Below are 57,671 nucleotides of genomic sequence, written 5' to 3'. Positions count from 1 at the left end.
GCGGTGACGTACACCGACACGGCAGTGACGCCGAACAACGCGACGCGCACGATCAGCTTCACGGCGGTGGACGGTGGGGGCAACACGAGCGCCACGGCCACGCGTACGGTAATGGTGACCGACACCGATCAAACGCCGATCGTGACGACGACGGGCGGCACGACGAACTACGTGGGCGGCACCTCGGCGGCGACGATCGACGGCGGGATCACGGTCAGCGATTTGGACAACACGACGCAATCGTCGGGCACGGTATCGATCTCGGGTGGCTTCCACAGTGGCGATACGCTCACGTTCGTCAACACGAGCTCGGCGACGTTCGGCAATGTCGTCGGGTCGTACAACTCGGCAACGGGCGTGTTGACGTTGACCTCTTCGGGGGCGACGGCCACGGACGCGCAGTGGGCCAACGCATTGTCCGCCGTGACGTTCTCCGCGAGCGCGAGTGCGACTCCCGGCAACCGCACCGTCTCGTTCGCGGTCAGCGACGGCACTAAGACCAGTGCGTTGAAAACGGACACGGTCACGGTGCTCGGGCCGCCGGCGATCACGACCGATTCGGGTTCGGCTGCGTTCGTCGCGGGCGATAACACCGCATCGACACCCGTCGCGATCGATTCTGGCTTGACCTTGACCGACGGCACGGCACCGACGCTGGCCTCGGCCACGGTGTCGATCACCGGCAACTTCCATAGCGCGGAAGACGTCCTCGCGTTCACGAACAGCAACGCGACGACGTTCGGCAACATCGCCGCTTCGTACAACGCAGGCACGGGTGTGCTGACGCTGACCTCTTCGGGCGCGACGGCGACGCTTGCGCAGTGGCAGGCGGCGCTCGATGCGGTGACTTATACCGACACGGCGGTGACGCCGAACAACGCGACGCGCACGATCAGTTTCGCGGCGACCGATACCGGCGCGTACACGAGCAACACGGCGACGCGCACGGTGACGGTGACCGATACCGATCAAACGCCGATCGTGACGACGACGGGCGGCACGACGAACTATGTCGGCGGCACCTCGGCCGTTGCGGTGAACAGTGGCATCACGGTCAGCGACCTGGACAACACGACGCAATCGTCGGGCACGGTGTCGATCACGACCGGTTTCCACAGCGGCGATACGCTCACGTTCGTCAACACGAGCGCGGCGACGTTCGGCAATGTCGTCGGCTCGTACAACTCCGCAACGGGCGTGTTGACGTTGACCTCTTCGGGGGCGACGGCTAGCGACGCTCAGTGGGCGAACGCGCTGTCCGCCGTGACGTTCTCGGCGAGCGCCACTGCGACGCCGGGCAATCGTACGATCTCGTTCGTGACGAACGACGGCACGACCGACAGCGCGGCGGCAACGCATACGGTCGATTTGCTGGCCCCCCCGACGATCACGACCGATTCGGGTTCGGCTAGCTTCGTTGCGGGCGATAACACCGCATCGACGCCGGTGACGATCGATTCGGGCTTGAGCCTCACGGACGGCGGCGCGCCGACGTTGGCTTCGGCGACGGTGGCGATCACCGGCAACTTCCATAGCGGCGAGGACGTTCTCGCCTTTACGAACAGCAACGCGACGACGTTCGGCAACATCGCCGCTTCGTACAACGCCGGCACCGGTGTGCTGACGCTGACCTCTTCGGGTGCGACGGCGACGCTTGCGCAGTGGCAGGCGGCGCTCGATGCGGTGACTTACACCGACACGGCGGTGACACCGAACACCGCGACGCGCACGATCAGTTTCGCGGCGATCGATACGGGCGCGAACACGAGCAACACGGCAACGCGCACGGTGACGGTGACCGATACCGATCAAACGCCGATCGTGACGACGACGGGCGGCACGGCGAGCTATGTAACCGGCGCAGCCGGGACGATCGTCAATCCGAACGTGAGCGTCACCGATCTCGACAATGCGACGCAATCGTCGGGCACGGTTTCCATCACCGGCAATTTCCACAGCGGCGAGGATGCGTTGTCGTTCACGAACACGAATGCGGCGGCGTTCGGGAATATCTCGGGAACGTTCAACGCGGCGACGGGCGTGCTCACGCTCACGTCGTCCGGCGCGACGGCGACGGATGCCCAATGGGCGAACGCCTTGAGCGCTGTGACGTTCTCGAGCAGCGGCACGCACTTCGGCAACCGCACGGTGTCGTTCGCGACGAGCGACGGCACGAAGACGAGCGTGGCGGCCGACGCGACCGTATCGTTCGTCGACAAACCTCATGTCACGCTCGACTCGGGCGCTGCCTCGTTCGTCGCCGCGGACAACACGACCTCGACGCCGGTCGCGGTCGCCCCCGGCCTGACGCTCGCCGACGCCAGCACGACGCTCTCGTCGGCGAGCGTGGCAATCACCGGGGGCTTTCATCCCGGGCAAGACGTATTGGCTTTCGCGAACGACGGCGCGACGATGGGCAACATCGCCGCCGTCTACGACGCGAACTCAGGTGTCTTGACGCTGAGCTCGGCAGGCGGCACGGCCTCGCTCGCGCAATGGCGCTCGGCGCTGGCATCGGTCACCTATACCGATACGGCGGTCAAGCCCGATAACGCGACGCGCACCATCAGCTTCACGGTGACGGACGGCAACGGCACGGCGAGCGATGCGAGTGCGCGCAGCATAACGGTGACCGACACGGATCAAACACCGACGCTCGCGATCGGCGGCAACGCGACGTTCACGTCGCAAGCCGTCGGTTCGACGCCGGTGGCCGTGGCGCCGCAAGTGAGCGTCGGCGATCGCGATGCGACGGCGACGCTCACGTCCGCCCAAGTGAAAATCACGGGCGGCTTCGATACGGCGCACGACACGCTCGCGCTCGCGAGCGGCTCGGTGCCGGGCGGCTTCACGGCGAGCTACGATGCGAGCACCGGCGTGCTCACGCTGACGAGCAGTTCGGCGACGCTCGCGCAGTGGCAAAGCGCGTTGCAGTCGGTCACCTATTCGAACTCGCAGTTCCGCGCCACCGGTACGCGTACGCTGAGCTACACGATCAGCGATGGCGTGAAGACGAGCACCGCCGCGACGAACACGGTCACGATCGTCGCGGGGCCGTCGGGCGGCACCCCGGTCGCAGCCTTGCCCGTCACGCCCGCGACGACGGTGGCATCGCCTACCCCGGAATCGCACGCCGCGGGTTCGGACAACACGGCTCCCCCCGACGTGCTCGACGAATTGAGCACCACGCGCACCGTCGGTGCCGTGCCCTCGGTGCCGACGATGACGTTCTCGGATCCGAGCGCGCCCGCGACGGGGTTCTCGCTCGACCGGGCGACCGTGTCGCGCTTCGACGCGAGCGCACTCAACGCCGCGCTCGCACCGGCACCGGCGCCGCAGTCGATGACGTCGTTCTCCGAATTGGCGCTATCGGTACCGCAGCACGATCCGTTCTCGATCGACGTCGCCACGCTCTTGCCGCCCACGCAGTCCATGGGCGGCGGGATGGGCGACGTGACCGTGCGGCTCGCCGACGGCCGCTCGCTGCCGGGCTGGCTGCACTACGACGCGGCGAGCGGGGCATTGCGCGGCAAGGTGCCGGCGGGCGTGCAAGACGTGCGCATCGTCGTCGAGGTACGCGATGCGGCCGGTCATGTCGCCCGGCGAGACGTCGTGCTTGCGCCGCATGCGCGTGACGCGGGGCACGGCCTTGCGCATCCGAATCAGCGCAACGCGCATCCGTCCGCGAACTCGAATGGCCACGCCGATCGCGGAGCCGGGCAGCCGCTCGCTTCACGCGCCGCGCGCCCCGTCGGCAAACCGTCGCTCGATCAGCAATTCGCCCAGGCGCGCGCGGCGCTTCACGTCGCGCGCCCCGGCGGCGCCGTGCGCCGCGTATGACCATGAATTTCCGTCATCTATCCATATCAATGAGCGCACAAACGACCATCGCCGAACTCCATTGTTCGTCCTCATGCGGGCCCGAATCGACGCGCACCGCCCGTTCCCTGCGCCGATCGCTGATCGGTGTTGCCGTGGCCGCGCTGTGGCTGTCGGGCTGCGCGATTCATCCCGTGCCGTTCACCGATGCCGAGCGCGCGCAAACGGCGCATGCCGATCGCAGCGCGATGTTCGCGAACCAGCCCGAGCTTTCGGGGCCCATCACACTCGAAGAGGCGATGGCGCGCGCGATTCGCTACAACCTCGACCATCGCTTGAAGATGATGGAAGAGGCGCTCGCGCAAAAGCAACTCGACCTCGCGAGCTTCGACATGTTGCCGAAGCTGACCGCTCAAGCCGGTTATACCTATCGCAACAACTTGCTCGTGTCGTCCTCCGAGGATTACTTCACGCGCGGGCAGTCGCTGCCGCCGTCGTATTCGAGCGATAGGAACGATCGCACGGCCGATCTCTCGTTCTCCTGGAACATCCTCGATTTCGGCGTCAGCTACTTCGAGGCGAAAGAGCAGGCCGATCGCGTGCTCGTCGTGGAGCAACGCCGCCGCAAGGTCGTGCAGTTGATGATGCAGCAGGTGCGCGAGGCGTATTGGGAAGCAGCGGGGGCCGAGCGGCTGTCGAGCCGCATCAAGCCGTTGCTCGCGCAAGCGCAGCAAGCGCTCGACGAATCGCGCCAATCGCAATTGGAAGGCTTGCGTTCGCCGCTCGATACGCTCGCCTACCAGCATGCGCTGCTCGACATCATGCGTCAGCTCGAAGCCGTGCGCGATCAGCTCGACGAAGCGAAGCCGCGGCTCGCTTCGCTGATGAACATCGCCCCGGGCACGGACTTCAAGCTTGCGCCGCCGCAAGGGTTCGCGGTGCCGGCGTTCGCCATGCCGATGTCCGAGATGGAAGAGACGGCGCTCGAGCGCCGGCCCGAACTCGTCGAGGCGAGCTATAACGAACGCATCAGCGTCAACGAGACGCACAAGGCGATCGCCAAGCTGTTGCCCGGTATCGAGTTGCAACTGGGATCGCACTACGACAGCAACAGTTTCTTGATGTTTCATGCGTGGCGCGCGGCGGGCGTGAACGTGAGTTGGAACTTGTTGAACCTGCTCAACGCGAAGAACATTCGCGGCGCGGCCGATGCGCAGCACGAAGTGGCGCGCGCGCAGCAGCTCGCTTTGTCGATGGCCGTGCTCACGCAAGTGCACGTGGCGAGCGCCGAGCTGTCCGCCAAACAACGTCAGTTCGATTTGTTCAAGCAATTGAGCGACGTCGATTCGCAGATCTTGCAGCACACGCACAACGCAACGGTCGCCAATGCGCAGGGCAAGCTCGAGGAGATTCGGGCGGCCACTTCTGCGATGATGTCGGAGTTGCGCCTGTATCAAAGCTACGGCGAACTCGAGAGCGCCTACGGGCAATTGCTGGCGACGCTCGGCCTCGACCCGGTACCGGCGGGCGTGGGCAACGGTAATGGGGATTTGAAGACGATCGAGCAATCGATTTCGATGGAGCAAGCGCGCTGGGCGTCGTTCGGCAGCGCGGATGGAGTCAAAAAGCAATGAATCGATGGTGCAGGACAGGGCTTCGTTATGCGGCCCTGGTGATGGTGTTTCAAAGCGCATGGGCCGCGGCGCCGCAAGCCGCGGCACCGCACACGCCGGCACCCGCGGCGCCGGCGGCCCCGGCGAGCGCATCGAGCGCATCGAACCATGCGCAGGACGACGGCCGTATCCGCATTCAACTCGTCGCGCGCGATCAAGTCGATTTGTCGAGCGAGATCAGCGCGAAGATCGCCTCGATGCCGTTTCGCGACGGCGACGCCTTCCGCGCGGGGCAGACGCTCGTCTCGCTCGATTGCTCGCTGTACGCGGCGCAGCTTCACAAGGCGCAAGCCGAGTCCGAGGCGGCCGTGCAACTGAAGCGCGTGGACGATCGGCTCTCGCAGTTGCATTCGATCGGCGAGATCGACGTGCAGCAAGCCGAGGCCAAGGCGAAGGCAAGCGCGGCCGAAGTGGCCTACATGCAAGCGACGGTCCGCAAATGCAGTATCGCCGCGCCTTTCGACGGACGCGTGGTCAAGCGCAGCGCGGCGGCCCAACAATTCGCCGAGCCCGGCAAACCGTTGCTGACGATCGTCGATACGAGCCATCTCGAACTGAAGATGATCGTGCCGTCGAAATGGCTCGCGTGGCTCAAGCCGGGCCATCCGTTGAGCGTCAATGTCGATGAAGTCGGCAAGACGTATCCGGCCACGGTGGCGCGAATCGGGGCGCGCGTCGATCCCGTGACGCAAACGGTCGATGTGACCGCCGCCCTCGCGAACCGCGCGCCGGAATTGTTGCCCGGCATGAGCGGTTGGGCGAGCTTCGCCGGCGCGGGCCGCTAAACGTCATGAACGCTCCGCAGCAGATCGAGGCGGGCACGCTCGCCGTGCTTTGGCAACTGTCCGCACGCGCGCGCGAAGCGCAGAACGAAGAAACGCTCGGCTTCGTCATCGTCAACGAATCGCTCTCGCTCGTGCCCTACCGCCAGGCGGCGTGGTGGCGGGCGAGAGCGCCCGTGCCGGGCGCGGTCGCTGCCGTCTCGGGACTGCCGCAGAGCGATCCGGGCGCGCCCTACGTGCAGTGGCTCGGTCAAGTGTGCCGAGTGCTCGAGCGCCGATCGATCGATGCGGATGCGGCGTCGAGGCAAGCGCAAAACCAAACCCAAACCCAAACGCAGACGCAAGCGCCGGACGCCGCCGCTGCGGCAGGCGCGGCGCCGCGCATGTGGCCGCAAGCGCTGACCGCGGATGGCTTGCCCGAGGCGCTGGCCGCCGATTGGAACGACTGGTGGCCGACGCACGCGCTGTGGGTGCCGCTTGGCGATCGCGACGGTCGCTCGCTCGGTGGAGTGGTCTTTGCGCGCGAGCAGCCGTGGACGCAGTTGGACGAAGCGTTGCTCGCCGAGCTGGCACGCGTGTGGTCGCACGCGCTCGCCGCGTTTGCGCCGCGTGCTTCGTGGCTCGAGCGCGCGAAACTCACCCTGCGCGCCGGTAAGCATCGGCGCCGCGCGCTGGCGGCGCTCGTCCTCGCGCTCGTCGTACCGGTGCCGTTGACCGTGCTCGCACCGGCCGAGGTGACCGCGAAGGATCCGTTCGTCGTACGCGCGCCGCTCGACGGCGTGATCGATCGGCTGTTCGCGCAGCCCAATCAACGCGTCGAGGCGGGCGCGCCGCTGTTCGCGCTCGATTCCACGACGCTGGCTTCGCGCTATGCGCTGGCGAACAAGAACTACGCGACGGCCCAAGAGGAATACCGGCAGACCGCGCAGCTTGCGGTGACCGACGATAAAGACCGGCTCGACATGGCGCTGCGCAAGGGCAAGCTCGACGAAAGCGCGATCGAGCTCGATTACACGGCGCGCGAACTCGCGCGCGTGCGGGTGAACGCGCCGCGTGCGGGCGTGGCCGTCTTCTCCGATCCGAACGATTGGAACGGCAAGGCGGTGTCCATCGGCGAGAAGGTGATGCTGCTCGCCGATCCGGCCAGCGTCGAATTGACGGCCTACGTGCCTGTTGCCGATAACGTCGATGTCGTCCCCGGCGCGACGCTCACGCTCTATCCGAAAAGCTCGCCGCTGGCCGCCTACGACGCGCGCATCGACACGGTGGCGTATCGCGCCGAGCCGACGCCCGAAGGGGTGGTCGCCTACCGCGTGAAGGCCACCTTCGCCGGCGCGGTGAAGCCGCCGCTCGGCGTGATGGGCACCGCGCGTATTCATGGCCGCTGGGTGCCGGTTGCCTACTATCTGCTGCGTCGCCCGCTGGCGACGATCCGGCAGTGGCTCGGCTGGTAGGCGCCGCGATGCCGCGCCTTCCTTCCCTTCGCCAAGAACTGAGCTTGACCCCGGGCGCGGCGACGCCGGACGGCGCGCCTACTTGGATGCTGCACGACCCCGCGGGCAATCGCTTCTTTCAGATCGGCTGGCCCGCGTTCGAGATGCTCTCGCGCTGGGCGCTCGACGATGGAGACGCGATCGTCGCGTCGGTCAATGCCGAAACCACGCTGCATCTGACGTTCGACGATTTCGAGTCGCTCGTGCGGATGCTGCATCGGCAGCATTTGCTGGTGGCTGCGAGCCCCGCGGATACGGGGCGGCTCGCGAGCGCGGCCGCCGCGAGCAAGCTCTCGCATGCGATGTGGCTGCTCAAGCACTACTTGATGATCCGTGTGCCGTTATGGCGCCCGATGCCGTTCTTGAAGCGCTTCGCCCGCTATGCGGAAATCGCGTACCGGCCCGCGTTTTGGATCGTCGTCGCGCTCACGGCGATGACGGGGCTCGTGCTCGTCTCGCGCCGTTGGGACGAGTTCGTCCATACGTTTCACGGGTACGCCGACGTGCGTGGACTGTTGGCGATCGGCCTGGCGCTAGGGTGCGCCAAGGTGCTTCACGAATTCGGCCATGCGTTCACGGCGCATCGCTACGGCTGCCGCGTGCCGACGATGGGCGTGGCGCTGCTCGTGATGGTGCCGGTGCTCTACACCGATACGACCGAGGCATGGAAAGTGCCGGGCCGCGCCGAGCGTTTGCGTATCGGCGCCGCCGGCATGCTGACGGAATTGGCGCTGGCCGCGTTCGCGACGGTGGCATGGAGCGTTCTACCGGACGGACCCATGCGAGCCGGCGCATTTCTGCTCGCCACGACGACGTGGATCGGCACGCTGACGATCAATGCAAGCCCGTTCATGCGCTTCGATGGGTACTTTCTGCTCTCGGATTGGCTCGACATGCCGAACCTGCACGATCGCGCGTTCGCGTTCGGGCGCTGGTGGATGCGCGAACGTTTGTTCGGCCTCGGAGAGCCGCAGCCCGAACCGTGCGCGCCTGGGCGCCGGCGTTTCTTGATCGCGTTTTCGTTCGCGACTTGGCTCTATCGGCTCACCGTTTTTTTCTCGATCGCGCTCGTCGTCTATCACGCGTTCTTCAAGGCGTTGGGCCTTGCGCTGTTTTGTGTCGAGTTCGGATGGTTCATCGCGCGGCCGATCGTGCGTGAAGTGACCGCGTGCTGGCAGGCTCGCGCGGCATTGCAATGGCGGCGCGAGACGCGGCGCACGGCGCTCGTCGGCGCGCTGCTCGCCGGCTTGCTCGTGCTGCCCTGGCACGGCGGCGTGGGCGCCCCGGCCGTACTCGGTCCGCTGCGCGCCCAAGGGCTTTATGCGCCGGAAGCGGCCTATGCGACGAGCGATGCGCCGATCGCCCATGACGGCCAGCGCGTGCGCGCGGGACAAGTATTGGCCGTGCTGTCCTCGCCCGATCTCGCGCACAAGCTGCAAGCGGCGCAGGCCGACGAGACGCTGCTGCGTTGGCAGGTCGAGCAGCAGTCGTTCGACGATCGTTTGCTGGAGCAGGGTGTGGCCTTGCAGCGGCGTTGGGATGCCGCGCGCGAAACGGTGGCCGGCCTCACGGCGCAAGTTGCACAGTTGACGCTGCGCGCGCCGTTCGACGGTATCGTTCAAACCGACGAGGCACTCGCTCCCGGCACCTGGCTGCCGCGCGGCGAGCATGTGTTCGATGTGGTGGGACCGGTGGGCGTGAAGGGCGAAGCGTTCGTCGGCGAAGACGATGCCGCGCGCGTATCGCCCGGAGATCGCGTGACGTTCGTGGCTTCCGTGCCGGAGATGGGCGCGCTCACTTGCACGGTGGCGGCCGTCGATCGCGTGAATGTCGGCACGCTCGATACGCCTTCGCTCGCAAGCGTCTACGGCGGGCCGCTGCCCGTGCAACTGCAGCCGAACACGCATCAGCTCGTGCCGCTCACGGCGACGTACCGCGTGCGCATCGACGCGTGTCCCGCGAACGAGGCGTGGCCGCGCGAGATCGTCGGCGAGGCGACGATCGGCGGCTCGCGGCAAAGTTTCGCCTGGCGCGGCCTGAAGTGGCTCGCCTCGGTGTTCCGGCGCGAAAGCGGCGCATAACGCTGCGCGATGCGACGGTGAGGCGGCCGCGCGCGGCCGCCATCGGTTCGCCGCCCGACGCTAAGCCGAACTCGGTTTGCCCGTGAACGCGGAGATCGGTTTATCGACGGGTCGCTCCAACCCGGCGGAAAACGCCTTCATCGCTTCGATGAGCGGCGTGAGCGCTTGCCACAGCGCATCGTCGTGCAACATCTTGTAGGCGCCCGTGAATCCCGGCGCCGTATGCCCTTCGCCGTCCGCATCGGGTTGCCAAGCGCCGATGCATTTGAGCGCGTCGGTCAACGCGAACATCGTTTTATACAACTGGTTCGGCTCGATGCGCGAGAGCGCCATCAACACGATCGACAGATTTTGAATCGCGTTCAACGTTCCGGGCTTGGCGAGTCCGTCGACGAGTACTTGCGCGACGGGCGTCTTCGCGCGGACGAGATCGTTCGCGAAGCGCAGCAGGCCATGTTCGTGCAGGCTTTGCACGAGGCGCTCGAGCGCCTCGTGCGCGTCCGGTTCGATCTTCGGCGGGTCGGGTTCGTAATCGATGCGTTCGGCCATCAGCTTCTCTCCGGATGAGGGGAGCGCAGGGGCGGTTCGACATAGTCGTCGCGGGCCCATTTCACCGTGGCGTCGATACCGGCGTTCGGCGTGCGCGTGTGGTTGCGATAGTTGTTGCTCGGCAGCGGCGCGCCGCCGTTCGGCCGCGGCAGACATTCGAGCTTGACCGCGAGTTCCTTGTACGCGGGCGTATTGACGTCGGGGTCGTGGTGCTCGCCCGTCATTTCGTTGATGCCGGGTTTGCCTTGGTGAATCGGCACGAACAGCGTATTGCCGCGCACGCGGTCGGTGACGAGCACGATCATGTCGGCCGAGCCGCGGCGCGAGGTGAGCCGCACCCAGTCGCCGTCGGCGATGCCGCGCGCTTGCGCGAGCTCCGGACTGACTTCGACGAACCAGTTCGGTGCCTCACGCCAGATGCGCGGCCCGCGGCCCGTTTGATTCGTCGATTGGAATTGCTCGAGCATGCGGCCGTTGTCGGCGAGTAAGTCGTATTCGTCGTCGGCCTGTTCCGCGGGCGCTTTCCATTCAAGCGGATAAAGCACGGCCCGGCCGTCGTCGGTATGGAAGCGCTCGGTATAAAGCAGCGGCGTATCGCTGCCGTCGGCGTTGACGGGCCAGACGAGCGATTTCCACCCCTCGAGGCGCGCGTAGCTCACGCCTTTGAACATCTCGGCGACGCCGGCCACCTCGTCCATGATTTGCGACGGATGCGTGTAACCCCAATCGTGACCCATACGTGCGGCCAAATCGGTCAAGATGCGCCAATCGGGCCGGCTCTCGCCTAACGGGGGCATCACTTCGTAAAAGCGCTGAATGCGCCGCTCGGTATTCACGAACGTGCCGTCTTTCTCGGTGCTCGGACAACTCGGCAGGACCACGTCGGCGAACTGCGCGGTGCGGCTCAAGAAGATGTCTTGCACGACGAAGAAGTCGAGTTCGGTGAAGGCCTTGTGCACGTTTTCCGAGTCGGCATCGGAATAGGCCGTCTCTTCGCCGATCACGACCATCGCGCGGATACGCTTTTGCGCCGCTTCCTCGACCATCAGAAAGTTATCCTGGCCGATCTTGTCCGAAAGCCGCTCGGGCTCGACGCCCCACGCCTTGGCCCATTTCGCGCGGATAGCCGGATCGGTCACCTTCTCGTATCCGGGATAGACGTTTTTCAAACAGCCGAAATCGCTCGCGCCCTGCACGTTGTTGTGGCCGCGCATCGGGTAGCCGCCCGTGCCGGGGCGTCCGTAGTTGCCGGTCACGAGGAGCAAGTTCGACAGCGCGGTGCTCGTGTCGGCGCCGTGGCTGTGCTGCGTGATGCCCATGGCCCAGAGCAGGCACACGCTCTTGGCTTCGCCGATCATATGCGCCGCTCGTACGAGTTCTGCCTGCGAAATACCGGTAATGCGTTCGGCGAATTCGAGCGTAAACGGCTCTAGCGAGCGGCGATATTCGTCGACGCGGTTGACGCGACCGGCCAGAAATTCGGTATCGGCCATACCGTGGTCGAAGATGTAGCGCGACAGCGCGGAGGCCCATACGAGGTCGGTGCTCGCCTTCGGTCGCAAATACAAATCGGCGCGCTCGGCCATCTCATGACGGCGCGTATCGACGACGACGAGTTTCTGCCCGCGATGCTTATGCGCCGCCTTGATGCGCGAGGCGATGACGGGATGATTCTCGGCGGTATTGTTGCCGACGATGACGACGAGGTCTGCCTTCTCGATATCGGCGATGGTGCCGGCATCGCCGCCGTAGCCCACGGTGCGAAAGAGCCCCATGGTGGCCGGGTTTTGGCAGTAGCGCGACGAATTGTCGACGCTATTCGTTCCGATGATGAGCCGCGCGATCTTTTGCGTGAGATACGCTTCCTCGTTGCTCGCCTTGCTCGAGCCGATGAAGCCGATGCTGTCGGCCCCATGCCGGTCGCGAATCTCGAGCAGCCTGCGCGCGACGAGCGAGAGCGCTTCGTCCCAACTGGCCGGACGAAAGCGTCCGTGCTCGCGAATCAGCGGCGTCGTGAGGCGCTTCTCGTCGTTGATGAAATCCCAGGCGAATTTGCCTTTGATGCAGGTGGAGATGCCGTTCACCGGGGCTTGCACCATCGGTTGAACCTTCAGCAAATGCCGCTCGCGCGTCCACATCTCGAACGAACAGCCGACGCCGCAGTAGGTGCAGACGGTTTTGGTGCGCTTGATCTCCGGCTGGCGCCAATGCATGTCCATGACCGAGACGGCAGTGACGGGCGGTGCGCCGATGGTGTTCTCGAGGGTCTTGACGAGATCGATCAACGGCCGCTTCAGCGATTGGGGCATCGCGGTGAACGGACCGGCATCGGGCTGCATCGTTTTTTCCAGCAGCGCGTTGCACGGACACACCGTCACGCAATGACCGCAACTGACGCAACTCGATTCGTCCACGCTCTTGCCGCCGTCCCAGAGGACGCGCGGATGCTCCATCGTGTAATCGATGCTCAACGTTTCGTTGACCTCGACGTTCTGACACGCTTCGACGCAGCGTCCGCACAAAATGCACTGATCGGGATCGTAGGTGTAGAAGGGACTGCTTTCGTCTTTCTCGTAAGGCTTGCGCTGATAGGGATAACGCTGGATCGGCGGGTTCATCCGCGCGACGGTGTCGTGCAGCGTGCAGTCGCCGGTGTTGTGCTCGCAGACCGTGCAATAGAGCTCGTGCTTGGCGAGCAGCCGATCGAGGCCCTCATGGCGCGCCGCTTTCGCCCGCTCGCTGTCGGCGAGAATCGTAAGACCGTCGCGGCTTTGTACCGTGCAACCGCGCACGAGTTCGCCGTCGAGCTCCACCCAACAGACGTCGCAGGTTTGCAGCGCGCCGAGGCTCGGGTGATAGCAGACATGCGGCAAATGCACGCCATGCGCATCGAGGAACTCGACGAGCGGTTGGTCGGGACGGCCGTTCAGTGCTTTGCCGTCGTAGGTGAGCGTGCAGGAGTTGCCGTCTGCCATGGATGTGCCCTCGTCGAATCGTCCGGTGAAACGTCAGCAGTCCGAAATAATTTCGAAAGCGGCGACGCGACCGAACGAGAATGCGAAACCGCGATAATCGAAAAGGCATCAGCATCGTTCGTTCCCGCTCGGACGTGCGTGCGGTGCGCGAGCGGCGATGGCCGGCGGCATGGCCGATTTGCTTGCGACGGCACGATCGATGCTTGGAGCGTTAAGCATCGATGGAGATTTTCATGACGAATGCGCAAGGATGCGGACGCGGCGGCAAACCGCGATGGGTTGCGCGGCAACAGTCGAGGGAGCGATGAGAAAGCCATTGACCTTACTCAAGCTGGGCCGGCGCGCCGCGCGCGTGGCGGCGGCATCGCGCGGGGCGCTGGATTTGCGTCGCGCGGCCGCCTCGGGCACGGTGGCCGGCCTCTGCGCAGCCGGTGCCGCGGCGTATTGCGCGCGGCGGGAAGGCACCACCGCCTATGCGCCGCTCAATGCGGTCACGCATTGCGTCTGGCCCGAGCGCGCGCCGCGCGAAGTGGGCTTCAGCGTGCGTCACACGCTATTGGGCTTGGGCATCCATCAAGCCGCGGCGATTTTCTGGGCCCTGATGTTCGAGCGCATCGCCCCGCGTGCGCCGCGCGAGCATCCTGCCGCGGTGCTCGCGGCCGCGGCCGGGACGGCGGCGACGGCTTATATCGTCGACTACCATTTCGTGCCCAAGCGGCTCACGCCGGGCTTCGAAGCGCATCTGGGGCCGCGCTCGATGACGCGCGTCTACGCGGGTATCGCGTTGGGTCTCGCCGCGGCGGCGTTGCTGCGCTCGGCCAAGCGCTGAGGCGCGCCCGCATTAGTGCGGCCAATGCTCGGCCACGTCGACGAGTGCCTCGCGCAGCCATACGCACGCGGGATCGAGTTGGCTGCGCGGGTGCCACGCCGCGAACATCGCGAAGCCGCGCGCGTCGAACGGCAAGTCGAATACGTCGAGCTTGTCGCGGTAGCGCGTGACGAGCCGGGACGGCAGCGTCGCGACGTAATCGCTGAGGGCGAGCAATTCGGGCACGACGGTGAAGTGCTGAACGGAGAGTGCGACACGGCGCGCCCGGCCCAAGGCGTCGAGGTGTTCGTCCATGAATCCGAAGAAACTGCCCCCGCTCGTTGAGACCAGCACGTGATCCAGCGAGCAATAGGCGTCGAGGTCGGGCGGCGCCGCGCCGCGCGGGTGCCCCTTTCGCTGCACGAAGACGAAGCGCTCGTCGTAGAGTTTGCGCGCCTTGGCCCAGGCGGGCACGCCGCGTTCCGAACCGATCAGCAGATCGATCTCGCCTCGCTCGAAACGCTCGATGCTGCTCGAATGCTCCGACGCCACGAAAGCAAGCTGCACGCTCGGCCCGGCCCGCTGCGCCCATGATTGCATCAACCGGAATCCGAGCACGGCCACCGCTTGATCGCTGCCGGCGATCGTAAAGCGGCGCGTATCGACGAGCGGATCGAACGACGGCTGCCGGCGCACCACGGCTTCGAGTTGCGCGAGCGCGGCGGCGAGCGGCGCGATCAGTTCGGTCGCCCGGACGCTGCGCGTCATCCCGCGTCCGCTCGGCGCGGGGATCAATAGCGGGTCGCCGAAGATCTGCCGCAACCGTGCCAGTTGCGTGGAGACCGCGGGCTGGGTCAAATGCAGCCGCTCGGCGGCACGCGTGACGTTCGACTCCTCGAGCAATGCGTGCAGCGAAACGAGAAGATTCAGGTCGATGCCTCTGAGATCAATCATATTGATGGGTGGGATTCCATTAATTGATTTCAAGAATACGTTGCCCATCGCTACAGTTCAATCGTCCGATCCCGATCGGTGTCACGAACTCAAACGGAGATAACGACGATGAAAGCTTGGATGCTCGACGAACCCGGTAAGCCGTTGGCCCTGCGCGACGAACCGGTGCCCCGGCCGCGCCGCGGCGCGGTGCTGCTGCGCATGGAGGCGGTGCCGCTCTTGAGCTACACGCGCGCCTACATCGAAGGGAAGCTGCCGTATGGCTATCCTCCCGGGCCGTTTTCGCCGGGGACGAACGGCATCGCTCGCATCGAAGCCGTGGGCGAGGGCGTGTTCGGATTCCGGGAAGGTCAACGGGTGGCCGTGATGCCGTATTGGCGCGCCGACGAAACCGTGCAGGAGCCGGAGCAGGTGTTGATCGGATTGACCGCGATCAGCGCCGGCAGCGCGCCGATGCTTGCCGATTTTCCGCATGGCACGTTGCGCGAACTCGCCGAGTTTCCCGCGTCGACGATCGTCGCGCTCGATGGTTTGGATGAGGTCGCATCGACCCGGCTCGCCGCGCTGGGCAAATTCTCCGTCCCGTTCGGCGGGCTGCGCCGCGGGCGTCTCGCAGCCGGCGAGACCGTGGTGGTGAACGGGGCGAGCGGCTACTTCGGTTCGGCCGCCGTGCTCGCCGCGCTGGCCCTCGGGGCGAGCCGCGTGGTGGCGCTCGGCCGGCGCGCGCAAGCGCTCGCACCGCTCGTCGAACTCGGGCATGGACGCGTGAAGCGCGTCGTGCTGACGGGCGATGGCGCGCAAGACGTTGCCGCGATCCGCGAGGCGGCGGGCGGTGCGGCGGACCTCGCGTTCGATATGGTGGGGCAGGCGACCGATGCGCAGGCGACGCTCGCGGCGCTGCGCAGTTTGCGCCGCAATGGCCGGCTCGTGCTGATGGGCAGCATGCAGGCGCCGCTGCCGATTCCCTACGGCGAGATGCTGCTGAACAACTGGGAACTGCTCGGCAACTTCATGTATTCGCGTGCCGATTTCTTAGCGCTCGTCGCGCTGGTGGCGTCGGGGCAATTGTCGCTCGATGCCATCGATGTCAGCGCGTATCCCTTCACGCAGTTGGAAACCGCGATCGACCGGGCCGGCAGCGCGCACGGTTTGCAATGCACGGTCGTGTCCGCCGAGGGCGAGCATGCTTGGTGCTGAAGCGCATCGTACGCCGGCTGTGGCCGGCGTACGAGCGCGCCGCGGCGCGCGGCTTCAGTTCACGAGCATGCCGGTGAGCCAATAAGCCTGCACGAGCGTCATGACGCCGACCACGGCCGCGAAGAACAGGCTATGGCGCAGCGTGAAGCGAAAGAGGGACGCCTCGTGGCCGACGAGTCCCGTCGCGGCGCAGGCAACGGCAATCGACTGCGGCGAGATCATCTTGCCGGTCACGCCGCCGGTCGTATTGGCCGCGACGAGCAGCGTGTCGGACACGCCGATCTGATGCGCCGTCGTGTGTTGCAGCGAGCAAAAGAGCGCGTTCGACGACGTATCGGAGCCCGTCAGAAACACGCCGAGCCAGCCGAGCAGCGGCGAGAAGAACGGGAACGCCGCGCCGGTCCCGGCCAAGAGCAGCGCCAGCGTGGAGGACATGCCCGAGTAGTTTTCGACGAAGGCGAAGGCGAGCACGAGGCCGATCGACAAAATGGGGCGGCGCAGTTCGGCGATGGTTTCGGCGAACGTGCGCGCGGCGACGCTCGGGCGCACGCGCAGCAAGGCGGCCGAGATCAGCGCGGTCAGCAAGATCGCGGTGCCGACCGCCGAGATCAGATCGAGCTTGAACACGGCGTCCAAGGCTTTCGGGGCGCTCACGATCGGGGCCGTCTTGAAGACGAGGCGGTCGAGTCCGGGCACGTGCAGCGAAAGAACGGTCCCCGCGAGCGCGCCGTGCGCGGCGAAGAGCGCCTTGAACGAGGGCAGACTCCAGATCGTGACGACGATCGTGAGCAGACCGAACGGTGCCCACGCGCGCAGGGTTTGAGCGCTCGTGTACGGCGAGCGTTGGCGGCTCGTAGCGGCGAGGCGGCCGGCGGCGGGCGCGCCGCCGAAGCCCGACAGCGCGGCAGCACCGCCGCTCGTCGCGGCGAACTCGGTTTGCGCCGCGGAGCGCGGCTGCCACACCTTGAGGAAAGCCGTCAGCGCAACGAGACTGACGAGCGACGACGCGATGTCCGGCAACTCGGGCCCGATATGGTTCGAGGTGAAGTATTGCGTCACCGCGAAGCTGCCTCCGGCGACGAGCGCCGCGGGCCACGTTTGCTTGACGCCGCGCACGCCGTCCATGATGAACACGAGCCAGAACGGGACGAACAATGAGAGCAGCGGCAATTGCCGGCCCGCCATCGCGCCGACATGGAACGCGTCGATCCCGGTCACCTGTCCCGCGACGATGATCGGAATGCCCATGGCGCCGAACGCGACCGGCGCGGTGTTGGCGATGAGGCATAACCCCGCGGCGTACAGCGGACTGAAGCCGAGACCCACGAGCAGCGCGGCGGTGATCGCGACCGGCGCGCCGAAGCCCGCGGCGCCCTCCAGGAAGGCCCCGAACGAAAAGCCGATCAACAGCATTTGCAGCCGTCGATCGTCGGTGATCGAGAGCACCGATGCGCGAATGATCTCGAATTGCCCCGTCTTCACGACGATCTTGTAGAGGAACACGGCCGTCACGATGATCCACGCGATGGGCCACAGGCCGTAGGCGAATCCGTAACCGGCTGCCGCGAACGCCGTTGGCGCCGGCATGCCGTAAGCGAGAATCGCGACGACGAGCGCCAGCGCGAGTGTGATCGCGGCCGCGACGTGGCCCTTGAACTTCAAGACGGTGAGCGCCGCGAAATAAAAGACGATCGGGATGCCGGCGACCAGGGACGACAGCCCCAGCCCGCCGAGCGGCGTATAGGTTTGGCTCCACATCTGCATATCGGTCTCCTCCGTAAATGCAAGAACAAAGCGGTGCCCGGCCGCGTCGCGTGGCGCGCGGCCTGAGCGTGAATCGGTGCCTGCTGTCGGGCGTGGCCCGCGCGGGTCGCTTATTCGGGTTGGCCGCGCGCGCGCAGCAAGTCGGCCAGGCTTTGCGGCGCGGGTTTGAGCGGCGTGCGGTGATCGGTCCATCCCATTTGCCGCGACGGCGTGAGTGCCGCGAAACGCGTGGCCGCCCAGCGAAAGAGCCGATAAGCGCGCGGGTGCGCGAATGCCCCGCGCCAAAACCGCCATACGAGGTGCTCGCGGCGCGTGTAGTTCGCGCCTTGCCCGCGCAGCGGGTGCGCGACGGCGTCGTCCGGTGCGCGATTGGCCTCGGTGCGCAAGCGGATCAGCAACTGCGGGATGGGAATGCGCACGGGACAGACCTCCCCGCAAGCGCCGCAGAGCGACGAGGCGGTCGGCAGATCCGCCGTTGCTTCGAGACCGAGCAGGTGCGGCGAAATGATCTTGCCGATGGGGCCTGGGTAGGTGGTGCCGTAGGCATGACCGCCGATGCGCGTATAGACGGGGCAGTGATTCATGCAGGCGCCGCAACGAATGCATTGCAGCGTGGAGCGCAACTCCTCGTCCGCGTACGCTTGCGTGCGGCCGTTATCGAGCAGCACCACGTGCATCTCACGCGGACCGTCGAGTTCGCCTTCGCGGCGCGGTCCGGAGATCAGATTGAAGTAGGTGGTAATCGCTTGGCCCGTGGCCGAGCGCGTGAGCAGGCTCGCGAGCGGCACGATGTGCTCGAGTTTGGCCACGACTTTCTCGATGCCGACGATCGCGATATGAACGTCGGGCACCGAGGTCGAAAGCCGGCCGTTGCCTTCGTTTTCGACCAGCCATAGCGTGCCGGTATCCGCCGCCGCGAAGTTCGCGCCCGATAGACCGATGTCGGCGTCGACGAACGCGTGGCGCAGCGCGCGCCTTCCCGTCTGGATCAGCGCATCGACGTCTTCCGTGTATTCGGCATTGGCGATGTGCGCTTCGAACAGACGCGCGATGTCCCGCTTCGTCTTATGAATCGCCGGCATGACGATATGCGAGGGCTTTTCGTCGGCTAGCTGGACGATGAATTCGCCGAGATCGGATTCGGTACAACTCACGCCATGTTCGGCCAGGTAGTGGTTGAGCTCGATCTCCTCGCTCGCCATCGACTTGCCCTTGATGACGCGCTTCGCTCCGTGCGTTTGCGCGATCTCCAAAATCAGCGCGTTCGCTTCCTCGGCCGTGGCCGCCCAATGCACCTGCGCGCCGGCCGCGACGAGATTGCGCTCGAGCTGCGTCAGCAACTCGGGCAGGCGCGCGAGCGCGTCTTGGCGAATCGCCTGGCCGAGATCGCGCAATGCTTCGAGTTCGTCGGCATCGGGAAATTGGGCCGTGCGTTTGTCCTGCAAGAACGTCATCGCGCCGCGAAAGCTCGCGCGTAACGCGGGATCGTCGAGTGCCGCGCGCGCCCGCGTTTTGAAGTCGCCCGGTGCGACGAAATGAAGGGGCTGGGTGCTCATCGGCGATGCTCCGGCGGCGTGGCGGCGCTGGAAGCGCGCTCCTTCGTGACGATGACGACCCACAACCTGCGCGGGCCGTGCGCGCCGTAGGCGAGCGTTTGCTGGATATCGGACGTCTTCGACGGGCCCGACACGAGCGCTAAATTGGCCGGCATGCCTTCGTGCCAGCGCTCCGCGCGAGCCGCTTCGTGCAGGTCGCGGTGCAGCGTATCGGCATGCACGAGCGCGACGTGCAGCGGCGGCGCGAGCGACATCGTGCGCGGCGAGCCGCGGTCGGGTTCGACGATGAGGGTGCCGGTGGCCGCGATGCCCGAACGCGCGAGCGTGAAGCCCGCATCGACGGTATCGAAGAGTTCTCGCTTCCAGGTTTCGATCGGTCGCGCGAAGGAGAGAGCCTCGATGCTGCCGGGCAGCGCGGCGGCCAGCGCGGCGCCCTCGGCGCGCTCCGGATCGAGCAGCAAGCGGCGCACCCCCGCATCGGCAAGGCGGCGTGCCAAGTCGGCCGGCCAGGCCGCCTCGCTCGCACGCCACACTTCGGCATGGGCGGCGCCAAGCGCGCGTTCGAACGCGTCCACGCGTTGCTCGAGCGTTGCCTCGGCGAGCGGACGCCACATGGCGTAATGCAAGTCGACGCGACGATCGAGCGATGCGGCATCGAGCTTCGGCGTGCGCGCGGCGGCGGCTCGCAGCCGCCCTAAGATCAGTTCTCGGGAAGTGAGCATGCTTACCGGCCTCGCGCTTGGGAGACTGACTTGGCGTCGATGGCTTCGGCGAGGGGCGACGATCGCGTCGCGCTCGGGGCCGATGCGTCGTTCGCGTGCGTGGGCCTTTTGTCCGCGCCCGTGCGCCGCCACAAAAAACTGGCCAGATGTTCGACCGCGAGCGGCGCGCCTTCGTGCTCGGCCGCATGACCGATGTTGAGCATGCAGCCGCAGTCGGCCGTGACGAGCCGCTCGCATCCCGTGGCGCAGGCGGAAGCGACCTTGTCGCGCACCATGGCGCCGGAGATGTCGGGATGCTTGAGCGAGAACGTGCCGCCGAAGCCGCAGCATTCGGCTTCGCGCTCGTGATCGACGCGTGTGACGCCGGGCAGCGCATCGATCAGGGCGACACCGTGTTCGCGTGTGCCCATCTCGCGCCGCGCCGCGCACGACGTGTGCAGCACGACGCGCTCGGTTTGAAGCGGCCCCGAGCCCGGCGTGCCGTCTACCTGACCGGCGAAGTCGACTTCGAGGACGTGAACGAGAAATTCGGCGAGTTCGTAGACGCGTTCAGCGAGTTGCCGAGCGTGAGCTTCATGCGTGGCATCGCCCTCGAACAGCTTCGGCCAGTGATGACGCATCATGCCGGCGCACGAACCGGAGGGCACGACGATCGGCCAAGGTTCGGGAAACAAGTCCAGTTGCGCGCGCGCGACCGCGCGGGCCTGCTCGGGGTTGCCGCTGCTGTAAGCCGGTTGCCCGCAGCAGCTCTGCCCTTTCGGGTAGTGCACGGTCAGCCCTTCCCGCTCGAGCAATCGGACGGCGTCGAGCCCCGCTTGCGGAACGAACAGATCCACGAGGCACGTGGCGAACAGGTAGACATCCGTGGGCCGATGCAGTGGGTAGTGCCTTTGCCTTTGCGGCATGTCTCTCTCCAAAGCCGCTTTTCGTCGACGGCGTTGAGCGCATAATTGCCGCAATCGCAACAGGTCACAAATTGGTTGGACCAATGCGACGAGACGGGCGCCGCGAAGCGATGGCGGCAAGGAGAGTCGGATGAAGCAGACCATGGGGAACGGATCGCGCGTGCAAGCCGCGATGCGCGCGTTGGAGACCTCGTTGCTCGACGGCACGTTCGCGGCCGGCGCGCGGCTGCCGGCGGAGCGTGCGCTCGCCGAGCGCTATGGCGTTTCACGTAATACGATTCGCGAGGCAATCCAGCGGTTGGCCGCTCGCTCGCTCGTGCATAGCCGTCCGGGTGCGGGCGTGTACGTGACGGATCGGTTGCGCACCGGGGTGGCGTCGCCCTGGGGCGAACTCGTTGCCGACCATCCCGCGCTACGCGACGACATCTTGGAGTTTCGCCGGGTGTTGGAGGGCGCCACCGCCTACTTTGCGGCGATGCGTGCGTCGAAAGACGAGATCAAAACGATCGAATCGCTGATGCGCACGCTCGAGAAAGCGCGGCGCGACGACGACAAGGCGGGCGAGGCGCAGGCCGATGCGAAACTGCACGAGGCGATTGCAAAGGCTTCGCACAACGCGATGTTCTTGCATCTACACGCGGGGGTGCTGAGCGTGCTGCGCGAGCATATCGCGATCAACGGCACCGGCTTGCGCGAGCAGGGCGAGGACGCCTCGGCGCTGTTGCTGCTGCAGCATCGCACGCTGTGCGACGCGATTTGCTCGCGTCGCCCGGAGGAGGCGCGCACGGCGATGCAGACTCACATCGACTTCGTGCGCCGCCAAGTGAACGAGGGCGGGCGGCTCAGCTAACCGTCGCGCGCATATTGGTCCAACCGCGCGTGCGCCGCAGCACCGGAAACGCCACGCATCCGATCGCTGCGACCGCCGTGACGAACCCGGCGAGGGCCGCGACCGTGCCCGGCAACTCCGCGACGAGGTAGATGGCGAGCGAACCCGCGATCATATGCAGCGCGCCCATGAGTCCCGATGCGGCGCCGGCGTTGTCGGGGAAGCTCGTCACGCCCCCGGCGAAAGACAGCGGCAGCATGAAACCGTTCGCGAGCGTGACGACGGAAATCGCGAGGATCATCGGCAACGGTGTCGGACGGCCGAAACTCGCCGCGATCAGCGATGCGGCGCCGGCTGCGAGAATCGCGAGCCCCACGCCGATGAGCCGATCGATGCCATGCGTTTTCGCGAAATGGCGCGACGTCAGATTGCCGACGATATACGTGACGGACAAGCTCATATAGCAATAACTGATCGTCTTCGTCGACAGGCCCATGCCGACGAGCAGCACGGGCGACGCGGCGAGATACCCCAGATACACCGCGTAGCCCACGCACAGAATGAGCGCATAGGACCACAAACGCGGCTGCACCAATAGCATCGGATAACTGCGGAACGTGCGCGCGATATTGCTGTGGCGATTCGCCTTGGGCACCGTCTCCGGTATGTAGATGGCGAGCAAAAGCGCCGCGGCGATGCCGAGCGCGGCCGTGAACAGGAACGGCGCGCGCCACGACACGTAGGCCGTGATATAGCCGCCGATCAGCGGCGAGAGCGCCGGCGATGCGCCGACGATCGGCATGATCGTCGTGAACGTGTGCGCGGCTTTCTTCGCATCGAAGATATCGCTCACGATGGCTCGGCCGATCACCATCCCGGCACCCGCGCCGAGCGCCTGCACGATGCGGGCGAGGCCGAAGACCGTGACGTTCGGCGCGAGGGAGCAGCCCACCGATGCGGCCGCGTAAAGCAGCATGCCGCCGATGACGAGGCGGCGCCGGCCGTAGGCATCGGAAAGCGGGCCGTACAGCGCTTGCGCGAGCGCGAGCCCCACGATGTAGACGCTGAACGTATGTTGCAGCGCCGAGATCGGCGTGCCGAACGCACGCGCCGCGAGCGGCATGCCCGGGAGGTTGATATCGGATGCGACGAGTCCGCTCGCGCTGAGCAGCACGAGCGTGACGAGCAGCACCCCTCGAGGGATGGCGCTGCGCGATGGGTTCATGACGTTCGTTTCCATGGTTACAGGTCGTTGGTTGTTCCGCCCCGGACGCTCGGTCGACCCGAGCCGGTAGGCGCGATGAGCACGAATCACAGGACCGAAGCTTAATGACCGGATATAATGCCGTCCAAGACTTAATTGGTCATAGTTGATGCCAAAAAGGACATAATCATGGAGTTGCAGCAACTGAGGTACTTCGTGGCGGTGGCTGAAATGGAGCACGTGGCGCGCGCCGCCGAGCGGCTGCACATCTCGCAGTCGCCGCTTTCGCGCCAGATCCGGCAACTCGAGGATCATCTCGGGCTGCAACTATTCGAACGCATCAAGCAGCGCGTGAGGCTCACGCCGGCAGGGCGGGACTTTCTCGAGCAGGCGCGCGATTTGTTGAGCCGCGCCGAACGCGTCGAAGAACGCGCTCGGCAAATCGGCAAAGGCGAGGCGTGCTCGGTGTCGGTCGGCTATTGCGAGGGCATCATCCACAACGGGCGGCTGCCGGCGGCGCTGCGCCGTTTTCGCGCGGCGCACCCTCGTGTCAACTTGAAGCTCGCGGCGATGCGCTCCGGCGAGCAGATCGATGCGCTCGAACGCTCGCTGATCGATATTGCGTTCGTCTACAACTTGCCGCAGCCCACCGAATCGTTGACGAGCCGTTTGCTGACGAGCGAGCCGTTCGTGCTCGCGCTCGCCGACGACCACCCGTTGGCCGCCAAAGACGAGGTGATGCCGAGCGATCTGGACGGTATGCCGTGGATCGCGCTGCCGAAGTCGATCAATCCGGCCGCGCGCGAGCGCTTTCTCGCCGCGTGCGCCGCGGCGGGTTTTACACCCGATATTCAATTCGAGGTGGCACAGGTGTCGACGACGCTCGGTCTCGTCAGCGCGGGGCTCGGCGCCGCGGTCATGCAATCGAGCATGCGGCGGATGAGCCCGCCCGGCGTGGCGTTCAAGCGGATCGATTGGCTGCCGCTGGGCGTGGATATCCATCTGCTGTGGCGTGCACGCGCGCAAAGCGCGGGCGTGCGTCACTTCATGCGGGCGCTCGAGGAAACGCAGGACGCCGGCTCGCTCAAAGCGTTCAGCGCTTGATCAGGTTGTGGGAGTAGGCGAGGGCGACCACGTGGCTGCGGCTGGACGCCTTCAGTTTCTCGCGAATGTTCGCAACGTGGAATTTGACCGTGCGTTCGCTGATATCGAGGATCGCGCCGATCTCGCCATTCGTCTTACCTTCCTTCAGCCAATCCAAGACTGCGAACTCGCGCGCGGTCAGCGGCGCGAACGCCGCCGGCCGCGCGCGGGACGGCTCGGCCCCGCAAGGCGCGACGCACGCGGTGAGCGGGTGTTCGCCGAATGGCTCGTTGCGATTGCTCATACCTTCTCCATTTCCTGGCGCCGCGCTGCGCGTTCGTCCGCGCGGCAGGGCCCGGCTAGGCATACGTGCGAAAGCATAGAGCGAGAAGGCATGCAAACCCATCGGCGAAATCACATGCAGGATATGTGCGATTGACGATGCCGCACCGCGCGCCCCGATGGATGTCGTTACTTCGCCGCGATGGCCTGCGCGCCGCCGGCGCCGCATATCGGCGCGGTGAATGCGAGTTCGGCGGAGCGTTGCCTGCCGTAGCGCAATTTGTCCACGAATCCCGCGACGTCCGCCTTCGCGCGCGCGAGCGGCTCGGTCACATGTGAGATCAGCGCCGTGGTGGGCGAGACGATGGCGACGTTCCCCATCATCCCCCCATCTTCGTGATCGAGCACATGGCAGTGCATGACGAATTCGCCGGTGAAGTCTTTGTACTGCGTGCGCATGACGATCGTATAGCCCGGTTTGATGAACACCGTATCAAGAAAAACGCCGCGCAGCGTACAGTACTCCGCGTCTCCGGTAGCCAATTCTTGTGCGGTGCAATTGCCGCTCGAATCGTAGATGGAGACGCCCTTCGCGTTGAGAATATCGACGATCTCGAACGGATTCACGTGGATGTGAAAGACGTGCGCGCCGTTGCTGCCCGCGGCGATGCGCCATTCGTCCGTGGTGCCGAGCACGGCCGTGTAGTCGATTCGCGCGGGATCGTATAGCTGGGCGTTCATGACGAACTGCGGCTTGCCGTTCGCCGCGGTGACGTTCATCAGCATCGGCACTTGCTTGTTGATCGGGCCCGCGAGCGGCTGCTCCGGTGCGTAGACGTGTGTGTCGAGCGTGCGTAAATCGGCGAGCACGCCGGCGGGCAGATCGCTGTTCGCATCGACGAGCGAATTGCGTACGTATTGCCAGTATTTCGAGTGGCCGAGGCCGTCCGGCGTGTAATCGGGCACGTTCGTGCCGGGGCCGATGCGCACGAAGGCGAGCAAACGGCGATCCTTCACTTTGTCGGCGCCGGGTTGGTAGGCGATCGTCGACGAGACGTCCGCGGCTTCGTCGAGTATGCAATAGAGGCCCGGCTGCGGAAATGCGACGAGCACGTCGCGCCGATAGCCGGGGTTCAGCGTCGCGACGTCTTCCTCGATCATGGCGTTGCGGGTCAAACCGTCGTCGGCGATTTCGACTTGCTTCACCACTTCGCCGCCGCACAATTGGTCGAGCGTTGTGGCGGTTTGCGCGCGCGTATGCGGGCCCGCCAACAACGCGCGGGCGGCCCGAGCGGCGGCATCGATCTCTTTCGTGCTCGCGCTAGCGTGGGCTGCGCCGCCCACGGCCGTCAAGTTGGCCTGCACGATTTTCAGATTGATGGTGTCCCGATCGCCGCCGTGCACGAGACGCCAGCGCTGAATCTGGCCCGCGGGCAAGAACGTGGTGGCGGTGGGATACATCGGTTGGACCACACCGTTGATCTGCGTGTAGCGCCCCGATATCTCCCAGGTCGAGTTTTTGCGACCCGTGTGGCCCGGGCGCGGATCGGCAACGAAGTTCAACTGATTCGTGTAATTGCGCAACTCGCCGACGCTGCCGGACGGACAGACCCACGCGAAGGTCACGGGATCGGCGAGCGGCGCCGAGGCTTGGGCATTCGCGAAACAGCCGTATTCGATTTGTTGAAACAGAAAGACGTGTTCGGGAAACGCGCCACCCGCGCGATTGTGGAGAATCGTGTCGATATCGGCGATGCCGCCATTGGCCGCTCGATCGGCGGCCGTGCGCCGGCCGCGAACGATCAACACGCCTTCCATTCCGCTGGCGACGTCGATCGCGGTCGAGCCGTGATGGTGCGAGTGATACCAAAACGTCCCCGACGGATGATCTGCCGGGATTTGATAGACGTAATTGGCCGAGGCGCCGGGCGCGATGCTGATGAATACGTTGTCGCTATTGCCGGACGGCGAGACGTGCATCCCATGCAGATGCAAGTTCACGGTGTTGAAGCAATGCGGGCTATCGTGGCCGGCGTCGGGCGGACACGTCGTGGCCGATTCCGCCGGCAACGTATTTTTCAATTGCACCTTCAGCGTTTGGCCCGGAGAGACGTTGATGGTCGGGCCCGTCGGGCATCCGTCGTAAGCGCGCACGTTCACCTGATCGTACGCATCCGTCGAGGGGTTGTAGATGCTGTACGTCGAATAGCCGGCGGTTAGTGTGATCGGGCTGGAGCCGTAGGCGACGTAGCCGGGGCCGCCGCACGTGGCCGGCGTGGAGAAAGGGCGGACGCTATGGCCGGCAGGCGGCGCGGCTGTCGCAACCGTGCACACGCAGAGCGACGCGCAAGCCGCCACGGCGGCAAGCAACCGAGAGAACAACCGCATGAATAACTCCGCGTAGCGATCGATATTTTGGGGAATTGATTGAAGACGCTGTGAGCGTGACGCGCTCGAGCTTGTCGCGCGGTCGATAGCGCGGAGAAAATACTAGCAATTGAACGGTTTAAAAAAATGCGTATGTAAAAAACGCGGGTTGATTGTCCGAAAACCACTTTTCTCTCTAGGGATGGTTGGCGCAAATAGCTTAAAATGAGGACCTCGTGGCGCTTTTTATGAGCGTGAGTAGATGGAAAAAAATTCATTAAGAATTCATCAGAAAATTATTGATCGGATGGATTGAAGTTTACGCTCCGGATGCCGATACCCCTTTTAACCGCACTAGGAGGGCGGCTTCTATGACAACGACTATTCGATTCGCGCGTTCACGCAAACGTTTGGTGGTGAAGGTTCCGCAAGGTGCGGCCGCCCGCCATCTTAGATGGACGCCGCTGGCGGCGCTCGTACTGGCGCTCGCGGCTTGCGGGGGCGGAGGCGGAGCGACCGGTGCGACCGCATCGACACCCGTTGCCGCGGCGGCCTCGCTGACGGGTAAGGCGATCGACAGCCCGATCGCGGGGGCGCAGGTGGTCTTTACGTCGGGTGCGCCGCAAGGCGATGCGGGCGCGACGGTAATCGGCACGGTCACCGCCGGCGCCGACGGCTCGTTCACGGGCAGCGTGACGTTGCCGGCGACGAGCGCGCCGGTTTTCGCGAACGCCACCGACCCGAACCAGACGTCTCTCGTTCTGTCGAGCTATCTAGGGACGGCCACCTCGCTCGCGGCCGCCGGTACGCTGAGCTCGACCGAGTTGCCCGACCTCGACGTCACGCCGGTTACGACGGCGGCGCTCGCGGTCTACGCGCAGGTGAACGGCGGGGCGTATGCCAATCTGACACACGCCGCATACGGCACGACGCTGCACACCTATCGCGGCGATATTCTCGTCATCGCATCGGCGATCAAGGCAGTGGGCGACAAACTGTGCACGCCTTCGGCGAGCATCACTTCGACGACCAACTTGGCGGCGGCCATCGCCGCGGCATCGAACTTGACCTCGGGCAATTCGACGACGCTCGCATCGGCGGCGGCCGCGCTCGGCGGAAATTGCGCGACGGCGCTGACGACCCTGCAGCAAGCGATCGCGTCCGACGATGTGTTCGGGCCGCAGTTGAGCACGGGCGACGTGGTGGAGTCGGGCACGTCCGTGGTTCCCGCCGGGGCCTATCAGTTGCAAGCACTGGTGGCGGAAACGGGGCTCGGCGCGAATCTGACGGCATCGAACGTTGCCGCGGCGCCGACGAGCACTGCCGCGCCCAGCGTGTTCGCCGATACGACACTGACCGTTGCGAGCGACGGCACGATCAGCTCGACCGACGGCAACGTGACGGGTGTCGTGCGCGGCGCGCTGGTCAAGCTCACGATCAAATCGGGTGTGCAGACTTACCAATTGCGCGGCAAGCTCGGCGCCGTGCCGAGTGCGCTCGTAACGGGCGGTAGCGCGTTCGCCTTGCAGGGCGGCGGGCTCAACGCGGGAACGAACGTGCTGACGAATTTCTCCGCGGTTTTGGCGGCGAGCGGCGCAGCCCCGGTCTGGAACGGCGTGACGGTGCCGGCCTCGAGCAGCGAAAGCGCGGGAGTATCTTGCGCGGCGGGGCAACCGATTCGCTTGAGCGGTTTCGTGCCGGGCGTCGGGGGCGGTGTGCTCGGCGAATGTGTCGTGCCGAGCGCCTCGGGATGGACGATGTCGAGCCCGGCTTCGGTGAAGGGCGAATTCGATTTCGAATTTGCGACGAGCAATACGCCGACGGGAACGCCGACGCTAACCGCTACGACTTGGACGCCTGCATCGCCGGCCTCGTTCATTCTCACCGATGCGGCCGCGAGTTTCGCGCTGAACGTGGGCTCCGCGGCGCCGGTGAGCGGAACGGGGTACTACGTCATGGGCTCGCGCTCGATCGTCTTTGCGACGGCGACGGTCAACGGCGTGTTCATGGCTTCCGAGAGTGCGCTGATGAAAGCCGACGATTCGAGCGATAGCCCGGATCATTGAGCGGCGGTTGCCGGCGCAAATGCGCTGGCAACGATGAGGGCAACGGTCGCCACGCGCTGTTGCCCGTTTTCAATTACCACAGCAGCCCCAGCATGACCGCCTTGACCGCGGCCTCGGTCTTGTTCGTCGCATTGAGCTTGCGCATCGTGTTGACCAGATGGAATTTGACGGTTCGTTCGTCGACCGACATGATCATGCCGATCTCCACGTAGGTCTTGCCCGTTGCCGACCACTTCAGCGTCTCGCGCTCGCGGCACGTCAGCTCGACGCCATACTCCGGCGCCAATTGAGTGGCCAGATAGGCGCTCATCGCACAGTTCACCGCATTGACGAGCCACAGCATTCGATACTCTTTGCACATCAACTCGCGGCCCTCGATGGGCTCGCTTGAGCGGGCCATCGTTACGAGCCCGATGGACCCGTTTCGGCTCGTCGCCGGCATGGACCATCCGTAACGCAGCCCATGATGCGCCGCCTCCTCCCAGAAATCGGCGCTCTCGGTTTGGCCGTCGGCCTGCCAAATCAAAGGCAGCGACTGCGTGAGCCCGTGACGGACGGTGGGATCGATCGTGAAATAGTTGTGACTCACGTAACGCTCTTTCCACGCATTGGGGTAGTCCGACTGAAGCACGTAGCGCGGATTGCTGATCGGGAATGGCACTCGCATACCGAACGAGCAATGTTCGAAGCCCAGTTCATGAGCGGCATTGGCCAATTCGCTGAACACCTCGGATTCGGATTTTGCGGTGGCAAATGAATTTATATAATCCTCTCTCCATGCATCCATTGTCGAGATCCAAGTGTTGATCAATGCCCGGAAGAATGGTACAGAAAGACCGGTACATTCTGCGAATCAGGAAGGTGAAGTAATAATTTCTGCGTGGCTCTGAGATATCACATGCATCGGTAAATATGTTCAGAAAACGTGTGTGACCTATCGGTTTCGGTCCGATGCGTCAACGGGAATGGAATTCCATTTATGCCAGACGCATCGTGTCGGGCAAAAAAGGCTCGAGGCCATGAAGCGAACCATGTTAACACAGCAGGGCGACGGATATGTGCGGTTGACGTTACCCGCCTTTTGCGCATTGCGGTTTCATCAACTGATGTGCCTCTGGGATTCCGATTTGCTCGCGGATTTCTGGGATGCAGGGATTCCGGCGGTGAATGCGGGTTATTACGAACTCGTCTGCGATGATGTGCAGCCTGTCGTCAGTGTCGGCTGCGCCTGGTACGTCACGGCCGGGCAAGGCGATATCAGGATCGGCCCGGCCGACGTGAACACCAACGTCATGCTGTTGGACACGCGCGGCATCGATTACGGCGCGCAATGCAGCCGCGAGGCCGTGCAAGATTGGCTGTCTTCCGGCATCCGCCGCGATGCGCTCGAGGCGGCTGTCAATAGGGAGGTCGAGCTCCGGCGCGCATCCGTCTGATTCGCGGTGTAAGTCCGCTCCTCCCACTTCGCATTCGCATTTATTAAGCGATTCAAGACCGGCGTCGATCGAACTGATTAAACGTTCGGTTTTTTCATTGCGTGTCCGGCTTCGCATGTCGAAGTCGCCTCCTCGCCGCTTGGCGGCCTACGTGTTTGCGTATTTTTGATTTCGGCTCATCCAACCCTGCCCACTCGGGCAGCTATTTCGATGACTCGATATTCGATTCAATAGCGCCAACAAAAACGGAGGAGTGACCGCTATGTTGCGTTTTTTGTCAGGGACAGGCGCTGAATTGAGCTCGGAGACGATGCATCGGCTTGCGCAATATCGTCATACGGTTTTCATTCAGAAACTCGGCTGGCCTTTGTCGACAAACGACGGGTTGGAATCCGATGGTTTCGATCACGCGGATACGCTCTACGTCATCGCCCACGATCGCAACGGGACCGTTCACGGTTGCGCTCGTCTATTGCCGACCAATGAGCCCTATCTGCTCGGCGAGGTCTTTCCCGGTCTGATGGGCGATACGGCGCTTCCTCGTGCCGCCGATGTCTGGGAGCTCTCGCGCTTCGCGATCAGCATGCCTGCCTCGGAAATGCTGTCGGCGAAGGACGCATGGGAGAACACCTGCAACCTGATGGCCGAAATCGTGCGAGTCGCCCGGGCGCACGGCGCGCGCCGGCTGATCGCCTTCTCGGTGCTCGGCAATGAGCGGCTGCTGCGCCGCATGGGCGTGAACGTGCAGCGCGCCGCTCCGCCTCAATTGATCGACGGCAAGCCCACTTTGCCGTTCTGGATTGAGATCGACCGGCAGACGCTCGACGCCCTCGATATCGAGCCGGCGCCCGCGTGGCTGCCGATGCGCGCGCCCGATCGGCACTCGGCGCCCGAACGGGGCGCGCTTGAGCGCCTGGGCTGACGTCGCGCGGCCCTAGGCATGCGGCTTTCAATGGCGGCTTGCCCGCCGTCACTTCCTAGAGGAAGGCATGGATATATTGGATTGCGGCGTATCGGAAATCGCCCAAGCCGTTAAATCGCGCGCGTTGCGGTCGGTCGATGTGCTGGACGCGTTCTATAACCGGATCGACGCCGTCAACCCCGCTTTGAACGCGCTCGTTCAGAGCAACCGGGAACTGGCGTATCGCGAGGCGGCGCAGATCGACGCCAATCTCGGGCGCTTGCAGGACCGGGCGCTGCTCGGCGTGCCGTTCACGGTCAAGAACACGTGCGACGTGCGAGGCTATCGACCCGACAAAGGATGCCCCGGTCTTCTGAATCGGCCGAGCGAGGCGGACGCGAGCGTGGTGGCACGGCTGCGCGCACAAGGCGCCATCGTGCTCGGTCTCACGAATACGCCCGAACTGAGCATCGGCTACGAGACCGATAACGTGCTCTATGGCCGCACCTGCAATCCCTTCGACTTATCGCGTTCTCCGGGCGGAAGCAGCGGCGGCGAATCGGCAATCATCGCGGCGGGCGGATCGCCGCTCGGCATCGGTTCGGATGCGAGCGGGAGCCTGCGCGTGCCGGCCCACAACACCGGCATCGCCACGCTGAAGATGACGCAGGGCCGCGTGCCGCTCACGGGCCATGTGCCGATCGACACGATGGGTCTGTTCAGCGAGTTCATCTCGTTCGGCCCGATGGCGCGCTACGTCGCCGATCTGATCGCGGTGGCCCCGTTGCTCGCGGGGCCGGACGGGCTCGATCCGCACGTGCCGCCCGTGCCGTGGCGCGATCCGGCCGAGGTCGATCTGCGCGCGATCCGCGCTGCGTACTACACCGACGACGGCATCTCGGCGGCGTCGCGCGATGTCGTCGCCGCGGTCGCGGACGCGGCGCTGGCATTGCGCGCCGAGGTGTCGGCGGTGACCGAGCGCCGGCCCGACGTCTTGCCCGAAATGGATGAACTGCTCTCCAACAGCATTTTATTGGGCGGCGACGAGGGCGAATGGCTGGCGGATCTCATCCGCAAGCTCGATTTGAAGACGCCGTCCCCGCTGCTCCTCGAGTTTTACGAACTCGCCAAGGGGTGCCGCATGTCGGTCACCGAGTTGCGCTGGAGTTGGGTGCGGTTCGACCAATGCCGCAAAGCGATGCTGCGTTTCATGGACGAGTACGACGTCGTGCTGTGTCCCGTCGCGGCCACGGTCGCCAAGCCGCACGGACGTTCCTATCCCGAGATCCGCGATTTCAGCTACTCGATGTGCTACAGCCTCGTGAACTGGCCGTCGGTCGTGGTGCGCGTCGGACAGAGCGCCGACGGCTTGCCGATCGGCATTCAAGTCGTGGCGAAGCCTTGGCGAGAAGACGTGGCGCTCGCCGTCGCCGCGCGCATCGAGCACGTGCTGGGCGGATACCGGGAGCCTCGTCTCGCCGACGCGCTTCAGCACTGACCGTTCGAGCCCATTCACCCCATTCGAGAAGCGAAGCATGGAAGCGATCAATAGGCATCCTACCGAAGAGCCGCGCGCAGCGGATTCGTTGATCATGCCGGCCACGACCCAGCAAAGCCGGGCGCACCGGTTTTTTCGCTGGTTCGGCGCGCCGGGCCGCTGGCTGTCGAGGTCCCGCCACTCGCGGGCGCTGAGCCGGCGCGACGGCATATACGAGTACTTGGCCAAGCAAGCGAGCGCGCGCGACGGCAGCTTGCGGCGCGTGCTGCCGCTGTCCACGTTCGCGGGCGATTACTACTTCCTCATCGGCGCCGAGGAGATTCGCGACTTGATGCGCCATCCGCGCATGGGTGAGGGCGAGTTGATCGGCGAAGGCCGCCAGCTGCACGTGGTGGCCGATGCGCTCGGGCGCTACCGCATCAGCAAGGAACGTCAGGACGCCAAGCAAAAGCGCAACATCATCGCGCATTTGGTCAGCAATCCGGAGCGCCATATCGAAGTGATGCGCGGCCTGAGCCGCGGCCTCGTGCAATCGTGGCGCGAGACGCACGGACCGCTTCTCGTCAATTCGGATCTGAGCGAGTACACGGTCGAAGTCTATCTGCGTGCGGTGATGAACTTTCAAGGCAGCCTCGACGGCGTGGCCGAGTTGCTCGAGGAGCAGGTCGGCCTGCTGGGCGAATCGATGGTGTACCGCAAGTCCGCCGGTTTCGAAGCGCGCTTCCAGCAACTGAAACAAAAGCTCGTGGCCAAGATCGGCAACGATCCCGGTCTCTTGACCACCACCGAATACACGGATCGGCTCAAAGGCTATATCGACGAGCATTACAAATCGATCCAGGACGAAGCGTTCGCCACCGGTTTGAACGGCGCCGTGCTCGCGGGCTACATCGCCCCGTTTCCGTCGTTCGCCGCGCTCGTCTACGAACTGGGACGCCATCCGGCCTATCAGCGCGCGCTGCGGGATGAAGCGGCCGGTTTCCAGGGCCGCTACGCCGATTACATTCGTCGCGACGATACCTTGCTGCATGCATGCGTGCACGAGGTGCTGAGGCTGCATCCGGCTCAGCCGTTCCTATTTCGGGCCACCACGCGCGATGCGATGGTCGGCGGCCGATTCGTCGCGAAGGGCTCGGAATTGGTCGCGGACGTCTATCACGTGCTGCGTCTGCCGGAACTGTGGGGCTCGGACGCGCAGTCATTCAGGCCAGAGCGCTTTCGCGAGCAGCCGGAACGCTACCGGCAACCGTTCCTCGTCTATTCCAGCGGTCCCAACAACTGCACGGGGCAGATGTTCTCGCGGCTGTCGCTGAAGGTCCTGCTGGCCGAATTGGTCGAGGGATGCCGTTGGCAGGTCACCAATGGAGAGTTCAAACATGAATTTCACTTCGCGCTTGCCATGAGCCAGCCCGTCGAGATTCGCACGGAGGAGATCGGATCATGATCGAGGTGCGAGCCAATCGATATCAGCAGCGCTTTTATCTCGAGTGGGCGCTCGATCGCGGCAGCCGGATGTACAACACGCCGCTGATCTACGAGCTCGAGGGCGAATTGGACGAAGCGGCCCTGACGGCCGCGCTCGATTACTTCGTCAATCAGTGCCACCCGGGATGCCGCAGCCGTTTCATCGAACGCGACGGCGCGATCGTGCAGTGTCTCGAGCAACACGTCGAGTGGGGCCTGCGCCGTATCGACGGCGGGTCGCACGAGACGATGGCGGCGCTCGTCGAAAGCGAGCTCGCACACGGCTTCGATCTCGAGCGCGGACCGCTGTTTCGCTTTGCCCTGCTGCGCGCGCAAGGCCGCCGAGTCCTCGTTCTGAACTTCCATCACATCGTTTCCGACGCCAAGTCGGCCATGCGGTTCGTCGAGCTGCTGCGCGGCGCCTACCTGCATTACACGGCCGGCGAGCCGCTGCCGCCGCCGCCTTCGGCCGCCCCGGACGAGCCGGCCGACCTCGCGCGAAATCGCGAGGACGTGGCGTACTGGTGCGAACTGCTGCAAGGGCGCAGCTTGCATGTCGACTTGCCGCGGCAGGTTCGCTCCGAGCTGCCGAGCGCCGACGGCGAATCGTACTTCTTCGACCTCGACGGTATCGAAGCCGATCGCCTGCGCCAATTTTGCAAGACGCAGCGATGCACGCCGTTCATGGTGATCGCCGCTGTTTCCGGCGTCGTCCTCGGGCGATATGCGGGCAAGCGCGCGCTCGTGCTGAACTATCCCGTCGATTCTCGGCCCGGCACCGCACGCGATGCGATGGGCTGCTTCGTCAACAATGTGCCGCTGCCGCTCGATGTGTCGGCGGGCCGGTCGCTGCTCGCGCTCGTCGAGGACATCCGCCGGCTGCGCAAAGAGGCGCGCGCGCATAGCGAGTTCTCGCTGACCGAGGTGGTTCGGGAACTGCGCGAGCGCGCGTTGACGGAGGAAAACCTCTTCAACGTGAGCGTCATCGAAGCCTACTTCGACGATGTGCCGTTGCCCCTCGGCACCGGTTCGCTGCGGCCGCTGCCGCTCGCGCGCCGCCAGGTGACGGGCGATCTGAGCGTCGCCTATCAGCCGGGCGAGGATCGAATCCGCTTCCGTATCGATTACCGGCTCGATACGTTTGCCGCGTCGTTCATCGCGCGCTTGGCCGAAAGCCTGTGCTGGGCGATGTCGGTCATGCTGACCGAGCCCGAGCGCGCCATCGATGCGGGTACGGTGCTGTCGCCCGCCATGCAAGACGCGCTGCGCGCGATGGCGCAGGGCGAGCCCGACGGCGCCGTGGGCCAAGAGGGCGTGATGGCGATGTTCCGCCGCGCGGCGCAATCGTATCCCGACCGGCCGGCGCTGCACTATCACGGGCGCGTGCTCAGCTATCGCGACACGCTGCGGGCATCGGCGCGCGTGGCGAAACGTCTCGAGCGCCATCTCGTGCGTGGCGGCGAGGCCCAGTTGATCGGCGTTCGTTGTGCGCGCAAGGATCTCGCGGTGCTGTGCATCTTGGGCGTGCTCGGCGCGGGCGCGGCCTATGTGCCGATCGATCCGAAGATGCCCGAAGAGCGGCTGCGCGAGGTGTGCGCCGAAAGCGGCATGACGGCGCTTCTGACCGACATGCCAATGCCCGGCGGGCTCGAGGGCCCCGTCCTCGTCGGCGTGGGCGACGACTTGCTGGACGGCGGCGAGCCGGGGCCCGAGCGCCTCGCGACGCCGCCGGCGCAGGCGCTCGCATACGTCATCTATACCTCCGGTTCGACCGGCAAGCCCAAGGGCGTGCGCATCGAACACGGCAAGCTGGGCAATGCCATCGCCGATTTCGCCGCCGTGCTCGGCATCGGCATCGAGGATCGCGTCGTCGGCGCGACGGCGGTCGGCTTCGACATCTTCGGCTTGGAACTTTTCATGGCGCTGGGCACGGGCGCGAGCCTGTTGCTGCTCGATCGGGAAGTGGCCGACGCGGGCGCGCTGCGCGCGGCGCTCGATCGCCACCGTCCGACCGTCGTACAGGGCACGCCCTCGTTCTGGTCGCTGCTGGCGATGGCCGACTGGCGTCCCGCCGAGCCCGAGGCGCTGACGGCGCTATGCGGCGGCGAGGCGCTGTCGCAGACGCTGGCCGGCTATCTGCTGCGCACCGCGGGGACGGTCTATCAGGTTTATGGCCCGACCGAAACGACGATCTGGTCGAGCCGGCTACTGCTGCGCGACGAGGCCGACTATGCGGTGATCGGCCGGCCGATCGGCGCCACGCGTTGCCATGTGATGGACGAGAGCGGGACGCTGCTGCCGTGGGGGGCGTGCGGCGAGCTATACATCGGCGGGGGCGGGGTCAGCAGCGGCTACCACCGGCGCGACGATTTGACGGCCGAGCGATTCCCCGAGTCGACGCCGGCGGGCTGCGAGCGCGAGCGCCTTTATCGCACCGGCGACCGCGTCTGCTGGAACGAGCGGGGCGAGTTGATCTACCTCGGGCGGCTCGACTTCCAAGTCAAGGTTCGGGGGCACCGCGTCGAGCTCGGTGAAGTCGAGCATGCGCTGAACCGTTTGGCCGGTGTGAAACAGGCCGTGGTGTGCGCCGTCGGGGTGCCGGGCCAAGTGGAGTTGGCTGCCTATCTCGTGCTCGAGCCCGGCGAAACGGCGAACGAGGACGCCTGGCGATCCGCGTTGCGCCAGCGCCTGCCCGCCTACATGATTCCGCGCACGTTCCAGGTACTCGATACGTTGCCGCAGACGATGAACGGCAAGGTGGACCGCAAGGCGTTGCCCGATCCGACGGTGCCGCCGCGGGCGGAAGCGGTTGAGCCGCAAACCGACGGCGAACGCGAACTGCTGGCGATCTGGCGGCGTGTCCTCGGTAACGACGCGATCGGCGTGACCGATCACTTCATGATGGCCGGCGGCCATTCGCTCTTAGCGGCGCAGATGCTGATCGCGGCCGGCCACGCCTTCGCGGTCGATCTGTCGTTCAGCGACCTGCTCGGCGCGCCGACCGTGCGCGAGCTGGCCGCGCATATCGCCGCGGCCGCGCCTGCCCTCACGGGCACGCAACAAGTGCGCGCGGCGCGGTTTCCGTTGTCGCTGGAACAGCGCCATCTGTATTTCATCGACCGCTACGAAGACGGCAAAGGGCATAGCTTCAACCTCGCGGTCGTGCAGCGTCTGAACCGCGGACTCGATGTCGGGGCGCTATCGCGCGCGCTGGGTGCCCTAGTGCCGCGTCACGACATGTTGAACGTGCGGATACGCGACGAGAATGGCGAGCTCGTGCAGTGCGTCGAACCGGTGCCCATGGCAGCGTTGACGCCGCGGCACGTTGCGCCGGAAGCGCTCGAGGGCGTCCTGAGCGAGATCGTTTCGACGCCGTTCGATTTGACCTGCGCGCCGCTGCGCCGGATCGAACTACTCCAACCGTCCCCCGGCCACTATCTGCTGGTCCTCGTTTTGCCGCACATCGTGGCCGACGGCTGGTCGCTCGACGTGCTGAGCCGCGAGCTCACCGAACTGTACCGGGCCGAACTCGCCGGCGCGCCCGCGAGCCTGCCCGAACCGCACCAGTTCTACAGCCACGCCGTGGAGCAGCAGGCGAAATGGTTTGCTTCGCAGTCCTATCGAACGTCGCTGGACTTCTGGCGGGAGAGCCTCGCAGGGTACGCGGGCCTCGATCTGCCTGCCGATTTTCCGGCGACGCGCGAGCGGGATTTCCGGGGCGCGCATCACGGCTTCGAGATCGATGCGGATCTGACCGCGCAACTGAAAGCGCTGGCCGCGAATCTCGGCGTCTCGCTGTTCGACTGCCTCTACACGGTGTTCGCGTTGCAACTGCGGCGCTACTGTCAGCAGACCGATCTCGTCATCAGCGTGCCGGCCGCGAATCGGCGAGCCGGTAACGAGGCGGTGGTCGGGCTCTTTACGAGCATGCTGCCGCTGCGCATCGCGCTCGAAGACGGCGCGCCGTTTGCCGCGCAGGCGCAGCGGTTCAGCCGCCACAGCCGAGCCGCGCTCGCTCATCAGGGCGTGCCGCTCGAAGCGCTGCGCACCAGCGCCGACGGTCGGGAGGGACCGTCGCACAAGCTGTTGCAAGTGGTGTTCGCATTGCAAAACGCCAATGAGGAGTATGCGTTGCGGCTCGACGGCGTGGATTGCTCGTTCGTCGAAGTGGAGGACAACGTCGCGCGCTACGACCTGCTCCTGACCGTACGCGAGGACACGGGGCGACTATTCGGCCGCATCGAGTATCCCCAAGCGCGCTTTACACGCGCGCGCATCGAACGGATGGGTGGCCATTTCGTTCAACTCGCCCGGCAAGCCGCGACGGCCGGCGCGATGCCGGTCGGCGACTACGACATCGTGACGCCGGCCGAAGCCGCGTGCCTGGCGCCCGCCACACCCGCCGATGCGATCGGCGCCGACAGCCTCGTGACCTGCTTTGGCCGATCGGTTGCGGCTCGCCCCGACGCCGTCGCGCTCGAAACCGGATCGTCGCGGATCAGCTACGGGCAACTCGATATCGAAAGCGATCGACTGGCCAAGCGATTGCGCGCCGGCTTCCGTCGAGCGCACGGCCGCGAGATGCCGCCTGAAACATTGATCGGGCTGTGTCTCGAGCGCGGGCCGTCCGTGGTCGTGGCGATGCTCGCGATCCTGAAAGCGGGCGGGGCCTATGTGCCGCTCGATCCGGCCTATCCGGCCGCGCGCTTGAAGTACATGGTGCAGGACAGCGCGATCGGCTTGATCGTCTCGACGCGCGGCGACCTCGAGCGCAGTGCCCTGCACGAGTACGTGGCACCGGAATGCCGCGTGCTGTTGGACGAGCCCCATGCCACGCCGGCGGACGAAGTCTTGCCGCATGTCGATCCGCGCCAACTGGCCTACGTGATCTACACGTCGGGCTCGACCGGCAATCCGAAGGGCGCGCTGCTCACGCATGCGAACGTGGTCCGATTGCTCGAGACGAGCGAGCCGCTGTTCGATTTTTCGGAACGCGATTGCTGGTGCCTATTCCACTCCTACGCCTTCGATTTTTCGGTTTGGGAGATATGGGGCGCGTTGCGCTACGGCGCGCGGCTGTTGATCGTGACGCGTGAGGCGAGCCGCGACCCGAACGAGTTCCGCGCGCTGCTGCGCGAGCACGGCGTCAGCGTGTTGAATCAGACGCCGAGCGCGTTCGTGCGGTTGATCGAGGAGGATGGACGGCACGCCGGCCGCTTGCCGCTGCGGTACGTCATTTTCGGCGGCGAGGCGTTGCAGGTGGCGACGCTGCGGCCGTGGTTCGAGAAATACGGCGAGGCGGCGAAGCTCATCAACATGTACGGCATCACCGAAACGACGGTGCACGTGAGCTTCAAGCCGGTCCTGCCAGCGAGCCTCGTCAATCCCGGCTGCAACGACATCGGCCGGCCGTTGCCGGACTTGACCGCGCTCGTGCTCGACGGGCATCGCCGGCTGTGTCCGGTGGGCGTTGCCGGCGAACTGTATATCGCGGGGCCGGGCGTCGCACGCGGCTATCTGAATCAGGCGGAACTCACCGAGCGCGTGTTTATTCGCGATACCGCACTGCTCGGCGGCGCGCGTCTGTACAAGACCGGCGATCTGGCGCGTTGGCTGGAAAACGGCAATCTCGAATACTTGGGCCGCAACGACCATCAGGTCAAGATTCGCGGTTTCCGGATCGAACTCGGAGAAGTGCAAGCCGCATTGATGCGCTTGCCGCAGGTCGCGAACGCGCTGGCCGTCCACGATCGCGAGCGCGACGGCATCGTGCTGTACTACGCGGCGGCCGAACCGCTCGACGCCGGCGTCGCCCGCGCGCGTTTGCGCGAGGATCTGCCCGAATTCATGCTGCCGCAGCGGCTGGTGCACGTACCGAGCCTGCCTTTGACGGCGAACGGCAAGGTCGATGTGGCGGCCTTGCGGGAACTCGAAGCGCAAGCGCCGGCCACGCGGGAGCAGGCGTACGTCGCGCCGCGAACGGATACCGAGCGCCTGCTGGCGCGCGTGTGGGAGCAAGTACTGCGTCAGCCGCGGTTGGGGGCGGACGCCGACTTCTTCGTCGCGGGCGGCGACTCGCTGCGCGTGCTCGACGTGATCCGGCTCGTGCGCGAGGCGGGCTATAGCTTTAGTCCGCGCGATCTGTTCCGCCATCCGACCATCGCGCAATTGGCGGCCGTCCTGAAGCCGGTAGGCGAGGTGCCGCATCGCCGCGCGCTGGCGCCGTTCGCATTGCTCGATCCGGCGCATGCCGCATCGTGCCGCGAGGCCGGCGACGAGGATGCGTACCCGCTCACCGCATTGCAGGAAGGCATGGTGTTCCACTCCCAGTTCAGGGAGGGCTCCTCGGCCTATTTGGACCTCATGTCGTGCCGCGTGCGTGGACCGTTCGAGGAAAACGCGTTCGCCGCCGCCCTCGAGCGGCTGGTCGAGCAGCAGCCGGTGTTGCGAACGCGCTTCCTGCGCAACGCGGACGGCGCGTGGCAGAAGGTCAAGCAGACGGTGCCGCTGCCTTTCAAGGTATGCCGGATCGAGAGCGCCACCCGGGAAGATATCGACACCGAACTCCATGCCTTCTTCGCCGGCGAGCTGAGCGGCGGCTTCGATCTCGACGTTGCGCCGCTGTGGCGCATCACCGTCCACACGCTCGGTGACGGCTTCCATCTGACGTTGTGCTGCCACCATGCGATTCTCGACGGCTGGAGCGTCGCGACGCTGCTGACGACCCTCCTTAGCGACTACGACGCCGCGCTTGGCGGCGCGTTGCCTCCGCGTGCCCGACCCGAGTACGTGTTCCGCGATTACGTGGCGCAGGAAGTGCGGTTGCGGCAGGATCGCGACGCGCTCGATTTCTGGCTCGCGCACTGGGAGGGCCGGGACGCCACGTTGCTGGCCGCGGAGGCCGCGAGCGCCGACGCGGGCGAATTGAATCGGCACCGCCTGCCGATCGACTCCGAGTTGCATCGGGCGGCCGCGAGTGCGGCGGCGGCCCATTCGGTGTCGATCGATGTCGTGCTGCTAGCTGCCCATCTGCTCGCGCTCAGCCGCGGCACCGGCCAACGCAGCGTGTCGACGGGCATGGCGAGCCACGGCCGCCTTGCCGAGGATGCCGGCCATCGCATGCTGGGCCTGTTCCTGAACACGGCGGCATGCAGCTTGACCTTCGAGGCTGGCGCGAATCCCGGCGACGTATTGCGCCGGCTCGTCGAATACAAGGCCGAGATTCAGCCGTACGCCAATTTCCCGCTCGGCGATATTCAGCGACAGGTTCGCCGGGGGCCGCTCTTCGACACGCTGTTCAACTTCGTCAACTTCCATGTGTTCGGCCAATTGGGCGAACTCGAGCGGCTGTCGGTCGCGCAAGGCTACTGCTACGAGGAAACGAATTTCGCGCTCGTCAGCCAGACCGGCATCGATCCGGAAACGGGTGCTTTGCAGGTCGAGCTCGTGCATCGCACCGACCGCCTGTCCCGTGCGAAGGTCGAACGCTTCGGCCTGCTCTTCATGGACGCGCTGCGCTGGCTTTGCGGCTTCGCGGCCGGCGCAGCCGAGGCCGGCGCGCTCGCGGCGATCTTCCCCGCGCGCGAATGGCTGGGCGGCGGCGGCCGCGTGGCGGGCGAGAGCTTGGCGGCGCGCGCGCAGGCCATCGCCGACCGGTATCCCGACGCCGTCGCGTTGCGCTCGGACGGACGCGAACTCGGCTATCGCGCGCTGCATCGCTGGGCCGATGTCCTCGCCGCGGCGATGCGGGAGCGGCATGGCCGCGCGCTGACCGGGGCACGGATCGGTCTGCTGGCGAGCCGGGAGCCGGCCACGATCGCCGCGATGCTGGCCATCGTGAAGTTGGGCGCCGCGTACGTACCGCTCGATCCCGCTTATCCGCGGGAACACATCGAACGCCTGCTGGCCGATGCGAAGCCGGTCATGGTGGCCGGCAGTGCGGCCGCGCTGGCCGGCCACGCGTGGCTCGCGCCGATGACGCTCGCGCTACCGGATTGGCCGGAGGCGAACGGCGCGATCGAGACGGCCGAGCCGCAACCGATGCCGTCGGCTTCCGAGTTGGCCTACGTCATGTACACCTCGGGCTCGACGGGCCGGCCCAAGGGCGTCATGGTCGAGCAGGCGGGCATCGTTCGTCTGGTGGTCGATGCGGGCTATATCGAGTTCCAGCCCGGCGAGACGGTCGCCCAAGCGGCCAGCCTATCGTTCGACGCCGCCACGCTCGAGGTGTGGGGCGCGCTGCTGAACGGCGCGACGTTGACGCTCGTGCCGTCGGACATCCTGCTGGACGGCGCGAACTTCGGCCGCTTCCTGCTCGATGAAGCCGTCGGCACGCTGTTTTTGACGACGCGGCTGTTCGATCGATACGTTTTGACCGGTCACGCCGCGATCTTCCATCGCCTGCGTTATCTCGTGATCGGCGGCGATGCGATGGATCCCGCCACGGTATCGGCCGTGTGGCACTGCCCGGCGGGGCGGCCGCGGCATCTGTGCAACGGCTACGGCCCGACGGAGAACACCACGTTCACGACCGTGCACGAAGTCGGCGAAGCCAGTCTGACGGCCACGCGGGTGCCGATCGGCAAGCCCATCGCCCATACGCAGGTCTACGTGCTCGACGAAGCGATGCGGCAGGTACCGATCGGCGTGACGGGCGAACTCTATACCGCCGGCGCGGGGCTGGCGCGCGGTTATCTCGGCGAGGATGCACGCACGGCCGCGGCCTTCATCGAACTCGCGCTGCCCGACGCCGGCGATGCGACGCCGCGTCCGCGCCGTCTGTATCGAACGGGCGATGCCGCGCGCTGGCTGCCGAGCGGCGAGCTCGACTGCCTTGGCCGTCTCGACCGCACCGTGAAGATCAATGGATTCCGCGTCGATCTCGGAGAAGTCGAGGCCGCCGCGCGCCGCTGCCCCGATGTGGAGCAGTGCATTGCGGTGGTCGTGCCGGGCGAGCGCAAGCAACTGGCGCTCTATGTCCGCGGCGGCCGGAACGCCGCGGCTTTGCGTGCCTCGCTGAGCGAGCGTCTACCCGCGTTCATGGTGCCGGCCCATATCGTCCCGGTGGCGGCGTTCGTGCTGAACCGCAACGGCAAGATCGATACGGCGCAGTTGCCGCCGGTGTCGGTCCCCGCTTCGGGCGACGCCTATGAACCGTCGGATGCGGTCAGCGGGCAACTGTTGGAAATCTGGCGGGGACTGCTCGGTTCGGGCCGGATCGGTCCTCACGAGAACTTCTTCGACTGCGGCGGCGATTCGCTTTTGGCGATGCAGTTGCAGCACGAGATCGGCCGGGTGTTCCGCATCGAGCTGCCGATCGTCGACGTCTTCCGTTATCCGACCATCGATGCGATGGCCGGGCGATTGTCCGCGCCGCCGGCGGCGGCCCGCACCGACGATGCCCTCACGCGCCGTGCAGCCGGCCTAGCGGGCCAGCGCTCACGCCTGCAACGCCAATTCAGAAAGGAGCAGTCGTAATGAATACGCCAATCGAAAACGCGATCGCCATCGTGGGCATGTCCTGCAAGCTGCCGGTCGGCGATACGCCCGAGCAGTTTTGGCACGCGCTCGAGGACGGGATCGAGGCCGTCGAGCATTTCAGCGACGACGCGTTGTTGGCCCAAGGCGTGCCCGCGGCGCTGCTCGCCGATCCGCACTACGTGAAGGCCGGTATCCGCTTGCCGGGGCGGCAGATGTTCGACGCTCAGTTCTTCGGCATTGCCCCGCGCGAGGCCAGCCTCATGGATCCGCAGCAGCGTTTGCTGCTCGAAGGCGCCTACCGCGCGCTCGAGCATGGCGGCTATGCGGCGGACCAGATGCAAGTGGAAACCGGCGTGTTCGTCGGGGCCGACGTCAGCAGCTATTTCGTGAACAACATCTTGCCGAACGCCGAGGTCGTGGCGGCCGGCGATCCCGTGCAACTGCTGTACGCCAATTCGTCGATGGCGACGCAGATCGCCTACCGTCTCGATCTGAAAGGGCCCGCGCTCGACGTCAATACCGCTTGTTCGACGTCGCTCGTCGCGGTGCACCTCGCATGCCGCAGCTTGCTGCTGTACGAGTGCGACATGGCGCTGGCCGGCGGCGCCTCGGTGCAGGCGGCCGAGCAGGCCGGTTATCCGTACCGCCCCGACGGCATCCTCTCGCCCGACGGCCACTGCCGCGCATTCGACACGAATGCCTGCGGCGTGGTGGCGGGGCAGGGCGTGGCGCTCGTGCTGCTCAAGCGCTACGAGGATGCCGTGCGCGACGGCGACACGATCTATGCGCTGATTCGTGGCACGGCGATCAACAACGACGGAGCGGGCAAGGTCGGCTATACGGCGCCGAGCGTCGATGGCCAGGCGGAAGTATTGCGCCGCGCGCTGGCGGCCGCGGAACTCGATGCGGGGAAGGTCGGCTATGTCGAATGCCATGGCACGGGCACCGCGCTCGGCGATCCGATCGAGTTGACCGCGCTCGCCGAAGTATATGGCCGTGGCCCCGGCGATCCGGCCTGCTACCTCGGCTCGCTGAAGACCAACCTCGGCCACCTGAATTCGGCCGCCGGTGTGGCCGGTCTGATCAAGGCCGCGTTGTGCCTGCATCATCGCCGGATTCCCGCTTCGCTGAATTTCACGCGCCTCACGCGCAAGGTGCGTTTGGAGGAGAGCGGGCTCGTCGTCAACGATAGCCTGCGCGAGTGGCCGGCCGATGGGCAGCCGGCGCGCGCGGCCGTCAGCTCGTTCGGCATCGGCGGAACCAACGCGCATGCCGTGCTCGAATCGTACGAACCGGCGCGCCGAGCCGCGGCGGACAGCGCGCCGCTCGTGTTGACCTTGTCGGCGAAGACACCGCAAGCGCTGGCCCGCAAACGGCAGCAGTGGGCCGAGTTCCTCGAATCGATTCCCGGGGACAGGCTGGCCGATGCATGTTATACGGCCAACATCGGCCGTAGTGTCTATCCCCACCGTTTCGCGCTTGCCGCGGCCGACCGCGGTGAAGCCATCGCGCAACTGCGCTATGCGCCGGCGGTTGCCGCCGCCTCGCGCGGCGTGGTGTTCGTGCTGCGCGACGGCGGGCCGGCGCTGCTCGACGCGACGCGGGCCGCGTACACCGCGCATGCCACGGTGCGAAGCACGCTCGAGTCCATGCTGCAGCCGCTCGGCATCGATCCGGCTGCGCTGCTCGATCCGCATTCGCCCGATCATGAACCGCAGGCCGCCGCGTTCGCCGCGCTGCACGCCATGGCGTCGCTCTGGCTGTACTGGGGCTTGCGGTCGCAGACGATGGTGTGCGACGAAATCGGCGAATTCGTCGCCGCGTGTCTGAGCGGCGCGCTCGATGCAAGCGCGGCGGTGCGGCTGCTTCGCGCGCGCCGGGAAGGCGCCGGCGGCGACTGGGCGCTCGCGCTGGCCGCGCTCGATTGGGCCGGCGCGGGAACGCGCTTTCGCAGCGCTGTCGATGGCGAGGAAGCCGGGCCGAGCGTGCTGGCCTCTAGCGATTATTGGCTCGCGCCGAGACGGCACGAGGCATTCGCCGCCGCATTGCAGGCCGCCACCGACCGGAGCGGCGCGACGCTGCTCGATATGACCGAGGGCGTGTGGGCGACCCCGCCCGCCGCGTCGGCCCTGACACTGGGCTCGCCGCCGGCCGTTAACGCCGTCGCCTATCGGCGCGAATTGGCCGCGACGGCGGCGACGCTGTGGCAGACGGGCGCGCCGCTCGACTGGGCACGCTTTCATGGCGAAGGTCTGCGCCGAGTGGCCGTTCCGACCTATCCGTTCGAGCCGGTCCGGCATTGGATCGACGCCCCCGGACCGCGGCACACCGAGCCCGCGACGGCGCAACCGTCCGCCGGCGCGTCAATGCAGCCGCGGCCCGTTCTGGCCAATCCCTACCAAGCGCCGAGCGGCGAACTCGAACGCGAACTCGCGGCGATGTGGTCGCAACTGCTGGGCGTCGCCGACGTGGGCGCGACCGACGATTTCTTCGACCTGGGCGGCCATTCGCTGCTGGCCACCCAGCTCAACGCGCAGATCCGCGAGACGTTCGGCATCGCGCTCGACCTCGACGACCTATTCGACCAGCCGACCGTGGCGGGAACGGCCGAGTTGCTCCGGCAGCGGCAGCTCGAGGAAATGGAAGCCAGCGGCGGCCTGGTCTGAAACGGCGGCGGCCGCGATCCGGCCGCAGCAATGATCCACCCATACCAAGAGGGTAGCGATGATCATCACCTCGCCCGTCGAACTCGTGTTCGACGACCTATTTCTGCAACTGCGCGACTGGCTCGCGCAGACCGCGGTGCACGTCAAGCTGGAGGGCTTTTCGGTCAGCGGCTCGATCAAGATCAAGGCCGCCCTGCAGATGATCGCGGGACTCGAGCGCAAGGGCCGCCTCAAGCCCGGCCGCGCGGTGATCGAGAGCTCGTCGGGCAACTTGGGCCTCGCGCTCAGTGTCGTGTGCGCGATCAAAGGCTATCCCTTCACCTGCATCAGCGATCCGAACATCTCGCCGCAAACCGCCCGGCTGATCGAGGCCTATGGCGCCAGGCTCATCGTCGTCAATCAGCGCGACGAGAACGGCGGATTTCTCGGTAGTCGCATCCGTCTTATCCGCAGCATGCTCGAGGAAGACGATGATCTCGTCTGGCTCAACCAGTACGGCAACCTCGACAACATCGAGGCCCACGTGCAAAGGACGGGCCCCGCCATCCTCGAGCAATTCGCTGCACCCGACTACGTGTTCGTGGGCGCCGGCACGACGGGCACGCTCGGCGGCGTCTCGCGCTACCTGCGCCGGCACGCGCCGGCGGCCAAGATCATCGCCGTCGATAGCGTGGGCTCCGTCACGTTCGGCCACCCGGCCGGCAAGCGGCACATTCCGGGCCTCGGCACGAGCGAGCCGCCCGAGATCCGCCGCCACGCGAGTTTCGACGACTTGATCATGGTGCGCGAGGAGGACGCCGTGCGGGCGTGCCACCAGCTCGCGCAAAGCGGGCTGCTGCTAGGCGGATCGTCGGGCACCGTGCTCGCGGGCGTGCGGCAGTACGCCGAGCACATCGAGACGGGCGCCTGCGTGGTCGCGATCTCGCCCGACCTCGGCGATCGCTACGTCGATACGGTCTACAACCCGGACTGGGTTGCAAGCCGCTACCCGGCGCTGCACGCCGCGCCCACCCCATCCATCCGCACTCAATCGGCCAGCGTCTCGGCCTGAACACACTCATTCCGATCGGAGCACACCTTGACAACCCATAGCACCCCCGCACTCAAAATCATCGGGGCAGCCCATATCGAGAAGTGGCTGGATGCCAATCCGCACCGCGTGTTCGAACTCGTCGAGCAGGTTTATCTCGACCATGCGCACGGCCGCGCGCTGAACCCCGACAGCTATTTCCTGCGCTTTGCCGACAGCGACCGCAATCGCATCATCGCGTTGCCGGCCGTGCTCGAGGACGAACGGCCGATTGCCGGCATCAAGTGGGTGTCGAGTTTTCCGGACAACGTCTTGCAAGGCCGCGACCGCGCCTCCGCGATGCTCGTGCTCAACGACCGCCGCACCGGCTACCCGCTCGCTTGCCTCGAAGGCAGCCTCATCAGCACCGCGCGTACCGCGGCCTCGGCGGCGGTCGGCGCGCAGCGCTTGCATCCGACGCCGGGCCGGATCGAGCGCCTCGCCGTGGTCGGTTGCGGCGTGGTCGCCTATCGCACCGTGCGCATGCTGGCCGCATTGGGATGGCGGATCGGCGAGTTGGCGGTGCACGACCTGTCCGACGAGCGCGCGCATCTGTTCCTGGACAAGTGCGCCGCGATCGGCCTGACGGGCGCCGTGCACGAGGCCGGATCGGCGCTGCGAGGCAGCGGCATGATCCTGTTCGCCACGTCGGCCGTCACGCCCGGCGATTACGCGCCGGCCTGGTTCGAGCACGCGCCGACGGTGCTGCACCTGTCGCTGCGAGACCTGGCGCCGGAGATCGTGCTGGCCGCTCAGAACGTGGCAGATGACGTTTCCCATTGCCTGAAGGCCAATACGTCGCTCGACGTGGCGGCGCGCCAGGCCGGTCACCACGACTTCATCGACGGCGGCATCGCCGACGCCATCGAAGGGCGCATCACGCCCGATCCGCGGCGCACGCGTATTTATTCGCCGTTCGGCATGGGCGTGCTCGATTTGTCCGTGGCCCGCGACATTCTGGAAGCCGCCGGCCCGGGCGACGCGCTGGTCGTCGGCGATTTCTTCCCGCGTCCCTATCAAGCGATGGCCGGTACGCCGGCATGAGCGCGCCGCGGACCACTGAAGCACATCCAGACAAGCGGCCCGGCCCTTCATCGGTATGCCGGTGCCGGCAGGAGAACACATGGAAACGACCGGATACTTCGGGACGATGAGCCCGGACGAGAAACGACGAGAGCTCGAGCGCAATTTGCTGAACCGCAAGGCGTCGGCCAAGCAGCCAGTCATCGCGCGCCGCGCGAGCGGCGGCGCCGATGCGCCGCTCTCGCTCGCGCAGCGGCGCCTGTGGCTGCACGAAACGATCGAGGGTGCGGGCGCGCTCTACAACATGCCGTGCGCGCTGCGGCTGCGCGGACGCTTGGACGCCGGAGCGCTCAGCAGCGCCATCGGCTTGCTGCTCGAGCGGCACACGGTGCTGCGCAGTAGTGTCCTCGAGCGCGACGGCAAGCCGATGCTGGTCTGCCGGGAAGTGAGCAACACGGCGCTGCCGGTCGTGCCGGTAGCGAGCCTGGCCGATGCGCGGCGATCGATGCGCGACGAGGCCGACCGGCCGTTCGATCTCACGCGCGGGCCGCTGCTGCGCGCCCAATTGCTGAAGCTCGCCGACGACGATCACATCCTGCTTTTGACGTTGCACCATATCGTCTCGGATGGGTGGTCGCTCGGCGTCTTGACCGCGGAGGTCTCGGCGGCTTACGAGGCCTATTGCCGAGGTGCCGTACCGCGCCTGGCCGAGTTGCCGATCCAGTACGCCGACTACAGCCAATGGCAGCAGCATTGGCTCGGCGACGAGCGCATCGCCAAGCAACTCGATTTTTGGCAGGCGCAATTGCACGATGCCCCCGCGTTGCTGCCGCTGCCGCTCGAGCGGCCACGGCCGCCGCGTCAGCGCTACGAGGGCGGCGTGCACCGTTTCGCGCTCGATGCCGCGCTCGCCGCGCGCGTGCGTGCGCTGGCACGCCTGCATGGCGCAACGCCCTACATGTTGTTGCTGGCGGCATTCAACGTGCTGCTCTCGCGTTACTGCGGCGTGACCGATATCGTCGTCGGCTCTCCGGTCGCGAACCGCAATCCGCGCCAGACGGAGGCGTTGATCGGCTTTTTCGTCAATACGCTGGCCATGCGCAACCGGGTGACGCCCGACATGCGCTTTATCGACTGCCTTCAGGACGTCAAGCGCTCGACGCTCGCAGCCTTCGCCAACCAGGACGTCCCGTTCGACTTGGTGGTCGAGCGCTTGCGGCCCGAGCGCAGTGCGAGCCACAGTCCGCTGTTCCAAGTCGAATTCGTGTTGCAGCAGCCCTTGCGGCGCAATTTCCGTTTAGGCGAACTCGACGCCGAGGCGATGGCCGGCGAGAGCAGCTTCACGAAGTTCGACTTGACGCTCTCGCTGGAGGAGGGCGCGGACGATATGCCGGGGCTCATCGAATACAACAGCCACCTGTTCTCCGGCGATTTCGCCGAGCGCATGGCCGGCCATCTGGTGACGCTGCTGCACGACATCGTCGAAGACCCGGCGCAGCCGATTCGACGACTGCGCATGCTGACGCCCGAGGAAACGGCGCGGCTGCTGCATTGGTCCGGCCGCGGCCGCCAGGCTGCGATGCCCGACGGCGTGCTCGAGCGCTTCGCGGCACGCGTGGCCCAACAGCCCGATGCGGTGGCGGTTCGGCATCGCGACGCGCAACTGACGTATCGAGAGTTGGCGCAGCGCGCCAACCGGCTCGCGCATGCATGCTCGAATGCCGGTGTCGCCGCTGGGGATCGCCTCGCGCTGTACATGGAGCGCGGCGTGGACTACGTCGCCGCGATGTTGGCATCGTTCAAGCTCGGGGCGGCCTTCGTGCCGTTCAATCCGGAGCAGAGCGAGACGCGCAACGCGACGATGCTCGCCAAGGCGCGGCCCGCGCTCATCCTCGCCGACGTCCGGCACACGCGGGCGGCCGAAGCCGTGGCGGGCGGCATACCGGTGCTCACGCTCGAGCCCGAGGCGCTGGCCGCGCTGCCGGCCGATTGGCAAGCGAGCCGCGCCTTCGACGGCGATGCGCTCGCCTATTTGCTGTTCACGTCGGGCTCCACGGGCGAGCCCAAGGCGGCGATGGTGGCGCATCGCGGCATGATCAACCATCTGCTGGCCAAGGTCGAGGATCTGGGCTTGCGGGAAACGGACGTGGTCGCGCAAATCGCGGTGCAGACGTTCGACGTGTCGGTATGGCAATGTCTCGTCGCGCTGCTGGTGGGCGGCCGCACCGAAGTGCTGACGGGCACCGATGCCTGGGACCCCGCGCCGCTGCTCGCCGAACTGCGCTCGCGCGACGTCACGATCGTCGAAACGGTGCCCTCGCATCTCGAGATCTTGCTCGACGAGGCCGAGCGCAACGCCGCGGCGCGGCAGCTTCCGGCATTGCGCTGGATGATCAGCAACGGCGAACCGCTCTCGCGCAGCCTCGCCGAGCGATGGTTCGCGTTGTTCTCCGGCACCCGATTGATGAACGCGTACGGGCCCACCGAGTGTTCCGACGACGTGACGCATCTGTGTCTGGACGGTGTGCCGGATGGGACGCCGGCTTATCTGCCGATCGGCCGGCCGATCACGAACGCCGAACTGTACGTGCTCGATTCGGAAATGCGGCTCGCGCCGATCGGCGTGGTGGGCGAGATCCATATCGGCGGACTGTGTGTCGGGCCGGGGTATTTCATGGACGAGGCGCGCACGCGTGCCGCCTTCGTGCCGTCGCCGATCTCGACCGTACCGGGTGCGCGGTTGTACCGGAGCGGCGACGTGGGCCGCTATCGCGAGGACGGCTCGCTCGAACTGCTGGGCCGCACCGACTTTCAGCTCAAGATCCGCGGCTGCCGCATCGAGGCGGGCGAAGTGGAGGCGGTATTGCACCAGCATCCGGCCGTCGAGCAATGCCTCGTGATGGGCAGCCCCGATTGGGCGGGTGAGATCGGCATCGCCGCTTACGTCCTCTCACGCGATCGCCCCGCACCGAGCGCCGGCGCATTGCGGCAGTTCTGCGCCGAGCGGTTGCCCGATTTCATGGTGCCGAGCGGCATCTGCGTGCTGGACGAGTTGCCCTTGCTGCCCAACGGCAAGATCGACCGGGCACAGTTGCCGCCGCTGTCCTCGTTCGAGGCCGGCGCGAACCAGTCCTACGTTGCCCCGCGCGACACGCGCGAGCACCGGCTCAGCGATCTATGGCGCGCCATCCTCGGGGTCGAGCGCGTCGGGATCGACGACAACTTCTTCCAGTTGGGCGGCCACTCGCTGTTGGCCGTCGAACTCGTCAATCAGTGCCGGGAGGTGCTGGGCGAGCAACTGTCGCTGAATCAACTCTTTGCGCATCCCACCATCAGGACGTTGGTGGAATCGTCGACCGTCGAGGCCTCCGTATGACCCATTCCGTTTGCGAGCGGCAAGTGCAACTGCACGATCTGGCGCCGAGCCAGATTCCCGAGTGGTACGCGTACCAGTTCGATCCGGATAGTGCCGTCTACAACATCAGCTTCAACCACTTCTTCTTGGACGGCGTGGACCGCGACAGCTTCCGGCATGCCTGGCAGGCGCTGATGGATCGCCATGACGTATTTCGCATCCGCATGGCGTATGCCGACGGACGCCCGAAGCAGTTTCTGGGCGAGGCGATCCGGCTCGGGGCCGATACGCTGTTCATCGACCGTACCGGCCTCGCGCCCGACGCGGTCGCCGCCGAGCAGGAGCGCCTCGCACGCGAGTTCGCGCTGCGGCCGTTCGATTTCGAGCGGGAGAACCTGTTCCGGCTTCATCTGGTGAGCTATCCGGGAGCCGAGCACCAACTGATCTTCACGGTGCATCACATCATTTGGGACGAGACGAGCACGCTCAATGTGATTCGCGAGTTCGTCGCGCTTTACGACGCGCGCTGTAACGGACGCGAAGCGGTGTTGCCCGCGCTGTCCTCGAGCTTCCTCGACTATGCGGACCGGATTCACGCGGAACTCGCCGGCGGTAAGCTCGAGCGCAGCCGAAAATATTGGCTCGATCAGTTCGCCGATTTGCCGGCGCCGCTCGAGTTGCCGACCGACCGGCCGCGTCCGACGATCCAAACGTACCGCGGCGATACGGTGAAGAGCTGGCTGCCGCGGCAACTGGCGCGCGAGGTGAACGGCTTTTGCGCGCGCCGCAACGTGACGTTGTTCATGCTGCTGCTGGGCATACTCGATCTGTATTTCCATCGCGTGAGCGGCCAGTCCGACTTCGTGCTGGGCTGCCCGATAGCGGGCCGCGAGAGCCGCGACAAAGCGTTGCTGGGCTGCTTCGCCGTGCCGATGCCGATCCGCTGCCGGATCGAGGACGGGATGACGTTCGCGACATTGCTGGATCAGGTGTCGACGACCGTGCTCGGCGCCTTCGAGCATCATCGCTATCCGTGCGTGTCGATGATCGAGCAACTGAGCCACCAGAAAGATCTGTCGCGCCCGAAGCTGTTCTCGGTCATGGCCGGGGTTCAGAACGACAAGTCCGACTTCGTCAGCATTCCTGTCGGAAGCGGCAAGCTGTATGCGAAGGAAGTCTTCGCCGCTGAGAATCACGGCGCGCGCTTCGACCTCGCGATCGGCCTCGATCCCGTGGGTAGCGACGTCAAGTTCTTCTGTACCTACAACACGGATCTCTACGATCGGGAGACCGTCGAGGGGATGCTGTGCGACCTCGGCGGATTGTTCGCTCAGGTCATCGCCGATCCGGCCCAGCCGCTCGATCGCTATACGCTGTTGGCGCCTGAATCGGCCCAGCGCATGCTCGTCGATTTCAATCGCACGGCGGCGCCGCGCGAGGACGGCGAGACGGTGATCGACCTCATCCTCGCGCAAGTGAAGCGGCAGCCGGACGCGCCGGCGATCGAGGCCGGCGACGCGCGCTGGCGCTATGGCGAGCTGGCGCGCCGCGTGGCGCGGCTCGCGCACACGTTGCAACAGGCCGGGGTCGGCCGGGGCGATTTCGTCGCCGTGCTGATGGAGGCGAGCGGCGAGCAGATCGCGACGATGCTCGCGCTGATGTCGCTCGGCGCGGTCTATGTGCCGTTGCACGAAGGCTGGCCCGCGGACCGGTTGGCCGACGTGGCGGCGCAGGTCGGGTTCCGCTTGGCGCTGGCCTCCGATGCACTGCTCGACAGCGCGAGCGTGCTCGGCGTGACGGTGTTGCCGGTGAGCCGTATCGACGGCGGCGTGGACACGTTCCCGCTCGTGTGCCACGCCGCGCCCGACGATCTGGCCTACCTGCTGTTCACCTCGGGTACCACGGGGCGGCCGAAGGGCATTCCGATCGCGCACCGGGGACTGCATAACCTGGTCGTGGCGACTCGGGATCGCTACGCGTTGTCGGCCAGCGATCGCATGCTGTATTGGACCTCGCCGACCTTCGATGCCTCGATGCTCGACACCCTGTGGCCGCTCGCGAGCGGCGCCGTGGTGGTGGGCTGGCCGCAGGGCCAAGCGAAGGCGCCGCGACAAGCGCTCGAATGGATCCATGCGCAACGCATTAGCGTGCTGCAAACGGTCCCGTTGATGCTCGACGCGCTGGCCGAGGCCCGCGAGGCACGCCCGGCCAACGACGGCTCGCTGCGGCTCATCATTTGCGGCGCGGCGGCGCTGAGCCGCGAGGTGCGGGAGCGGGCCCGCGCCGCTTTCGGCTGCCGGCTTTGCAATCACTACGGCCCGACCGAAGTGACGGTCGATGCGCTCTGGTTCGACTGCGACGAGCCGGCGCAAGGCAGCATGACGCCGATCGGCCGCCCGCTGCCGAACGTGCAAGTGTTCGTGCTCGATCGCCGCGATCAACCGGTGCCGGTTGGCGTGCCGGGCCAAATCTGCATTGCGTCACCGGGCCTGAGCCCCGGCTACTGGAATGCGCCGGCCGCGACCGCCGCCGCCTTCTTCGAATGGACGCCCCCGCTCGGCGGACCGGCGCTGCGGCTGTATCGCACCGGCGACTTCGGCAAGCTCGACCATCGCGGCCGCCTGCACTACATCGGCCGGCTCGACAAGCAGGTCAAAGTGCGCGGCAACCGCATCGAACTGGACGACGTCGAGAGCGCGCTCGCGCGCCATCCGGCCGTGGCCAAGGCGGCGGTGGTCTGGCAGGAGGACGGCGGCGGCAGCTTGCGCGCGTTCGTCGAACTGCGCGAGAGCGCATTGAACGTCTTCGAAGCGCAAGGGCGGCGCTATCGCCAGTTCACCTGCGCGCAGCACGCGGGCCTGCGCCCGCACATGAACCTGATCCACCACGACACCTGGCCGCGCTACTTCGCCGGCAGCCCGACGCTGACGCGCTACTGGGAGCGGCTTTACGCGGAGTTCCCCGCGTATCAGTTCTGTCTGCTGGACGACGAGAACCGCGTCGCATGCGTCGCGAACGGCGTGCCGCTGTATTGGGACGGCCGCGACGAATCGGCGCCGCAAGCGTGGGACGAGGCCGTCGAACGCGCGTTCCGCCAGCGCGAGGAGGGCGTGGCACCGAATGCCATTCTCGGCTTGGCCGGTATCGTCGCCGGTCATTTCCAGGGGCAGGGGCTCAGCAACCGGATCGTGCAAGGATTCCGCGGCTTAGCCAAGATGCATGGGCTCGACTACTTTCTCGCCCCGGTTCGCCCGGTGGGGATGCTCGAGCACCCGGGGGTCGATGTCCACGCATGGGCCCAATCGCGCGATGCCAACGGCGAGCCGCGCGATTTTTGGTTGCGCGTGCACGAGCGCCTCGGCGCGCGCACGCTCGGCGCGGCGGAAAAATCGCAATGCGTCGAGGGCACGCTCGAGCAGTGGCGCGATTGGACCGGCGTCACGTTCGAAGCGGACGGCGCCTGTGTGCTTCCCGATCTCCTGCAACCGGTCGAAGTCGATCTCAAGGCGGGCTGCGCACGCTACTACGACCCGTCGATCTGGGCGGTGCATCGCGACCTGAGGCTGGCCGATGGTGTCGAGCGGCACGTCGGGCGCGCGGAGCTGCGCGAGTTCCTCGGCAACAGCCTGCCCGCCTACATGCTGCCGGATACGCTGCATATCGTGCCGACGATCGCCGTCAACGAGAACGGCAAGATCGATGCGCGCCGGGTAGCCGGCGACGAACTCGAGCGCGTCGATCCTCCGGTGCGGCCGTCCAACGCGATCCAGGCGAGCCTCGTCGATATCTGGCGCGATGTCCTCAAGCATGCCGAGATCGGTATCGAGCACGATTTCTTCCTGCTCGGCGGGCAGTCGTTGCAGGTGATCGACATGCTCGTGAGGGTCGAGCGCTCCTTCGGGCGCAAGGTGCGGCTGCAAGCGTTCTACCGGCAGCCGACGATCCGGCATCTGGCCACGCTCGTTGCTGGCGACTGAGAGGGAACGCGATGCTCGCCTACGTTCTCAGCAAAGTTCGCCAGGCCGGCTACCAATGGCTGGCGTTTGCGGACGAACCGCTCTATCTGCTGTTCGAGAAGATGTACCGGTACGATCCGCGGCCCTTTCCCAACGTCACGCCGCATCCGACCGAGCCTGGTTTCCTGCTGGCGGATTTCACGCATCCGCAACTGGCGCCCTATCGAGGACGGGAGATCGCGTTCTTCAACGCGCGCCATGCCGTCGTGTATTGGTTGCCGGGCGCCGGCCATAGCGGCACCGGTTACGCGATCGACGGCATGCATACGGTCACGATGGGCGGCCATGCGCTGATGCGGCCGCTGCGGCTGTGCGTCGTCAAGGAAGCGGGGCGCACGGCCATTCGGTCGGTTGCGCCGCAATTGCAGCCGTCGCGCTCGATGCCGGGTTGCCGCATCGCGTTCCGGATACTCGGCGCGGAGCTTCATGAGTTGGCGCTCAGGTGGCTGACGGCGGTGAGCGATCGCCCCGGCCGGCTACCGGGCGATGGCGCGTTTCGCGACGTGTTGGCGGCCGCGCGCGCGCTGACCGGTTTCAACGATCTGGTTGCGCTCGCGGATGCGCTCCAGTCACGCCTGGACCGCCGCATGGCGTCCCCGGCCAACGAGGAGGGCCTGACCGATGCCGGCAGCGATCCCCGCAAACAACGAGTTTGAGAACGCGAACGTCGTCAGCGTGCACGAGACCTTCATCGCCTGTTCGGCGCAAGAGACGGGTGCGCTGCTGGACCGTTTCGACGAGGCAGCCTCGCCATGCTGGCCGCATGCGGCGTGGCCGCGCGACGCCTTCGACGGCCCGCTCGCGGTGGGCGCTCTGGGCGGTCACGGCGCGACGCGCTATCGGGTCGTGGCCTATCGGCCGGGCCGCGAGGTCGTGTTCCGCTTCGAATCGCCGGCCGGGTTCGAGGGCGTGCACGGATTGCGGATCGAGGCCGGCGGCGGAGGCACGACCGTCACGCATTTCACGCGCCTGCGTCTGAGCCTCTACCACTTTTGCATGTGGCACTGCGTCGTGCGCTGGGTCCACGACGCATTGATCGGGGATTTGCTGGACGGTATGGAGCGGCATTTGACGGGGACGGTTGCGCGGCCGCGGCGATGGAAGCGGCGCGTTCATGTTTTTCGTCATGCGCTCGGCGGCTCGCGGCTGCTAATGGACAACATAAAATCTATCTGGAGGAATGCCTGATGCAATACGGCACCATGCAACCCAACTCGAAATGGATCGTGAACGACCTGTGCAAGGTCATCGTGGGGTTTCGCAACTACACGACGCATGCGACGCGCTCGAAGTACGTGTCCTTCGCCATCGCCGAGCAACCGCAGATGTGCGAGTTGCTGATCCGGTTGTCGAGAGGGCGCCTGAACGACAGCCAGGCGGCGAAGTATCCCGCTTTCCTGTTCGAGCAACTGATCGACTATGGTTTCTTGCGGCCCGCTCGAGGCCTCGCGCCGCGCCAGATGTTCAAGCGTTACTTCAGTGTCCTGAATGCGGGCCGGTTTCGTTCGATCGCCTTCAAGGGCCATCGGTACTACGTTGCGTCGCTCGTCTTCATGGCCTTTTATTCGCAGCGCGGCAACGACTATCTGCGCGAGACGGTCGTGCTGCCGGCGTGGGCGGGACGCTTCGCCGACAAGGTATTCGATATCGTCCG

At 66.0% G+C, this 57,671-nt stretch carries 34 protein-coding genes (2 of these 34 only partly in view); 23 read left to right on the top strand and 11 right to left on the bottom strand.

Annotated features, from left to right (window positions below):
- The 5 genes in view from C0Z18_RS02435 to C0Z18_RS02415 are tightly spaced (at most 29 nt apart) and all read left to right on the top strand, a layout consistent with a single transcriptional unit that may run on beyond the window.
- On the top strand, nt 1-3,840 hold the 3' end of the coding sequence (locus C0Z18_RS02435; protein ID WP_102643784.1) for a DUF4347 domain-containing protein. It extends 4,272 nt beyond the left edge of the window; 3,840 of the gene's 8,112 nt are visible here — the last part of the coding sequence; its start codon lies beyond the left edge, outside the window; it ends in the stop codon at nt 3,838-3,840.
- A gap of 29 nt (nt 3,841-3,869) precedes the next feature.
- Nucleotides 3,870-5,453 carry a TolC family protein gene (locus C0Z18_RS02430; RefSeq protein ID WP_233216902.1) on the top strand — a complete coding sequence of 528 codons (1,584 nt, stop codon included), beginning with the start codon at nt 3,870-3,872 and terminating at the stop codon, nt 5,451-5,453.
- Nucleotides 5,450-6,277 (top strand): efflux RND transporter periplasmic adaptor subunit, encoded by an 828-nt coding sequence (locus C0Z18_RS02425; RefSeq protein WP_102643782.1) that lies wholly within the window; start codon nt 5,450-5,452, stop codon nt 6,275-6,277. The genes C0Z18_RS02430 and C0Z18_RS02425 overlap by 4 nt, the downstream gene beginning before the upstream one ends.
- 5 nt (nt 6,278-6,282) lie before the next feature.
- Nucleotides 6,283-7,728: an efflux RND transporter periplasmic adaptor subunit gene (locus C0Z18_RS02420; RefSeq protein WP_102643994.1), complete on the top strand. Its 1,446-nt coding sequence runs from the start codon at nt 6,283-6,285 to the stop codon at nt 7,726-7,728.
- Nucleotides 7,729-7,736: 8 nt separating this feature from the next.
- Complete coding sequence (locus tag C0Z18_RS02415; protein WP_102643781.1) at nt 7,737-9,848, top strand: HlyD family efflux transporter periplasmic adaptor subunit; 2,112 nt, start codon at nt 7,737-7,739, stop codon at nt 9,846-9,848.
- Nucleotides 9,849-9,908: 60 nt separating this feature from the next.
- Here C0Z18_RS02415 and C0Z18_RS02410 read toward each other — a convergent pair whose 3' ends face one another.
- Both C0Z18_RS02410 and fdhF read right to left on the bottom strand, forming a co-directional pair.
- Entirely contained in the window at nt 9,909-10,397 is a 489-nt protein-coding gene (locus C0Z18_RS02410) for a DUF1641 domain-containing protein (protein WP_102643780.1), read from the bottom strand.
- Nucleotides 10,397-13,372, bottom strand: coding sequence for a formate dehydrogenase subunit alpha (gene fdhF, locus C0Z18_RS02405; protein ID WP_102643779.1), 2,976 nt, complete (start codon nt 13,370-13,372; stop codon nt 10,397-10,399). Before fdhF ends, C0Z18_RS02410 begins: the two co-directional genes overlap by 1 nt.
- 304 nt (nt 13,373-13,676) lie before the next feature.
- On the opposite strand from fdhF, the gene C0Z18_RS02400 reads away from it, so the two are divergent.
- Nucleotides 13,677-14,201: a hypothetical protein gene (locus C0Z18_RS02400; RefSeq protein ID WP_233216893.1), complete on the top strand. Its 525-nt coding sequence runs from the start codon at nt 13,677-13,679 to the stop codon at nt 14,199-14,201.
- Nucleotides 14,202-14,213: 12 nt separating this feature from the next.
- Here C0Z18_RS02400 and C0Z18_RS02395 read toward each other — a convergent pair whose 3' ends face one another.
- Complete coding sequence (locus C0Z18_RS02395) at nt 14,214-15,134, bottom strand: LysR family transcriptional regulator (RefSeq protein ID WP_102643778.1); 921 nt, start codon at nt 15,132-15,134, stop codon at nt 14,214-14,216.
- A gap of 108 nt (nt 15,135-15,242) precedes the next feature.
- Here C0Z18_RS02395 and C0Z18_RS02390 point away from each other — a divergent pair, with 108 nt between their 5' ends.
- A complete protein-coding gene (locus tag C0Z18_RS02390) occupies nt 15,243-16,331 on the top strand; it encodes a zinc-binding dehydrogenase (protein WP_102643777.1) in 1,089 nt (362 codons plus the stop codon).
- A gap of 54 nt (nt 16,332-16,385) precedes the next feature.
- Here the strand turns inward: C0Z18_RS02390 and C0Z18_RS02385 are convergent, their stop codons facing one another.
- The 4 genes from C0Z18_RS02385 to C0Z18_RS02370 all read right to left on the bottom strand — a co-directional run bounded on the left by C0Z18_RS02385 (nt 16,386) and on the right by C0Z18_RS02370 (nt 21,278).
- Nucleotides 16,386-18,095 (bottom strand): lactate permease LctP family transporter, encoded by a 1,710-nt coding sequence (locus tag C0Z18_RS02385; RefSeq protein ID WP_102643776.1) that lies wholly within the window; start codon nt 18,093-18,095, stop codon nt 16,386-16,388.
- Between the two features lie 110 nt (nt 18,096-18,205).
- Nucleotides 18,206-19,651 (bottom strand): LutB/LldF family L-lactate oxidation iron-sulfur protein, encoded by a 1,446-nt coding sequence (locus C0Z18_RS02380; protein ID WP_102643775.1) that lies wholly within the window; start codon nt 19,649-19,651, stop codon nt 18,206-18,208.
- Nucleotides 19,648-20,373, bottom strand: a complete 726-nt coding sequence (locus tag C0Z18_RS02375; protein ID WP_102643774.1) for a LutC/YkgG family protein — start codon at nt 20,371-20,373, stop codon at nt 19,648-19,650. The genes C0Z18_RS02380 and C0Z18_RS02375 overlap by 4 nt, the downstream gene beginning before the upstream one ends.
- Nucleotides 20,374-20,375: 2 nt before the next feature.
- Nucleotides 20,376-21,278, bottom strand: coding sequence for a (Fe-S)-binding protein (locus C0Z18_RS02370; RefSeq protein WP_102643773.1), 903 nt, complete (start codon nt 21,276-21,278; stop codon nt 20,376-20,378).
- Nucleotides 21,279-21,408: 130 nt separating this feature from the next.
- Here C0Z18_RS02370 and C0Z18_RS02365 point away from each other — a divergent pair, with 130 nt between their 5' ends.
- The gene (locus C0Z18_RS02365; protein WP_233216864.1) at nt 21,409-22,128 is read left to right on the top strand and encodes a FadR/GntR family transcriptional regulator; all 720 of its coding nucleotides are present in this window, start codon (nt 21,409-21,411) and stop codon (nt 22,126-22,128) included.
- On the opposite strand, the gene C0Z18_RS02360 is transcribed toward C0Z18_RS02365, so the two are convergent.
- Nucleotides 22,121-23,347 carry a multidrug effflux MFS transporter gene (locus C0Z18_RS02360; protein WP_102643772.1) on the bottom strand — a complete coding sequence of 409 codons (1,227 nt, stop codon included), beginning with the start codon at nt 23,345-23,347 and terminating at the stop codon, nt 22,121-22,123. The two genes, C0Z18_RS02365 and C0Z18_RS02360, sit on opposite strands and share 8 nt — an antisense overlap.
- Before the next feature lie 153 nt (nt 23,348-23,500).
- On the opposite strand from C0Z18_RS02360, the gene C0Z18_RS02355 reads away from it, so the two are divergent.
- Nucleotides 23,501-24,415, top strand: a complete 915-nt coding sequence (locus C0Z18_RS02355; protein WP_102643771.1) for a LysR substrate-binding domain-containing protein — start codon at nt 23,501-23,503, stop codon at nt 24,413-24,415.
- On the opposite strand, the gene C0Z18_RS33370 is transcribed toward C0Z18_RS02355, so the two are convergent.
- Together C0Z18_RS33370 and C0Z18_RS02345 are read right to left on the bottom strand one after the other, a co-directional pair.
- The gene (locus C0Z18_RS33370) at nt 24,405-24,698 is read right to left on the bottom strand and encodes a response regulator transcription factor (protein WP_269845257.1); all 294 of its coding nucleotides are present in this window, start codon (nt 24,696-24,698) and stop codon (nt 24,405-24,407) included. The two genes, C0Z18_RS02355 and C0Z18_RS33370, sit on opposite strands and share 11 nt — an antisense overlap.
- Before the next feature lie 167 nt (nt 24,699-24,865).
- Complete coding sequence (locus C0Z18_RS02345; protein ID WP_102643769.1) at nt 24,866-27,064, bottom strand: multicopper oxidase family protein; 2,199 nt, start codon at nt 27,062-27,064, stop codon at nt 24,866-24,868.
- Between the two features lie 350 nt (nt 27,065-27,414).
- On the opposite strand from C0Z18_RS02345, the gene C0Z18_RS02340 reads away from it, so the two are divergent.
- A complete protein-coding gene (locus tag C0Z18_RS02340; protein ID WP_146013921.1) occupies nt 27,415-29,109 on the top strand; it encodes a hypothetical protein in 1,695 nt (564 codons plus the stop codon).
- Nucleotides 29,110-29,182: 73 nt separating this feature from the next.
- On the opposite strand, the gene C0Z18_RS02335 is transcribed toward C0Z18_RS02340, so the two are convergent.
- Complete coding sequence (locus C0Z18_RS02335; protein WP_233216863.1) at nt 29,183-29,836, bottom strand: LuxR family transcriptional regulator; 654 nt, start codon at nt 29,834-29,836, stop codon at nt 29,183-29,185.
- Between the two features lie 292 nt (nt 29,837-30,128).
- Between C0Z18_RS02335 and C0Z18_RS02330 the strand changes: the two genes are divergently transcribed.
- The 13 genes from C0Z18_RS02330 to C0Z18_RS02270 all read left to right on the top strand — a co-directional run.
- Complete coding sequence (locus C0Z18_RS02330; protein ID WP_102643991.1) at nt 30,129-30,545, top strand: DUF4902 domain-containing protein; 417 nt, start codon at nt 30,129-30,131, stop codon at nt 30,543-30,545.
- A 262-nt stretch (nt 30,546-30,807) separates the two neighbouring features.
- Nucleotides 30,808-31,467 (top strand): acyl-homoserine-lactone synthase, encoded by a 660-nt coding sequence (locus tag C0Z18_RS02325; RefSeq protein ID WP_102643766.1) that lies wholly within the window; start codon nt 30,808-30,810, stop codon nt 31,465-31,467.
- A 67-nt stretch (nt 31,468-31,534) separates the two neighbouring features.
- On the top strand, nt 31,535-32,944 hold the full coding sequence (locus C0Z18_RS02320; protein WP_102643765.1) for an amidase: 1,410 nt from the start codon (nt 31,535-31,537) through the stop codon (nt 32,942-32,944).
- A 37-nt stretch (nt 32,945-32,981) separates the two neighbouring features.
- Nucleotides 32,982-34,388: a cytochrome P450 gene (locus C0Z18_RS02315; RefSeq protein WP_102643764.1), complete on the top strand. Its 1,407-nt coding sequence runs from the start codon at nt 32,982-32,984 to the stop codon at nt 34,386-34,388.
- Entirely contained in the window at nt 34,385-43,885 is a 9,501-nt protein-coding gene (locus C0Z18_RS02310) for a non-ribosomal peptide synthetase (RefSeq protein ID WP_102643763.1), read from the top strand. Before C0Z18_RS02315 ends, C0Z18_RS02310 begins: the two co-directional genes overlap by 4 nt.
- Nucleotides 43,885-46,554, top strand: coding sequence for a type I polyketide synthase (locus C0Z18_RS02305; RefSeq protein WP_102643762.1), 2,670 nt, complete (start codon nt 43,885-43,887; stop codon nt 46,552-46,554). The genes C0Z18_RS02310 and C0Z18_RS02305 overlap by 1 nt, the downstream gene beginning before the upstream one ends.
- 58 nt (nt 46,555-46,612) lie before the next feature.
- Nucleotides 46,613-47,605 carry a 2,3-diaminopropionate biosynthesis protein SbnA gene (gene sbnA, locus C0Z18_RS02300; protein ID WP_102643761.1) on the top strand — a complete coding sequence of 331 codons (993 nt, stop codon included), beginning with the start codon at nt 46,613-46,615 and terminating at the stop codon, nt 47,603-47,605.
- A gap of 27 nt (nt 47,606-47,632) precedes the next feature.
- Entirely contained in the window at nt 47,633-48,667 is a 1,035-nt protein-coding gene (gene sbnB, locus C0Z18_RS02295; RefSeq protein ID WP_102643760.1) for a 2,3-diaminopropionate biosynthesis protein SbnB, read from the top strand.
- Nucleotides 48,668-48,746: 79 nt separating this feature from the next.
- Nucleotides 48,747-52,022: a non-ribosomal peptide synthetase gene (locus C0Z18_RS02290; RefSeq protein WP_102643759.1), complete on the top strand. Its 3,276-nt coding sequence runs from the start codon at nt 48,747-48,749 to the stop codon at nt 52,020-52,022.
- A complete protein-coding gene (locus tag C0Z18_RS02285; RefSeq protein WP_102643758.1) occupies nt 52,019-55,978 on the top strand; it encodes a non-ribosomal peptide synthetase in 3,960 nt (1,319 codons plus the stop codon). Before C0Z18_RS02290 ends, C0Z18_RS02285 begins: the two co-directional genes overlap by 4 nt.
- Before the next feature lie 11 nt (nt 55,979-55,989).
- Complete coding sequence (locus tag C0Z18_RS02280) at nt 55,990-56,673, top strand: hypothetical protein (RefSeq protein ID WP_102643757.1); 684 nt, start codon at nt 55,990-55,992, stop codon at nt 56,671-56,673.
- Entirely contained in the window at nt 56,639-57,205 is a 567-nt protein-coding gene (locus tag C0Z18_RS02275; protein ID WP_102643756.1) for an SRPBCC family protein, read from the top strand. Before C0Z18_RS02280 ends, C0Z18_RS02275 begins: the two co-directional genes overlap by 35 nt.
- On the top strand, nt 57,205-57,671 hold the beginning of the coding sequence (locus tag C0Z18_RS02270; RefSeq protein WP_102643755.1) for a hypothetical protein. It continues 1,078 nt past the right edge of the window; the window shows 467 of its 1,545 coding nt (coding positions 1-467); it begins with the start codon at nt 57,205-57,207; its stop codon lies beyond the right edge, outside the window. Before C0Z18_RS02275 ends, C0Z18_RS02270 begins: the two co-directional genes overlap by 1 nt.

The organism is Trinickia dabaoshanensis (genome assembly GCF_002879885.1).
Classification (GTDB): domain Bacteria; phylum Pseudomonadota; class Gammaproteobacteria; order Burkholderiales; family Burkholderiaceae; genus Trinickia; species Trinickia dabaoshanensis.
This window is presented reverse-complemented; position numbering and strand designations above follow the sequence as displayed.

Bases quoted from the DNA above. Each gene is read 5' to 3' on its own strand.
- C0Z18_RS02430 (WP_233216902.1), top strand. From the start codon at position 3,870: ATGAGCGCACAAACGACCATCGCCGAACTCCATTGTTCGTCCTCATGC.
- C0Z18_RS02425 (WP_102643782.1), top strand. From the start codon at position 5,450: ATGAATCGATGGTGCAGGACAGGGCTTCGTTATGCGGCCCTGGTGATG.
- C0Z18_RS02420 (WP_102643994.1), top strand. From the start codon at position 6,283: ATGAACGCTCCGCAGCAGATCGAGGCGGGCACGCTCGCCGTGCTTTGG.
- C0Z18_RS02415 (WP_102643781.1), top strand. From the start codon at position 7,737: ATGCCGCGCCTTCCTTCCCTTCGCCAAGAACTGAGCTTGACCCCGGGC.
- C0Z18_RS02410 (WP_102643780.1), bottom strand. From the start codon at position 10,397: ATGGCCGAACGCATCGATTACGAACCCGACCCGCCGAAGATCGAACCG.
- fdhF (WP_102643779.1), bottom strand. From the start codon at position 13,372: ATGGCAGACGGCAACTCCTGCACGCTCACCTACGACGGCAAAGCACTG.
- C0Z18_RS02400 (WP_233216893.1), top strand. From the start codon at position 13,677: ATGAGAAAGCCATTGACCTTACTCAAGCTGGGCCGGCGCGCCGCGCGC.
- C0Z18_RS02395 (WP_102643778.1), bottom strand. From the start codon at position 15,134: ATGATTGATCTCAGAGGCATCGACCTGAATCTTCTCGTTTCGCTGCAC.
- C0Z18_RS02390 (WP_102643777.1), top strand. From the start codon at position 15,243: ATGAAAGCTTGGATGCTCGACGAACCCGGTAAGCCGTTGGCCCTGCGC.
- C0Z18_RS02385 (WP_102643776.1), bottom strand. From the start codon at position 18,095: ATGCAGATGTGGAGCCAAACCTATACGCCGCTCGGCGGGCTGGGGCTG.
- C0Z18_RS02380 (WP_102643775.1), bottom strand. From the start codon at position 19,651: ATGAGCACCCAGCCCCTTCATTTCGTCGCACCGGGCGACTTCAAAACG.
- C0Z18_RS02375 (WP_102643774.1), bottom strand. From the start codon at position 20,373: ATGCTCACTTCCCGAGAACTGATCTTAGGGCGGCTGCGAGCCGCCGCC.
- C0Z18_RS02370 (WP_102643773.1), bottom strand. From the start codon at position 21,278: ATGCCGCAAAGGCAAAGGCACTACCCACTGCATCGGCCCACGGATGTC.
- C0Z18_RS02365 (WP_233216864.1), top strand. From the start codon at position 21,409: ATGAAGCAGACCATGGGGAACGGATCGCGCGTGCAAGCCGCGATGCGC.
- C0Z18_RS02360 (WP_102643772.1), bottom strand. From the start codon at position 23,347: ATGGAAACGAACGTCATGAACCCATCGCGCAGCGCCATCCCTCGAGGG.
- C0Z18_RS02355 (WP_102643771.1), top strand. From the start codon at position 23,501: ATGGAGTTGCAGCAACTGAGGTACTTCGTGGCGGTGGCTGAAATGGAG.
- C0Z18_RS33370 (WP_269845257.1), bottom strand. From the start codon at position 24,698: ATGAGCAATCGCAACGAGCCATTCGGCGAACACCCGCTCACCGCGTGC.
- C0Z18_RS02345 (WP_102643769.1), bottom strand. From the start codon at position 27,064: ATGCGGTTGTTCTCTCGGTTGCTTGCCGCCGTGGCGGCTTGCGCGTCG.
- C0Z18_RS02340 (WP_146013921.1), top strand. From the start codon at position 27,415: ATGACAACGACTATTCGATTCGCGCGTTCACGCAAACGTTTGGTGGTG.
- C0Z18_RS02330 (WP_102643991.1), top strand. From the start codon at position 30,129: ATGAAGCGAACCATGTTAACACAGCAGGGCGACGGATATGTGCGGTTG.
- C0Z18_RS02325 (WP_102643766.1), top strand. From the start codon at position 30,808: ATGTTGCGTTTTTTGTCAGGGACAGGCGCTGAATTGAGCTCGGAGACG.
- C0Z18_RS02320 (WP_102643765.1), top strand. From the start codon at position 31,535: ATGGATATATTGGATTGCGGCGTATCGGAAATCGCCCAAGCCGTTAAA.
- C0Z18_RS02315 (WP_102643764.1), top strand. From the start codon at position 32,982: ATGGAAGCGATCAATAGGCATCCTACCGAAGAGCCGCGCGCAGCGGAT.
- C0Z18_RS02310 (WP_102643763.1), top strand. From the start codon at position 34,385: ATGATCGAGGTGCGAGCCAATCGATATCAGCAGCGCTTTTATCTCGAG.
- C0Z18_RS02305 (WP_102643762.1), top strand. From the start codon at position 43,885: ATGAATACGCCAATCGAAAACGCGATCGCCATCGTGGGCATGTCCTGC.
- sbnA (WP_102643761.1), top strand. From the start codon at position 46,613: ATGATCATCACCTCGCCCGTCGAACTCGTGTTCGACGACCTATTTCTG.
- C0Z18_RS02290 (WP_102643759.1), top strand. From the start codon at position 48,747: ATGGAAACGACCGGATACTTCGGGACGATGAGCCCGGACGAGAAACGA.
- C0Z18_RS02285 (WP_102643758.1), top strand. From the start codon at position 52,019: ATGACCCATTCCGTTTGCGAGCGGCAAGTGCAACTGCACGATCTGGCG.
- C0Z18_RS02280 (WP_102643757.1), top strand. From the start codon at position 55,990: ATGCTCGCCTACGTTCTCAGCAAAGTTCGCCAGGCCGGCTACCAATGG.
- C0Z18_RS02275 (WP_102643756.1), top strand. From the start codon at position 56,639: ATGCCGGCAGCGATCCCCGCAAACAACGAGTTTGAGAACGCGAACGTC.